Raw genomic sequence first — 57,671 nt, 5'->3', positions numbered from 1 at the left:
GCGGCTGTCAGGCTGGTTCGGATTACGGATACTGCCGATTGCACCTACGGTGGTGTAGTTCTCGCTCTCATCCTGTCCCGGCGCAGGAAAACGCGAGAACGGCCGGTCCTTCGCCCAGACGGGTTCTTCCTTGTCGTACTGCGCGCCGAACACGATCGAACTGCGTTCCCCCTGGGTCCCGATCGTTAGATCGAAGGACTGAATCGCGCCATCGCCCTCGCCGTACTGACCGTAGTATGCACTGGCCTGCGCACCTTCGAAGTTGCGCCGCGTAATGACGTTGATGACGCCGGCAACAGCATCTGACCCGTAAAGGGACGATGCGCCATCCTTCAGCACCTCGATCCGCTCCACCATCGACGAAGGAATCGTCGCAAGATCCTGCAGGCCGTCGTTGTTGACCCCCAAGCGACGCCCATTGAGGAGCACAAGCGTGCGCTCGGGACCAAGATTACGCATGTTCACGTACGTACCGCCCGGGCTTTCGCCAGAGCTCAGCGGGTCGGAGCGGCTCAGTGTCGGGCTACCTGTGGTCGAAAGGTTCTGCAGGATGTCACCAACCGATTGGAAGCCCTGGTTCTCGATGTCCGTGCGCGAGATCGTCTGGATCGGCTGCGCGTTCTCGACATCGACCTTGCGAATACGCGAACCCGTCACCTGGATGCGGTCGAGTTCAGTGGTGCCCTGCGTCTGATCCTGCGCGCTGGCAGCGACGGGCGCGAGCGCGAACACGATCGCGGCGGGCAACAGGCCCTTGCGGATCGTGGGGGTGCAAAGGTTCATCAAATTCTCTCTCCAGAGTGGTTGCGTTACTGACGCGTTAAGACGCCTATCGCACGTTACGTCTGCGCACGGGGCTCACGCCTTACTGCGCGGGCCATCTCGCTTTGCCAAATCTGGCCTTTTGGATGAATGGGCGGCTGTCATGCGACGGTTGTCACAACGCCGGCTCAAAGCCTCGCGTAGACCTCGTCGGTCCCTCCAACCGCTCCGCCGTTGCGCGCACCGGCTGCTCGGAATCGGCTCGCGGACATGCCGTGATGCGCCTTGAACGCACGAGCGAAGCTGCAGCAGTTGTCGAAGCCGGTTGCGGCCGCGACCTCGCCGATCATCATCGAAGTGGTGCGCAGCAGATGGCCGGCCCGTTCGAGACGCAGACGTACCGACAGTGCCTGCGGGCTTTCGTCGTACAGCGCATGGAACGCTTTGGAGAAATACCAGCTCGAAAAACTGGTCAGATCCGCCAGCTCGCTGATACGCACGACGCGGTCGCTATGCCCTTCCAGATAAAGCCGGGCGCGCTGCATGCGGCCGAAGACCTGCCGTTTGCGATTGCGCGAACGTCCCGGACAACGCCGCGCACGCGCGGCCAGATCACGCTGCACAATGGCCAGTTGCAGCAGAAGCGGCCGCACGCTGAGCCGGTCGCCGGCACCGCGCTGGGCTTCACGCCACAGGCGTAGCAGCCCACGCGCACCCCGCCGCGACACGCGTCCGCGGCCGGCGTACAGGCCGCCATCATCCAGCGCTTGCAGTTCGGCCAACGCCTCCGCATCGAGCGCGAGCCCGATGCAGATGCCATGGGGTCCGGTCTGGATCAGCGGCGCGGACTCTTTTTCAAATGCCATCCAGTCGCCGCAGCGCATGCGGAATCGCCCCTCGCGCGACTCGATCCAGCCGTCGCCGCGGATCTGCACCCAAAGACTAAACGCCGGCGCAGTGACCTGGACAACGCCCAGCCTTGACGCCCCCACGCACTGTGCAGACGCCGTGAGCTGATCGAACTGGAGCAAGTGACCGCGCTGCGACCAAAAAGGAGAAGCCATACGAGCATGCCTGTCGTGGAAAGGCAGCGTTTTTGCCACCTATTCCGCGCGGTTGCCCGAGCTCATGCTTAAGCTTTGCCGAATTCGCTCCGTCTTTTTTCCGAAAGCTTCACGACGCTCGCCATCTCAACGCAATCAACAACTTGGCCACAAGGCTTCGGCTCTCACTCTCCGCTGGCGGCATAGTCATGACGCCGATGTCGGTCCCATCCTCAACTGCAATCGACACCAGCCAATCTTGATGCTGGCTGCTGAATCCATTGACCGCGCTGCGGCTGGCGGCGTCGAGGCAATGTTGGTCGCGACGCATCAATTGATCGTCATCGATGACGAATCGCGTCATCCGACTTCGGCAATGACTGTCGCTATCCAGATACGACAGCAGCCCATCGGAAGTGAGTGTCCAGCTTCGATAACGCCAACGCGATGGGATCTCGCTGCTAAGTCGCTGCGACTGTGTCAGATCGGGGGAAGCTCTCCAGATCCCACTGCCATCGAGACGGGTGTAGAGCACCCGCTCTCGTCGTGGATCGAACCGGACGTGTGAAACACCCTCCAATCGACCAAGTACCCGCCAGTTGGCATCGTATGCGACCAACGTCGTTCGTCCGTCGGTGCCCTCGTCCAGAACGAGAAGTCCGTTGTCCGCACCATATGCGGCTTGGCGTGGATGAAGCGCCGGCACTGGCAGCACGGTCACTTCATCGAAAGCGGGTACAACCTCGACGATTTCGGAGTTGCCCTGCACGTCCAGCGCGGAGACCAGCAGGCGCCGGCCATCCGCGGACCATACTGGTGGCTGCCCGGTGTCGGGCCGCACGCCTGAGATCGGTCGGAGCGAATCGGGGCGCTCGAGATCGACCCACCACAGCTCCGAACTACCTGCACGATCGGATGTAAAGACCAGTTGGCGACCATCCGGCGATGCAACCGGCTGCGTATCGCGGCCGGAAGACGCGAACATATGCTCACGATGTCCCGTGCGTCCGTTGACCCGGTGAATGCCGAACTGCGGCTTCCTGTGCACGAATGCGACCATGTCGGCGTCGCGTGCGCTGGTCGGCATCTGTGCATCTTCGATCTGAAGATCCGAGATCGAGCCCGTCTGCAAGTTCAAGCGATGCAGTCTCGTCTCACTCCCGATCCGCCGACCATAGATCAACGCCTGTCCATCGCGCGACCAGCTCAAACCGCGCAGCTCTGCGCCGAGCCGAGTCAGCTGCTCGGCGCCTCCACCATCGACTGGAATGCGCCAGAGATCGCCGAGTTGTGGATTGCGCACGAAGGCGATCCAACGGCCATCGGGAGAAATCTTCGGCGAGTAATCAATGTCACCCGCGGCCACGGGATATCGGATCGGCCGCCAATCGCCGGTCGCCAGATCGAGTACGCGTATCGCATGCCCGTCCTGATGTCCCGTCATAGTGCCGAACAGCAGTCCGCTGCCATCGGGCAACCAATCGAAGCTCAAGAGTTCGCTATCATCGCAACGCGCGACCTCACGCTCATCACCACTGCCGGTTGCCGACACAAGCAGAATTCGGCATTTGCCTACGGCGTTCCAGCGGGCGAAGGCGATGTGCCGACCATCGGGAGACCAGGCAGGCAGGTCGTCATGCTCTCCAACCCGGGGATGCGATAACACACGCGGCGTAACGCCAAATGTCGGCTGAACAAGAATGGACGGACTGGGCAGCGCGCGCCCATCGGGCAGAGAATCGGCTGCATAAGCGACCATTTCGCCATTGGGCGACAGACTTGGGGACAACTCAAACCCAGGGAACGAGGTGACCAGCCGATAAGGCTTGGCCGGGATCACTCCAGAGACCTCCTGAGAGCGAGCGGCTCCAGAATCCATGCCGCGGAGCGCCAGCAAGGCCATAACGACGGTGCAGGCCCCCGCAAATGCCGCAAGTATCACCAACCGCCACCGTGATGGGCGGTGATCAGACACGCTTGCGCTCCCCGACGCAGGCGTTGGGGAGCCGCTCGTGGTCGCTGGAACTTTCGTTGCATCGACACCGGCTGCAGATGAAGCGTGCTCGCTCTCGCATGCATCCCCGGCGTCGAGGGCTCGGTCTGGGATGCTGACGGGGACCGTCAATCGGTAGCCCGTCTTGGCAATGGTTTCGATGTAGCGCCGCCCCTCGAACGCACCTGTATCGCCGCTGCCGAAGGCCTTGCGCAATTGGGTAACCGCCTGAGTCAAGACATCGTCGGTAGGCAACGTGTCAGGCCAGACTTCCGCCAGTAAGTCGGCACGCGAGTGAACGGCGCCTGGAACGCGCGTCAGCGTGCGCAGCACCGCTGCGGCCTTAGGTGTCAATCGAACTGCACGGCGCGCGCCGGGCATGTGGATCTCACGAGTCGCGAAATCTACCGTTGCAGCCCCAATCTTGAGACGCTGAGCTAGAGCGGCGTCCTCCGCATTGGGCAAAACTGTCATGCCTGTACTTCCATACTGCTTGCACGACTACTTTAGTCAATGCTGGCTGAACGCAATGGAATGCGCGTCGCCAAGATCGGCACAGGAGTGATTCGAATGCAGTCAAGACCTAAGGGCTTGGAGTTCGTCGTCTGTGAGGCAAGATCGTTCCATTGAACGCGACTTCTAGCATGCGATGGGCTCGAACCTGCTTGTGTACGAGACCGTCGATAGCCGCGCCGAGGTTGGGCCGTTGAGCGAAGTGGCACCTCGAACGAGATCGTCGCTCGTCGACCAAGCCCCATGCCCCACACGGCAAGCACGCCGGAACGCGCATGACACAAGCCAAAACCGACACCCCGTGCAACGGCGTGTCGCTCCCTGAACACATCGTCCCCTTTCCGACATCGATCGGCACGCAGGCGATAGCCGCCATGCAGCGCCTGGTCACGCCCCAGGTGCGCCGGTAAATGCACTGATGCCTCTGCCCACAACCTAGCACCAGGCCGCCTGGTAAGCCCTCAAGGACCAGGTGAATCGTCAGTACGCGGCCGCCATGAAAGGCCTCGCCGCGCACCTGCACGCCCGGGTCGAGACTTAACCCTCGGCGAGACTGCGCTCCACGTCGCCACGCCTGACGCGTCGGCGCCCCCCTAGCGCGCCTGCATCGATCTGCGCGGCGGCGCCCTGCTGTTTGGTGGTGGCGAGGCCTGCCGCACCAGTGCGCAGCCACATGCGGACCGCTACGGTGTCCGCTGCTATGGCGTGGACTACCGCTTGCCGTCGGCACATCCCAACCCTGCCGCGCCGGACGATTATCTGAGGGCCTATCGGCATGCGCTGACCCAACACGCGCCGCCGACATCGTGATCATCGGGCGATCGGCGGGCGGCAACCTCGCCCTGGCGATGCTCTTGCGCGGACGCGATGAAGGCCTGCCGATGCCCGGTGGTCTGGTGCTGCTGTCACTGGAAGTCGACCTGACAGAGTCCGGCGACAGCTTCCACACCAATCGCGATGTGGATGTGATGCTTCCCGTCCCGCTGATGCCGATCAACCGCCTCTATGCAGGAGGCGCGGACCTCGGTCATCCCTATCTGTCCCCTTGTTCGACCAGTTCGACGGCCTACCACCGACCTTCCTGCAAGCGGGAACCCGCGACCTGTTCCTCTGCAACGCGGCGCGCCTGCATCGTGGGTTGGTCCGCGCCCAGGTTCCGGTCGAGTTCTATCTTGGGAGGGCGTACCCCACGGCGCTTTCATGGGCGGAACGCCGGAGGATGACGACGTGGCTCAGGCGATCCGCGTTTTCATTGAGGCCCGCTGGCAACAGTCCCCCTGACCCCGGACCGGCCGCGGCTGGAACACAAACGAAAAAGCGGGCCATCGGCCCGCTTCGTTCTTGTCCCGCGTCGGCCGATTACAGCGCTTGGCTGCGCACGCCGGCCTGGTGCGGATAGTTGGCGAAGATCTCGGCGATCGTCGAATAGATCCGCTGCTCGCGCTGTTCGGGCTTGAGGTTGGCGACGCGCCCGACCGCGATGCCCTCCCACACCAGGCGCTTCTGCCGGGCGTCCACCAGATCCACGTTCATCGTGCCCTCGGTGTAGCGGTAGACGCTGGTGCGCTCGTTCCAGTACGGCACCGCGAAGTAACCGCGGTGACGGTAGCTGTAGTAATAGGCGTAGTCGACCGTCGGATAGCTGCTGACATCGGTCCGACGCTCCATGTAGGCGTTGATATTCACCCACAGATCCGGGTCGGTCTCGCTGTAACGGTAGCCGCGGCGCTCCATTTCGGCACGCACGGCCGCCTTGGTCACTTCGCTGGTCTGGGTCTCGTAGCCCTCCTTCTCGATCGCCAGAGGCGTATAGAACGACCAAGTGCGGTAGGCCGAGAAATCCGCCCGCGGGTCGGCCTCGGTGGTGATGCGTGGCCCGGTCGCGCAACCGGCGAGCAAGGCGAGGCCGCATAGGGCCACCAGCCAGGCGGCCACGCGGGACGTCGAGGTCTTCATCTTGGGGTCTCCCTGTTGACGGGTGGATCGTGACGCGTTGCCACGATACCGATCCTGAACATACACCGCGTGCCGTCGAGCGGATGCGACGGCCGGGGCGATGCCTCCGGCCGTCGGCCGCCGTCACTGCGGACGGTAGACCTCGGCTCCCTGGGCGAGGAACTGCGCCGACTTCTCGGCCAGTCCGGTCGCCAGCGCCTGCTCGTCCGCCACGCCGTGCTCGGCGGCGTAGTCGCGGACGTCCTGGGTGATCTTCATCGAACAGAAATGCGGCCCACACATCGAGCAGAAGTGCGCCGCTTTGTGGGCATCCTTGGGCAGGGTCTCGTCGTGGAAGGCCTCCGCCTTCTCCGGATCCAGGCCCAGGTGGAACTGGTCCTGCCAGCGGAACTCGAACCGGGCCTTGCTCAGCGCGTTGTCGCGCACCTGTGCACCCGGATGCCCCTTGGCCAGATCGGCGGCGTGGGCGGCGATCTTGTAGGCCATGATCCCGTCGCGCACGTCCTCGCGATTGGGCAGGCCCAGATGTTCCTTGGGCGTCACGTAACACAGCATCGCCGTGCCGTACCAGCCGATCATCGCCGCGCCGATGGCGCTGGTGATGTGGTCGTAGCCCGGCGCGATGTCGGTGGTCAGTGGCCCCAGCGTGTAGAACGGCGCCTCGCCGCATTCGCGCAGCTGCTTGTCCATGTTCTCCTTGATCAGCTGCATCGGCACATGGCCGGGGCCCTCGATCATGGTCTGCACGTCATGCTTCCAGGCGATCTTGGTCAGCTCGCCCAGTGTCTCCAGCTCGCCGAACTGCGCCGCGTCGTTGGCATCGGCGATACAGCCCGGGCGCAGGCCGTCGCCGAGCGAGAACGCCACGTCGTAGGCCTTCATGATTTCGCAGATGTCCTCGAAGTGTTCGTAGAGGAAACTCTCGCGGTGATGCGCCAGGCACCACTTGGCCATGATCGAGCCGCCTCTGGACACGATGCCGGTGACGCGCTTCGCGGTCAGCGGCACGTAGCGCAGCAGCACGCCGGCGTGGATGGTGAAGTAGTCCACGCCCTGCTCGGCCTGCTCGATCAGGGTGTCGCGGAAGATCTCCCAGGTCAGTTCCTCGGCGCGGCCGTCGACCTTCTCCAGCGCCTGGTAGATCGGCACCGTACCGATCGGCACCGGCGAGTTGCGCACGATCCATTCGCGGGTCTCGTGGATGTGCTTGCCGGTCGACAGGTCCATGACCGTGTCGCCGCCCCAGCGGATCGCCCAGACCAGTTTCTCGACCTCTTCGGCGATGCCCGATGACACCGCGCTGTTGCCGATGTTGGCGTTGATCTTGGTCAGGAAGTTGCGGCCGATGATCATCGGCTCGCTCTCGGGATGGTTGATGTTGCAGGGCAGGATCGCGCGGCCGCGCGCGATCTCGTCGCGCACGAACTCAGGCGTGATCGACGGCTGGATGCTCGCGCCGAAGGCCTGACCGGGATGCTGGCTGCGCAGCATCGCATCGCGCACCAGCTCCAGGCGCTGGTTCTCGCGGATCGCGACGTACTCCATCTCCGGCGTGACGATGCCGCGGCGCGCGTAGTGCATCTGGGTCACGTTGGCGCCGGACCTGGCCACGCGCGGCTGCGCACGCGACGGAAAGCGCACGCCGTCGAGCCGTGGATCGTGCTCGCGCGCCCGCCCGAAGCTCGACGACAGCCCCGGCAGGACCTCGGTGTCGCCGCGCTCGGCGATCCAGGCCGCACGCAGCGGTACCAGGCCCGCAGCCAGGTCGATCTTTACGTCCGGATCGGTGTAGGGACCCGATGGGTCGTAGACAGTGACCGGCGGATTGTCCTCGCCGCCGAACAGCGTCGGCGTGCGGGTCAGCGCGATCTCGCGCATCGCCACGCGCAGGTCCGGGCGCGAGCCCTGGACATGGATCTTGCGCGAACCGGGGATGGGCCGGGTGACCGAATCGGAGAGTTGCTGGGCCTGCTGCAACAGGCTGGCGGGCTGAGCGTTCATGGCATTCGTCCTGTTGGATGCCGCACCTCGAGGTGCGGGCGTCGCCTGCGAGGGATTCGCAAGGCGGGACGAAGCGGCGGCGCGCCCGGACCGCGTGCCGCCGGCGCGCCTGCGCGCGCTGTCGGTCCGGGGGCCGGCTGCGAAGCTTCCCTACGCCGGTATCAACCGGATCAGGTTCGAAGGGACTGTCTCAACCGACTGGTGCCGGTACCCCCGCTTCAGGGCCGATTAGACCATGCGGCGCGCGGCCGCCCAAGTCGTGGCCGAACCGCCCAGGCTCCCGGCCTGGGCGCGCCCAGGCCGGCCGACCTGGAGCCACGCCCTCCCGCGAGGCTGGCCTGCGCAAAAAAAACCGGTTGACAGCGCGCGCGATCGCGTGGTGTGCTGCGGGGATGATGCATCGCACCAACACCGCCCACCTGCCGACGACCGCCATCCGCGCGGCCGCGGGCGCGTGCGCGGCCGCAGCGACCATCACGACGATCGTCGGCATTACCGGCACCGGTACCACCGGGACCGGGATGTGGACGCGCGCCGCCAGTTGACCTGACCGCCCGCTCCGCATCCCCACCCGGGATGCGGACGCCACGTCCCGCCCGACCGTGATGTGGAGCCCCTTTTCCAGGAGCTCTCCATGTCGTCCGCCGTCGCGCCTCTCCCCCATTCCGTCGCCCCCGTTGCCGATGCGCCGCCGGCGCTCACCTGTCATGTCCACAAGTTCGGCGGTACCAGTCTGGCCGATGCAGCGTGCATTGCCGCGCTGGCCGCTCTGGTACCGGCCGATGCGCGGGTGCGGCCGGTCGTCGTGTCGGCGATGTCCGGCACCACCAATGCCCTGGTCGCGCTCGCCGATGCCGCCCTCGCCCTCGATGACTGGAAGCCCGCGTGGGACGCGCTGCGCCAGCGCCACCTCGCGACCGCCGACGCGTTCGAGCATGAGGTCGACGGCGCACTGCACCGCGCGCTCGAGGACGAGTTCGCCGCCCTCGCCCATGACCTGCAGGGCCTGCATGCGGACGTCACGGATCGCGACGCGCGACTGGCGCGCATCCACGGCTGCGGCGAACAGCTGTCGTCGCGGCTGGCACAGGCCGCACTCGGTCCGGGTTGGCAGCGCCTGGACGCCCGCGAGGTGCTGGTAGTCGAGCACGGCGAGATGGGCGCGGTGGTCGACTGGGATGCGAGCCGGGCCCGTCTGGCGAGCTGGCGCCTGGCGAACGGTGCGCGCGATGTGGTGATCACCGGCTTCGTCGCCCGCGATGGCAACGGTCGCGACACCACGCTCGGGCGCAACGGCAGCGACTACTCGGCGGCAATCTTCGCCAACCTGTTCGACGCCCAGGCCCTGACCATCTGGACCGATGTCGATGGCGTGCTCTCGGCCGATCCGCGCCTGGTGCCCGACGCCGTCTGCCTGCAGGCGATGTCCTATGCCGAGGCCTGCGAACTCGCCTACTTCGGCGCGAGCGTTCTGCACCCCCAGACCTTGGCGCCGGTGCAGGCCCGGGGTATTCCGGTCCGCATCCGCAACAGCCGCAACCCGTCCGCGGCGGGCACGACGATCGCGCCAGCCGCAGCGGCCGCCGCCTCGCCGGTCAAGGGCCTGAGCCTGGTCCGCGACGCGGCAGTGCTCGAATTGGTCGGCAACGGTCTGGTCGGCGTGCCCGGCACCGCCGAGCGCATGTTCGCCGCCCTGCACGCGGCCGGCGTGTCGGTGACGATGATCTCGCAAGGCTCGTCGGAGCATTCGATCTGCTGCGTGGTGCAGGCCAGCCAGGTCGAGCGCGGCCGCGCGGCGATCGTCGCCGCATTCGCCGACGCGATCGCGCAAGGCCAGGCCCAGGGCGTGACCGTGACCGGCGAGCTGTGTGTGCTCGCGGCGGTCGGCGACGGCATGGTCGGCACCCAGGGCGTCGCCGCGCGACTGTTCGCCGGCCTCGCCCAGGCCCACGTCAACATCCGCGCCATTGCCCAGGGCGCGGGCGAGCGCAACATCTCGGTCGCGATCGCCCAGGCCGATGCCACCCGCGCATTGCGCGCCGCGCATGCGGCCTTCTGGCTGTCGCCGCAGACGGTCTCGGTCGGCGTGATCGGGCCGGGCAACGTCGGCCGCGCATTGCTGGCGCAACTGGCCGAGGTGGTGCCGGCGCTGCGCGAGCGTGCGAGTGTGGATCTGCGGCTGCGCGCGATCGCCAGCAGCCGGCGGATGCATCTCGACGATGCGCCGCTCGACCCCGCCCACGCCGCCGCGATGCTCGACGCCACCGCGCAGGCCTGCGACCTCGATGCGTTCGCCGCGCACGTGCGCGCCAGCCATCTGCCGCATGCGTTGATCGTCGACTGCAGCGCCAGCGATGCCGTCGCGGCGAAGTATCCCGAGTGGCTGGCCGCCGGCATTCACGTGGTCACCCCGAACAAGCATGCCGGCAGCGGCATGTGGGCGCGTTATGCCGCGATCCGCGAGGCCCAACGTGCAGGCGGTGGCCGCTTCCTGTACGAGGCCACCGTCGGTGCCGGCCTGCCGGTGATCCAGACGCTTCGCGGCCTGCTCGACACCGGCGACACGCTCCACGGCATCGACGGCATGCTGTCGGGCACACTGGCCTGGCTGTTCAACCGTTACGACGGCAGCCAACCGTTCTCGGAGCTGGTGCGCGAGGCGCGCGCCCTGGGCTACACCGAGCCCGACCCGCGCGACGACCTGTCGGGGCTGGATGTCGCGCGCAAGCTGGTGATCCTGGCACGTGAGGCCGGCCGGACGCTGTCGCTCGAGGATGTCGCGGTCGAGAGTCTGGTGCCCGAGGCGCTACGCGAGGTGTCGCTGGACACGTTCCTCGATCGCCTGCACGAGCTCGATGCGCCGATGCAGGCCCGGCTCGATGCCGCGCGCGCCGATGGCCATGCGCTGCGTCACCTGGCGCGCCTGCAAGGCGACGGCCAGGCCAGTGTCGGCGTGGTCGCGCTGCCGGCCGAGCACCCGTGCTGCCACACCCGGCTGACCGACAATCTCGTGCAATTCCGCACCGCCCGCTATGCCGACAACCCGCTGGTCGTCCAGGGCCCGGGGGCTGGCCCTGAAGTGACCGCGGCGGGCGTGTTCGCCGATGTCCTGACGATCGCCCATGCGCTCGGCAAGCAGGCCGGCCTGCCGTTCCTGCGGCATGATGGCCGCAGTGCGCACGCCCTCGACTCGGCAACCTGAGGATGACAGCGCAGGCACAGACGCCGCCGGGCCGCCCGCCGGTCGATGCGCGATCAATGTCCCGATCCAACGCCGCCGCCCGCGCGGCAGCAGGAGGTTCCACCATGCCCGAACATCCCTGGGTCGCCGCGTTCGCGCCGGCGAGCGTCGGCAACATCGGCGTCGGCTTCGATCTGCTCGGCCACGCAATCGATGGGCCGCGCGATATCGCCCGGGTACGCCGCATCACCGCGCCGACCGTCGTCATCGAGGCGATCGATGGCGACGTCGCGGGCATCGAGGCGATCCCACTCGATCCGGCGCGCAATACGGCAGGCCTTGCGCTGCAGTCGTTGCGCGAGGCGCTATCGTTGCCGTACGGCTTCGCACTGCGTTTGGAGAAAGGCATCCCGCTGGGGTCGGGGCTCGGCGGCTCGGCTGCGTCGTGTGTGGCGGCACTGGTGGCCGCGAGCGCCCTGCTCGACACGCCCTTGCCGCGCGAAGCGCTGTATCCGTTCGCGCTCGACGGCGAAGCGATCTCCAGCGGCAGCCGGCATGGTGACAACGTCGCGCCGATGCTGCTGGGCGGGGTGACCCTGGCGACAGCCGACCGGGCGATCGCGCTCGACGTGCCGGCCACGCTGCACGCGGTCGTCGTGCATCCCGACCAAGTGCTGGAAACGCGGCGTTCGCGTGCAGTGCTCGCCGAGCCCTATCCCCTGCACGACATCGTCGCGCACGGGGCGCACCTGGCGCTGTTTCTGACCGGCCTGCAGCGTGGCGATCTCGATCTGGTCCGCGCCGGGCTGCACGATGTGCTGGTCGAGCCGCGCCGCGCCGGCTTGATTCCCGGCTTCGCGCAGGTCAAATCGGCCGCACTCGCGCACGCCGCGCTCGGCGCCAGCATCTCCGGCGGTGGACCGAGCGTGTTCGCCTGGTTCGCCTCGCGCACCGAGGCCGAGGCCGCCGCGCCGGCCATGCGCCAAGCGTTCGTCGACGCCGGCTTCGACGCCCGCGCCTATGTCGGTCCGGTGGCCGGCCCTCGCGCCGCGCTGCTCGGGCCGGGTCCGGCAGCGCGCACGTCCGACGCGCGCGCCCAGCCTCTGCCCTTCTCCCAGTAACGAGAGCACCCATGGATTTTCTGAGCACCCGCGGCGGCGTTGCGCCGACGCCGATCGACGATGCCCTCGTGGCGGGCCTCGCGCCCGATGGTGGCCTGTATGTGCCCGCGTCGATTCCTCTCCTCGACCTGGAGGTGCCGCGCACCACGCTCGCCGAGACCGCGGCCACGACCCTGGCGCCCTGGTTCGCGGCCTCCCGACTCGAGACACAGCTGCCCGCACTGTGCGCCGACGCGTTTGCCTTCGAGGCGCCATTGCGACCGCTGCGCGGCGCCGGTGACCATGTGCTCGAGCTGTTTCATGGCCCGACGGCCGCGTTCAAGGACTACGCCGCGCGGTTCCTGGCCGGTGCGCTGGGCACCCTGCGCGCGCCCACCGCGCCCGACACCACGATCGTCGTCGCCACTTCGGGCGATACCGGCGCCGCGGTGGCCGCGGCCTTCCATCGAAGGCCGGGCTTCCGTGTCGCCATCCTCTATCCCGAGGGCCGCGTGTCCCCGCGTCAGGCGCACGGCCTGGAGTGCTGGGGCGACAACGTGCGCGCGTTCCGCGTCGACGGCAGCTTCGACGACTGCCAACGCCTGGTCAAGCAGGCGCTGTCGGATATCGCGCTGCGGACGCGCGTGCCGCTGGGCTCTGCCAACAGCATCAGCCTCGGGCGTCTGCTGCCACAGTCGGCGTACTACGTGCACGCCGCCGCGGCGCACCACGCGCGTCACGGCACACGGCTGAACCTCGTCGTGCCCACCGGCAACCTTGGCAATGCTTGCGCTGCGGTGCTCGCACGCGCGATGGGCGCGCCGCTGGGCGAGCTCCGTTTGGCCTGCAACGCCAACGACACGCTGCCGCGCTTCTTTGCTGGCGCCGACTATGCCGTGCAGCCCACACGGGCCACGCTCGCCAATGCGATGGACGTCGGTGCGCCGAGCAACTTCGAGCGGCTGCGCCACTGGCATGACGACGACGCGGCGCTGCGCACCGGCTTCGTCGCCGACAGCGTGGACGATGCGACGATTCGCCGGATCATCGCCGCGGCGCCGGCGCGACACGGCATCGTGCCCTGTCCACATACCGCAACGGCGCTGGCCATGCTCGAGCAGCTGCGCGAGGCAGGCGATACGCGCGACTGGGCTGTGGTCGCGACCGCGCATCCGGCGAAGTTCGAGACCATCGTCGAACCGCTGGTCGGCCATACCGTGACGCTGCCGCCCGCGCTCGCTGACTGCCTGGCCCGCCCCGCGCACGGCACGCCGCTACCCGCGGACGATGCCGCCCTCGCGGCGACGCTCGAGGGCTGGTAGCACGCATCACCGCGCCCTGCGCGGTCCAGGCGTCTGCACGGCGGGTCGGATCGCTGCGCGCGATCCAGCTGCGTAAATCGCGCAGATGCCGCAACGAAAAAGCCCCCGCCGATGGGCGGGGGCCTTGAATCAGCGGTGCGTCGATCAGCGACGCGAAGTGCTGGTGGCGACCTTCAGCTGCTTGGCGTCCACACTCTTCACACCCTCGATGCCACGTGCGATCGCAGTCGCGCGATCAATCTGCGCCTGCGTCTCGACGTCGCCCGACAGGCTGACGATGCCGTTGCTGGTCTCGACGCTGATATCCAGGCCCGAGACATCGCTCGATGCCAGCAGATCGGCCTTGACCTTGGTCGTGATCCAGGTGTCGGACATCGGCTGGTGGGAATCGGTCTGCGCGGCCGTGGTGTGATCCTTGCGATCGTGGTCCTGCGCGAGTGCCGAACCGGTGAATGCAACGGCGCCCGCAAGCGCGCCGGCCATCAGGGTCTTGTGCAGAGTCTTCATTGGGCGTCCTCCGAATCTTATGGTGTGCGGCGAGTCTGCGCAGGCCTCCGTGCCCGGGGGTGAAGGCGACGACGTTCACGGCGCGCAACGCGCCACGTTGTTATCAGCCGCTCATGAATCGTCATCGCGCCCCCACCGTACCTGTGACGCAAGCGAGTCTCGAGGCGGCCCGGGCTGCCGGCCTGCGCTGGGTCTGCGATCGCGACCCCGGTCTGTGCCGTCGCCGCGCCGGCAAAGGGTTCAGCTACCGCGATCCCGACGGCGCCGCGGTGCGGGATCGCGATGTCCTGGCCCGGATCCGGCAGTTGGCCATCCCGCCGGCCTACACCGATGTGTGGATCTGCCGACACGCCAACGGCCATCTTCAGGCCACCGGGCGCGATGCGCGCGGTCGCAAGCAGTATCGCTACCACCCCGACTGGTCGACCACGCGCGGCCTGGGCAAGTTCGACCGCATCGTCGCATTCGGTGACGCGCTGCCGCGCCTGCGCCGAGCGCTGCAGCGGGACCTAGCGCGCCCGGGCATGCCACGTGAGAAGGTGCTGGCGATTGTGGTGTCGCTGCTGTCGCAGACCTTGATCCGGGTCGGTAACGACACCTATGCCCGCAGCAATGGCTCGTTTGGCCTGACCACCCTGCGCAACCGGCATTTCGAGCGGGCCAAGGCCGGCGGCGCGCGGTTGCGCTTCCGCGGCAAGAGCGGCCAGGCGCACGACATCGCGATCGACGATGCCCGGCTGTGCCGGCTGGTACGCCGCTGCCAGCAATTGCCGGGGCAGGCGCTGTTCCAATACATGGACGACGAGGGCGAATGCCGCGGCGTGGACTCGGGCATGGTCAACGATTACCTGCGCGAGGCCATGGGCGAGTCATTCACCGCCAAGGACTTCCGGACCTGGGGCGGCACCGCGCTGGCGTTCCGCCGGTTCGCCGCGCTGCCACTGCCCACTGGACGCAATGGCGGTCCGCCGAGCGAGCGGGCGCTGGCGCTGCAGGAAAAGCAGGTCATTGCCGATGTCGCCGCGACACTCGGCAATACGGTATCTGTCTGCCGCAAGGCCTATATCGATCCGGTGCTCTACACCGCGTGGCGCGACGGCAGCCTGCAGCGCGCTGCCGCCAAGGCACGCGGCCCGCGGCAGTGGGAACAGGCAACACTCGGCCTGCTGCGACGGGCCCATCGAGCGGCGCGCAAACGCTAACCTGGCCGCCCGCGAAACTGGTTGTCGACGTAACTGTTGACAGCCCACCCGCAGGCATGCTCTTCTCGCCCCATGACGCAGCGCAGCACCCGCATGCAGCTCCCCGCCCGCACCGCCACCGGTGACCGGGCCGTCATGTTCGCCGCGACCACCGCGCTCCTTATCGCCGTACTTCTTATTACCGTCCAGACAGGCGCGGGAACGGGGTTCGTGTAGAAAAAGCGAAACCCAAGGTCGAAAGAACCGAACCCCGCGCCGACAAGCGCGGGGTTTTTTGTTGCCCATTGCCAGCACCAGAGCCAACCGATGCCCGACACGATGCCCGCCTTCCCATCCGCCCGCAGCGCCGTCCCCGGCGCTCGCGGCGCGGCGCGGGCGTGTCGGACACCTGCACGCACTGGCGCTGCGATGGCGACAACGCATGCGACGGCCGGTTGGAACAGGGCGATGCCCTCGACCTCCGGCCGTCGTCGTATCCGGGCGTCGATCCCGACGCCCGCCTCTTCCTTTTCTTCCAGCGGACACGATCGCCCATGAGCAATGCACACCCCTCCATCGCCATCGTCGGCTACGGCAGCCAAGGCCGCGCGCACGCGCTGAACCTGCGCGACTCGGGCTTCGACGTCGTCGTCGGCCTGCGCCCCGGCGGGCCGACCGAGCACAAGGCCAAGGCCGATGGCTTCATCGTCAAGGCGCCCGCCGACGCGGTGCGCGAGGCCGACCTGGTCGCCGTGCTGACGCCGGACATGGTGCAGAAGCAGCTCTATACCGAAGTGCTGGCGCCGCATATGAAGCAGGGCGCGACCCTGTTGTTCGCGCACGGCCTGAACGTGCATTACGGCATGATCGCCCCGCGCGAGGACCTGGATGTGGTCCTGGTCGCGCCCAAGGGACCCGGTGCGCTGGTGCGCCGCGAATACGAGATCGGCCGCGGCGTGCCGTGCATCTACGCCGTGCACCAGGATCGCAGCGGCCGTGCCCGCGACACCGCGCTGGCCTATGCCGCGGGCCTGGGCGGCGCACGCGCCAACGTGATCGAGACCACGTTCAAGGAAGAGACCGAAACCGATCTGTTCGGCGAGCAGGCGGTGCTGTGCGGCGGTGCGTCGTCGCTGGTGCAGGCCGGCTTCGAGACGCTGGTCGAGGCCGGTTACCAGCCCGAGATCGCGTATTACGAGGTGCTGCACGAGCTCAAGCTGATCGTCGATCTGTTCTACGAGGGCGGCATCACCCGCATGCTCGAGTTCATCTCCGAGACCGCGCAGTATGGCGACTACGTCAGCGGTCCGCGCGTGATCGACGCCGGCGTCAAGGCGCGCATGAAGGAGGTGCTGGCCGACATCCAGGACGGCACGTTCGCCAAGAACTGGGTCGCCGAGTACGAAGCCGGGCTGCCGAACTACAAGCGCTACAAGCAGGCCGATTTCGACCACCCGATCGAGCAGGTCGGCCGCCAGCTGCGCGCAAAGATGACCTGGCTGGGCGAGCAGGCCGACGCCGCGCCCGGCGCCTCTGTGGAAAGTCCGCACATGGATGTGCGGGCTTCTGCGAGGGACTCGCACACGGAAGTCGCGTGATGAATGGCGCCCGCTGGCTGGTGCAGGCGCTGGAGGCCGAAGGGGTCGAGACGATCTTCGGCTATCCGGGCGGCGCGATCATGCCGTTCTACGACGCGCTGCACGGCGCGTCGTTGAAGCACGTGCTGGTCCGCCACGAACAGGGCGCGGCGTTCGCCGCGAACGGGTTCGCGCGGGCCAGCGGGCGCGTCGGCGTCTGTGTGGCGACCTCCGGCCCGGGCGCCTCGAACCTGGTCACCGGTATCGCCGATGCGATGCTCGATTCGGTGCCGATGGTGATCATCACCGGCCAGGTCGCCACGCCGTTGATGGGAACCGACGCGTTCCAGGAACTGGACGTGTTCGGCATGACGCTGCCGATCGTCAAGCACAGCTTCCTGGTGCGCAGTGTCGACGAACTGCCACGGGCGGTCGCCGAAGCGTTCCGGCTCGCCCGCTCCGGGCGTCCCGGCCCGGTGCTGATCGACATGCCCAAGGACGTGCAGATCGGCGACGCCGCCCACCTGGGGGCATACGTGCCCTCGCGCGCCGACACCATGCCGGCCTGCGCCGACCACGCGCTGCACGAGGCGGCGGCATTGCTCGCGCAGGCACAGCGTCCGGTCGTCTACGGCGGCGGCGGCATCGTGCTGGGCGACGCGCTGGAGGCGTTCCGCGAGTTCGCCGACCTGACCGCGATCCCGACCGTGCTGACGCTGCGCGGCCTGGGTGCACTGCCACCCTCGCATCCGGCGAATCTGGGCATGCTCGGCATGCACGGCACGCGCGCGGCGAACCTGGCGGTGCAAGAAGCCGACCTGCTGCTGGTCGTGGGCGCGCGCTTTGACGACCGCGCCACCGGCAAGCTGGCCGAGTTCGCCCCACACGCGCGGATCGTGCACCTGGACGGCGACGGCTGCGAGATCGGCAAGCTGCGCGAAACCGATGTCGCGGTCTGCGGCGACGTCGCCGCCAGCCTGTCGCGGCTGGCCGCGCCTTGCGCCGCCCACAGGCACGGGCGCTTTGCCGCAGCGCGTGCGCAGTGGCGTGCGCTGTGCGCGGAGCGACGCGAACGCTTCGCCGCCCGCTACGACGCACCGGGCGACAAGGTCTACGCCCCCGCGCTGCTCAAGCGCCTGAGCGAACTGGCGCCTGACGCCGTGGTGGCCTGCGACGTCGGCCAGCACCAGATGTGGGTCGCCCAGCACTGGCGCTTCGACCATCCGCGCAAACACCTGACCAGCGGCGCGCTGGGTGCGATGGGCTTCGGCCTGCCGGCCGCGATCGGCGCTCAGCTCGAGGATCCGAGGCGGCGCGTGGTGTGCGTCAGCGGCGACGGCTCGTTCCTGATGAACGTGCAGGAGCTGGCCACGCTCAAGCGCTATCAAGTGCCGGTCAAGATCGTGCTGCTCGACAACCAGGCGCTGGGCATGGTGCGGCAATGGCAGGAGTTGTTCTTCGATCGCCGCTATTCGGAGATCGACCTGTCCGACAACCCCGACTTCGCCCAGGTCGCCCGCGCATTCGGCATCCAGGCGCTGTCGGTCGACCGCAGCGACGACGTCGAGGCGGCGTTGCAGGCGCTGCTCGATGCGCCGGGCCCGACGCTGCTGCATGTCGCCATCGACACCGCCGCCAACGTCTGGCCGCTGGTGCCGCCCAACCACAACAACGCGCAGATGCTCGACCACGCCGATGCCGACATCGAGGCCGATGCCGCAACCGCCGGCGCCCCGCCCTTGACCGACCCCGCCTCCCCCGCTCCCGAGGAATGCCGCCATGCGTTACCAGTTTGAGATGACCCTGCGCCGCGCCGAAGGTGCGCTGGTGCGCGTGCTGGGTACCACCGAGCGTCGCGGCTTCCGACCGCTGACCTTCGAAGGCGCCGCTGGCGAGGACGACGACCGCTGGTCGCTGCGCATGACTGTCGAAGGCGACCGCGCCGCGAGCGCGCTGCAGGGCCAGTTGGCCAAGCTTTACGACTGCCTGTCGGTGGAGGTGCAGCCGTGTCGTTGAACGTCGCCGCCGATGCCGCGGTCGCGGACGCACCGATCGCCGACGCCGCGCGAGCACCCAGCGACCGGGTTTGGTACGACGGCGCGCTGCACGACGTCGATGCGCTACAGGCCGGCCTGACCACGCACGCGATGCATTACGGCAGCGGCGTGTTCGAGGGCATCCGCGCCTATGCCACCGACGACGGCACCGCTGTGTTCCGGCTGCCCGAGCACCTGGCGCGGATGCGCGAGGGGGCAGCGCTGCTGGGCATGGCATTCGATCCGGCGCTCGCGACCGAGGCGGTGCTGGCGACGCTGCGCGCCAACCGCCATCGCGACGCCTACATCCGACCGCTGGCCTGGTTCGGCGAAGGCGGCTTCGGGCTCGATGTCGAGGGCCACACCGAACATCTGATGGTCGCCACCACCGCCACGCGCGTGCACCTGGCCGGTACCCGCGCACGGCTGGGCATCAGCAGTTGGCGGCGCAATCCTGCCGATTCGCTGCCACCGCTCAAACTGTGCGGCGCCTACGTCAACTCGATCCTGGCCAAACGGCAGAGCAAGTCGCGCGGCTTCGACGAGGCGCTGTTCACCGACGCCGACGGCTTCGTCGTCGAATGCACCGGCGCCAACGTGTTCCTGGTCAAGGACGGTCGCCTGACCGCAGTCGCCCACCGCGACGCGTTGCCCGGGATCACCCGCGACACTCTGATCGCGCTGACCGGCGCGCCGTCGCGCGCGGTCACCGTCGCCGAACTGCTGGATGCCGACGAGGTGTTCGCCTGCGGCACCGCCGCCGAGGTCGCGCCGGTGCAGGCGATCGAGGACCGGATCTATGGCGACAATCCGGTCACCCGCGAACTGGCCGATCTGTACGCCCGCGTGGTGCGCGGCCAGGCCGAGGCCGGCCGCGGCTGGCTGACGGCGGTTTGAGCATGCCCGACCCCGATGTACGCCGTACGCCCCGCGCCACCGCCAGCGATGTGCTGGCGGCACAGGCGCGGTTGCGCCGCCATCTCGACGCCACCCCGATCCACTATGCCGAGCGCTTCGGCTGTTGGCTGAAGCTGGAGAATCTTCAGCGCACCGGCTCGTACAAGGTGCGCGGTGCCCTCAACGCGCTGCTGGCCGCACGCGAGCGCGGTGACGACCGCACGGTCATCGCCGCCTCGGCCGGCAACCACGCCCAGGGCATGGCCTGGGCCGCCTACCGGCTCGGCGTTCCGGCGATCACGGTGATGCCGCGCAACGCGCCGCAGACCAAGATCGCCGGCGTCGCGCACTGGGGCGCCACGGTGCGCCTGCACGGCGACACCTACGACGAGGCCAAGGCGTTCGCAGGCGAACTGGCGGCGCAGAACGGCTTCCGGCTGCTGTCGGCCTTCGACGATATCGACGTGATCGCCGGCCAGGGCACCGTCGGTCTGGAGATCGCCGCGGCCCTGGTGCCGGACGTGGTCATCGTGCCGATCGGCGGCGGTGGGCTCGCGGCTGGCGTAGCGCTCGCGCTCAAGAGCCAGGGTGTGCGTATCGTCGGTGCCCAGGTCGAAGGCGTGGACGCGATGGCGCGCGTGCTGCGCGGCGAAGATGGCCCGTTCTCGCCCGTCGCCACGCTGGCCGACGGCGTGCGCGTGGCCGACCCCGGCCAGCTGACCCGGGCATTGTTGGCCGACCTGCTCGACGATGTGGTCATCGTCCGCGAGGCGGAACTGCGCGAGACGCTGGTGCGTCTGGCGTTGGAGGAACACGTGATCGCCGAGGGCGCTGGCGCACTGGCATTGGCCGCCGGCCGCCGCGTCGCCGGGCGCCGCAAGGTCGCGGTGGTCTCGGGCGGCAACCTCGACGCCGGCGTGCTGGCACGTCTGCTGTCGGAGGTCCGCCCACGGCCACCGCGCAAGCCGAGGCGTCGCCAGCGCATCGTCGATGCGACCGCGACCACCGCGGCGCCGCCGGCGCCGGCCGCCACGCCACGGCGGCGCAACGATCTGGGCACCACGGCGCCGGCCGGAGGCGGCGAACCTCGACTTCGACGCGCGATCAAAGCGCCACCCGACCGCACGTCCCACCGTATTGCCGAGGAACTTCCCGCATGACCGCTTCCGACACCATCCGAATTTTCGACACCACCCTGCGCGACGGCGAACAATCGCCGGGCTGCAGCATGTCGCCGCAACAGAAAGTCGTGATGGCCCGCGCACTCGCCGAGCTGGGCGTGGACATCATCGAGACCGGCTTTCCCGCCAGTTCCGAATCCGACCGCGAGGCCGCAAGGCTGATCGCACGCGAAGTCCGCACGCCGACGCTGGCAGTACTCTCGCGCTGCCTGCCCGCCGACATCGAGGCCTCGGCACGCGCACTCGAGGGCACCGCTCGTCCGCGCATCCACGTCTTCATCTCCACCAGCCCGCTGCACCGCGAGCACAAGCTGCGCATGAGCAGGCAACAGGTGCTGGACATGGCCGCCACCAGCGTCGCGCATGCCCGACGGCTGGTCGACGACGTCGAGTTCTCGACCGAGGACGGCACCCGTACCGAGGAGGATTTCCTGGCCGAGGTCATCGCCGCGGCGATCGCCAGCGGCGCCGGCACGATCAATGTCCCCGACACCCTGGGCTATGCGACGCCCGAGGAAAGCCGAGCGCTGTTCCAGAGACTGATCGCCACCGTCCCCGGCGCCCGCGACGTGATCTTCAGCGCGCATTGCCACAACGACCTGGGCCTGGCGGTCGCCAACTCGCTGGCCGCGATCGAGGGCGGCGCGCGCCAGGTCGAATGCACGATCAACGGCATCGGCGAGCGTGCTGGCAATGCCGCGCTGGAAGAGCTGGTGATGGCGCTGAAAGTCCGCAACGCCTTCTACGACATCGACACCGGCATCGACACCCGTCGGCTGGTGCCCACCTCGCAGCTGCTGCGCCGCCTGACCGGCATGAGCGTACAGCGCAACAAGGCGATCGTCGGCGAGAACGCGTTCGCGCACGAGTCGGGCATCCACCAGCACGGCATGCTGCGCCACCGCGGCACCTACGAAATCATGAACCCCTCGGACGTCGGCTGGCCGGATTCCAAACTGGTGCTGGGCCGGCACAGCGGCCGTGCCGCGGTCGGCCACCGGCTGCGCGCGCTGGGTTACACGGTCGACGATGCGCAGCTCGACCAGGTATTCGCCGAATTCAAGGCATTGTGCGAGCGCCAGCGCGTGGTCGAGGACGACGACCTGGAGGCGTTGATGCACGGCGACGTGCACGGCCAGGGCTGGCGCCTGGCATCGATGACGATCAGCGATCGCGGTCAGCGCGCGAGCGCGGTGATCGAACTGTCCGACCCGGACGGCAACAAGGTCAGCGAAAGCGCGCTGGGCGACGGGCCGGTGGACGCCCTGTTCGCGGCGCTGGCGACGGCGACCGGCGTGGATCTGTCACTGGAGAGCTATCAGGTGCACAGTGTCGGCACCGGCCGCGATGCCCGCGGCGAGGCCAGCGTCAGCGTGCGTCACGGCGACGCCATCTTCGATGGCAGCGGCACCAGTCGCGACATCATCGAGGCCAGTGCGCTGGCCTGGCTGGATGTCGCCAACCGCATCCTGCGCGGCCGCGTCGCGACCGCCACTGCAGGGCCCGCTGCAAAGCCCCACGCCGCCCATGCCTGACCGCCACTCTCCAGAGCCCGCAATGACCGCCAGTTCGCCCAAGACCCTGTTCGACAAATTGTGGGATGCGCACGTCGTGATCCCCGAGACCGACGCCGCGCCCGCGGTGCTGTACATCGACCTGCATCTTATCCACGAGGTCACCTCGCCGCAGGCATTCACCGAGCTACGCGCGCGCGGGCTGTCGCCGCGCCGGCCCGACCGCACCAAGGCGACCATGGACCACTCCACGCCGACGCTGCCGGCGGGGCCCGACGGCCGTCTGCCCTACGCCAACGCAGCCGCTGAGAAGCAGGTCGAGACGCTCGCCGCCAACTGCGCGCAGTTCGGCATCGAACTGTTCGACATGGCCTCCGACCAGCGCGGCATCGTCCACGTGATCGCGCCCGAGCAGGGCTTCACGCAGCCCGGCATGACCATCGTCTGCGGCGACAGTCACACCTCGACCCATGGTGCGTTCGGTGCGCTCGCCTTCGGTATCGGCACCAGCGAGGTCGGCAACGTGCTGGCCACGCAATGCCTGCTGCAGCGGCGGCCGAAGACGATGGCGATCACCGTCGAGGGCCAACTCGCCCCCGGCGTCGGCGCCAAGGACGTGACCTTGCATGCGATCGGCGTGATCGGCGTCAACGGCGGCACCGGTCATGTCATCGAGTACCGCGGCTCGACCATCGAGGCGATGGACATGGAACAGCGCATGACCTTGTGCAACATGTCGATCGAGGCCGGCGCGCGCGCCGGCATGGTCGCGCCCGACGACACCACCTTCGACTGGATCGCGCGCACGCCGCGCGGCCCCAAGGGCGCGGACTTCGACGCCGCGGTCGCGTCCTGGCGCACGCTGCGCAGCGACCCGGGCGCGGTGTTCGATGTCGAAGTCCGCATCGACGCCGCCGACATCCGCCCGACGCTGACCTGGGGCACGCACCCGGGCACCGCGATCGGTGTCGACGTCCCGGTGCCCGAGGCCAGCGATGCCGCCGAGCGCAAGGGTCAGGACTACATGCGTGTCGCCGCCGGCCGGCCGCTGGCCGGCATGCCGGTCGACGTGGTGTTTGTCGGTTCGTGCACCAACGGCCGGCTGCGCGACATGCGCGAGGTCGCCCAGGTGCTGCAGGGCCGTCACGTCGCCGCCGGCGTGCGCATGCTCGTGGTGCCCGGCTCGGAGATCGTCAAGCGTGAGGCCGAGGCCGAAGGCATCGACGCGGTCGTGCGCGCGGCCGGCGCCGAATGGCGCGAACCCGGCTGCTCGATGTGCATTGCGATGAACGGCGACCTGGTCGCGCCCGGACAACTGGCGGTGAGCACCAGCAACCGCAATTTCGAAGGCCGCCAGGGGCCTGGCGCGCGCACGCTGCTGGCCTCGCCGACCACCGCCGCCTGGGCGGCCGTGCGCGGCGTCGTCGCCGATCCGCGCGAACTGTTCGACGACTGCCGGGCGGTGGCCTGATGCACGCCTCGCATTCCCCTTCCGTCCCCTTGCCTGAAGAAGCGCCGATGCCCGCCAGTTCCCGGATCGTCTCGGCCAGCGTCGTGCTGGCCCAGACCAACATCGACACCGACCAGATCATTCCCGCGCGCTTTCTGTCCACCACCGAACGCCAAGGCCTGGGCCGGCACGCCTTCAACGACTGGCGCTGGCGCGACGACGGTACGCCCAATCCCGACTTCGCGTTCAACCAACCGCACAACACCGGCCGCGAGATCCTGCTGGCCGGGCGCAACTTCGGCTGCGGCTCCTCGCGCGAGCACGCGCCATGGGCGCTGCGCGACCTGGGCTTGCGCGTGGTCGTGAGCAGCGAAATCGCCGACATCTTTCGCAACAACGCGCTCAAGAACGGTCTGCTGGCGGTGGTGCTGCCCGAGGCGGTCGTCCAGGAGCTGATGTCGCAGCCCGACGACGTGTTGACCGTCGACATCGAGGCCTGCGAGCTGCGTACGCCGGCGGGCGCCGTCCATCGTTTCCCGCTCGACGCGTTCGCGCGCACCTGCCTGCTCGAGGGCGTCGACGAGATGGGCTACCTGCTCGCGCGCAGCGCCGAGATCCGATCCTACGAGGAGCGCCACCATGCACGCTGACATCGTCGTATTGCCGGGCGACGGCATCGGCCCCGAGGTCACCGCCGCCGCGGTCGAAGTCCTGCAGGCGGTCGCGCACCGCTTCGGTCATCACTTCACGCTGCACGAGCATCTGATCGGTGGCGCCGCGATCGACGCCACCGGCCAGCCATTGCCCGATGCCACACTGGCGGCCGCGCGCGATGCCGATGCGGTGCTGCTGGGCGCGGTCGGCGGCCCCAAGTGGTCGGCGCCCGAGGCCCCGGTGCGTCCGGAACAGGGCCTGCTGGCGATCCGCAAGGCACTGGGCCTGTACGCGAACCTGCGCCCTGTACGCCCCCATGCCGCGGCCGCGGGCGCCTCGCCGATCAAGTCGCACCTGCTGGCCGGCGTCGACCTGCTGGTCGTACGCGAACTCACCGGCGGCATCTACTTCGGCGACAAGACCCGCAGCGAGACACAGGCGACCGACCTGTGCCGGTACTCGGTCGAGGAGGTCGAGCGCGTCGTGCGTCGCGCCTGCCTGCTCGCCCGCGGGCGACGCGGCCACGTGACCTCGGTCGACAAGGCCAACGTGCTCGAGACCTCGCGGCTGTGGCGCGAGGTCGCCACCCGCGTCGTGCGCGACGAATTCCCCGACATCACCCTCGAGCACCAGTTGGTCGATTCGATGGCGATGCACCTGCTGGCCAAGCCGCGCGCCTACGACGTGATCGTGACCGAGAACATGTTCGGCGACATCCTGACCGACGAGGCCTCGATGCTTGCCGGCTCGCTCGGCCTGCTGCCGTCGGCGTCGCTGGGCGAGGGCTGCGTCGGCATGTACGAGCCGATCCACGGCTCGGCGCCCGACATCGCCGGCCGCGGCATCGCCAACCCGGTCGGCACGATCCTCAGCGCCGCGCTGCTGCTGCGCTACTCGCTGGGTCTGTCGCAGGAAGCGGCCTGCATCGAGCAGGCAGTGGACGCGGTACTCGATGCCGGCGTGTTCACCGCCGATCTCGCGCCGCACGATGCGGCCCGCTCGACCCGCGAAGCCACCGACGCGATCGTGCAGCAGTTGGCCCTGGCCAGCGAACAGGCAGCATGAGCGGCGGCGACGCCGAGCTCGACGCGTTTCTGCGCACGGTCGCCGCGCGCGATCCGCACCAGCCCGAGTTCCTGCAGGCCGTGCACGAAGTCATGGCCAGCCTGTGGCCGTTCCTGGCGCGCCACCCGCACTACCGCGACCAGGCGCTGCTTGAGCGCCTGGTCGAACCCGAACGCGTGGTGCAGTTCCGCGTGCCCTGGGTCGACGATCGCGGCCGCGTGCAGGTCAACCGCGCCTGGCGCGTGCAGCACAGCGCGGCGATCGGCCCGTTCAAGGGCGGCATGCGCTTCCACCCGTCGGTGAATCTGTCGATCCTGAAGTTCCTGGCGTTCGAGCAGACCTTCAAGAATGCGCTGACCACGTTGCCGATGGGCGGCGGCAAGGGCGGCTCGGACTTCGACCCCAAGGGGCGCAGCGACGGCGAGGTGATGCGCTTCTGCCAGGCGCTGATTGCCGAGCTCCATCGCCACCTGGGCCCGGACACCGACGTGCCGGCCGGCGACATCGGCGTGGGCGCGCGCGAGATCGGCTTCATGGCCGGCTATCTCAAGAAGCTCGCCAACCACGCCGGCTGCGTGTTCACCGGCAAGGGCCTGAGCTATGGCGGCAGCTTGATGCGCCCGGAGGCCACCGGCTACGGCACCGTGTACTTCGTCGAGCAGATGCTGCACCACGCGCGCCGCGACACCGACGGGGCGCGGGTGCTGATCTCGGGCGCCGGCAATGTCGCCCAATACGCCGCGCTCAAGGCCATCGAGCTCGGCGGTCGCGTGCTGACTGTCTCCGACTCGGGCGGCACGCTGTACGCCAAAGCCGGCTTCGACAACGAGGCGGTCGAGACGCTGATGGCGCTGAAGAACCAGCGCCGCGGCCGGCTGGCTGAGCTCGCCGACGACCCGCGGTTCGACTACCTCGAAGGCCAGCGCCCCTGGCATATCCCGGGCGAGATCGCACTGCCCTGCGCTACCCAGAACGAACTCGACGAAGCCGATGCGCGCAGGCTGATCGACAACGGCGTGATCTGCGTGGCCGAAGGCGCGAACATGCCGTGCACACTCGAAGCGATCGATGCCTTCCAGGCCGCCGGCACGCTGTACGCCCCGGGCAAGGCCAGCAACGCGGGCGGTGTCGCGACGTCGGGCCTGGAGATGAGCCAGAACGCGCTGCGTCTGGCCTGGCACCACGCCGAGGTCGACGAGCGCCTGCACGCGATCATGAAAGACATTCACGGTCACTGCGTCCGCCACGGCAAGCGCGCCGACGGCCACGTCGACTACGTCGCCGGCGCCAACATCGCCGGCTTCATCAAGATCGCCGATGCGATGCTCGCCCAAGGCGTTACCTGACCGTCGCCTCCCGCCCCAAGCCCCGCCGACTGCAGCCATCCTCATGCCCGACTACCGCTCCCGCACCTCCACTTCCGGTCGCAACATGGCCGGCGCCCGCGCGCTGTGGCGCGCGACCGGCATGACCGACGGCGACTTCCACAAGCCGATCGTCGCGATCGCCAACTCGTTCACCCAGTTCGTGCCCGGCCACGTGCATCTCAAGGACATGGGCCAGTTGGTCGCGCGCGAGATCGAACGCGTGGGCGGCGTCGCCAAGGAGTTCAACACCATCGCGGTCGACGACGGCATCGCGATGGGCCACGACGGCATGCTCTATTCGCTGCCCAGCCGCGAACTGATCGCCGACGCGGTCGAGTACATGGTCAACGCGCACTGCGCGGATGCGCTGGTGTGCATCTCCAACTGCGACAAGATCACTCCGGGCATGTTGATGGCGGCATTGCGGCTGGACATCCCGGTGGTGTTCGTTTCGGGTGGGCCGATGGAAGCAGGCAAGACCAAGCTCGCCGACCACAAGCTCGACCTGGTCGACGCGATGGTGATGGCCGCCGACCCCGCCGCCAGCGACGAGCAGGTCGCCGCGGTCGAACGCAGCGCCTGCCCGACCTGCGGCTCATGCTCGGGCATGTTCACCGCCAACTCGATGAACTGTCTGACCGAGGCGCTGGGCCTGTCGCTGCCGGGCAACGGCACCCTGCTGGCCACCCACGCCGACCGCGAGCAACTGTTCCTGCAAGCCGCACGCACCGCGGTCGAGTTGTGCCACCGCTGGTACGGCGGCGAGGACCCGACCGCGTTGCCGCGCGGCATCGCCACGTTCGAGGCGTTCGAGAACGCGATGACGCTCGATATCGCGATGGGCGGCTCGACCAACACCATCCTGCATCTGCTCGCGGCCGCCCAGGAGGCCGGTGTCGACTTCACGATGACCGACATCGATCGGCTCTCGCGCCGCGTGCCGCAGCTGTGCAAGGTCGCACCCAACGTGCCCGATTATCACGTCGAGGACGTGCATCGCGCCGGCGGCGTGCCGGCAATCCTGGCAGAACTCGCGCGTGGCGGCCTGCTGCACACCGAGGTCGCCACCGTGCACGCCAGAACGCTCGGCGACGCGCTCGCGGCCTGGGACGTCGCCACCGTGCAGGACGAGAAGGTGCACACGTTCTTCCGCGCCGGCCCGGCCGGCATTCCCACGCAGACCGCCTTCAGCCAGGCCACGCGCTGGCCCACGCTCGACGTCGACCGCGCCCAGGGGTGTATCCGCGACCTCGCGCATGCGTACTCGCAAGAAGGCGGCCTGGCTGTGCTCGCCGGCAACCTGGCCGCCGACGGCTGCGTGGTCAAGACCGCCGGCGTCGACGCTGCGATCCATGTGTTCGAAGGCCCCGCGCGCGTGTACGAAAGCCAGGACGCCGCGGTCGCCGGCATCCTCGGCGACGAGGTGCAGCCCGGCGAGGTCGTGGTGATCCGCTACGAAGGCCCCAAGGGCGGCCCCGGCATGCAGGAGATGCTGTATCCGACCAGTTACCTGAAGTCCAAGGGCCTGGGCAAGCGCTGCGCGCTGCTGACCGATGGTCGTTTCTCCGGCGGCACCTCCGGCCTATCGATCGGCCACGTCTCGCCCGAGGCGGCCGCCGGCGGCACGATCGCCCTGGTCCGCAACGGCGACCGCATCCGCATCGATATTCCCAGCCGTGCAATCGATCTGTGCGTCGCCGCCGAGGAACTCGCGGCACGCCGCACCGCGCAACACGCGCTCGGCTGGAAGCCGGCCCAGCCACGCCCCCGCAAAGTCACCGCCGCCCTCAAGGCCTATGCGCTGCTGGCGACCAGTGCGGACAAGGGCGCGGTGCGCAATCTGGCGCTGCTGGGCGACTGAACGCTGGCGCGCCTGTCTCCGATGGCCGGTTGACCAGGGCCGCCGACGGGAGTGTAATTACGTTCGTAATAACTCTCTGGACATCGCCATGACCATGCTCAAGCTCACCCGCATTGGCAATTCGGTCGGTGTCGTGTTGCCGAAGGACATCCTGTCCCGGCTCAATCTCGAAGCGGGCGATGCGCTCTACCTCAGCGAGTCTCCCGACGGCTATCGCCTCTCGCCCTACGATCCGGAGTTCGAGCGGCAGATGGAGGTCGCGCGCAAGGTGATGAAGCGGCGGCGGGCAGCGCTGCGAGAATTGGCGAAGTGAACGATTGGCTGTGGCTGAGCCGAGCGCTGATCATCGCCATGCACGAGGATCAACTCGCTGAACATGGCGGAGGTGTTGGCCTTCGCGATCCGGGCCTCCTCGACACGGCGCTCGCCAAACCGCAGCAATGCCTCGCCTACGGTACGCCCCTCCCGACTTGGCCGCACTCGCTGCGGCCTATGCGCATGGGATCGCCCGGCTGCATCCCTTCATCGACGGCAACAAGCGCACGTCGCTCGTCGCCGCAGAAACCTTCATCGAGTTACACGGCCACCAGCTGGACGCGAGCGACGCCGATTGCGTACAGATCTGGTTGCAAGTCGCCTCCGGCGACATGGACGATACCGCGCTCGCCGCGTGGATCAGAACACGTCTGCGGCCTGCCGATGCCTGAACTGCTCGTGGGCGGGCTCGCGACAAGCCAAACTCCATAAGGGCTGGCAGGCACATCGCGTGTCCACCTGCGCGTGGCTGTCCTCTTCATGTGCAGGTATTCCAGACGCGTTGACGCAAGGGGCATACTGACCAACAGATTGCCTTCGCACGACGCATCCGATGATCAGGACCTTCGCACCCACCGACATGGAGGCCGTCCTCGACATCTGGCTGCGGGCGTCCATCCGCGCCCACGATTTCGTGCCACCCGGCTTCTGGCAGGACCAGCTCGAGGCCATGCGCACCCAGTACCTCCCGGCCGCCGAGGTCCATGTGTTCGAGCACGCGGCGACCGTCGCCGGCTTCTGCGCACTGGTCGAGGATCGACTGGCCGCGCTGTTCGTCGCACCGGAGCGACAGGGTCAGGGCATCGGCACGGCGTTGTTGCGGCATGCCCAGCAACGCAGATCGAGCCTGGACCTGTCGGTGTACACATCGAATGCGCCCAGCGTCGCGTTCTACCAGTCGCAGGGGTTCTCGATCGTGGGACATACCGTCGATGCCGCCACAGGCCAGGACGAATACACGATGCGATGGATGCATCCCACAGCACCGCGCCAGACCACGCCAGCCGCAGCGCCACTCGATCCCGCTCACTGAGCCCAGAAGGACCCCCGATGCACGTCTCGCCCGCATTCGCTTTGTTCATGGAACAAGCACCCGAGCACGCCAAGGCCTGGCGCCAGGCCGCCGACGCCTTGGGCGCTGCCAGCGCGCTGGATGCCAAGACCGCGGACTTGGCCTATCTCGCAGTGCTGGCCGCCACCGGCAACACCTCGGGCCTGGCGTTCCACGTCCAGTCGGCCAAATCGCACGGCGCCTCGCGGCAGGAAGTCCTGAGCGCCGTGCTGATCGGCCTGCCGGCCGCGGGCGCAGTCGTCATCGGCGCCCTCCCCGCCGCGCTGGAGGCCTACGATGGGCAAGACCAATAAAGACTGGCATGCGCGACACCGCATGCCCGAGCATGCGACGGCCGAGCAGCGCCTCGCTTGGCATCGAGCTCACGCGGCGGCCTGCGGCTGCCGCCCGCCACCCCCCGACATCCAGCGGCAGATCGAGGCACGACCGCATGGTCACGTCGACAGCGCCGCACAGACCAAACCAGACCGTTCGTCCTAGAACGCGCTGCCGCAGCACCCAGGAGCCCATGCATGTACGGTTTGATCGGAAAGATGACGCTGGCGCCCGGCCAGCGCGCGCTGGTGGTGTCGGCGCTGCTGGACGGCACCCGGGCAATGCCCGGTTGCCTGAGCTACATCGTGGCCGAAGACCCGTCCGATGCGGATGCGATCTGGGTGACCGAGGTCTGGGTCAGCCAGGCCGATCACCAAGCCTCGCTCGCGCTGCCGGCGGTCCAGGCGGCCATCGCGAAGGCCCGGCCGTATATCACGGGCTTCGCCGAACGCATCGAGACGACGCCGCTCGGTGGCTACGAACTGTCAGCCGCCGGCAGGTCCGGCTGACCGCACACGGCAGGCACAAGATGACCTCGCGTGCGCAGTGGACCCGCCGCGCGCGTTGACAGGGTTTCACCTGCACGCAAAAATTTCGTGCTTCGGGCCAGCCAGACCGCCACGCCCTCGTCTTGATCGAGGAAGTCATGGTGCGCAGGCGTTGCCGGTTGTTCGTCGCTGTTTCGTTGTCCGTCTGCGCCGCAGCGCATGCCCAGGACCCCACCGCCCGCACGCTCGACAAGGTCGTCGTGACCGCGTCGCGCACCGGCCAGCTCGCCGAGACCGCGCCGCAGACGGTGGTGATCATCGATCGCGAGCAGATCGATCAGCAGTTGCGGTTGAGCAGCAACTCGTCGGACGTGCTGTCCAATCTGCTGCCCGCCTACACCCCCAGCCGCGGCAAGCTGACCGGCAGCGGCGAGACGCTGCGCGGCCGCACGCCGCTGATCCTCGTCGATGGCATCCCGCAGTCCAATCCGCTGCGGCCGACCGGGCGCGAGGCGCACACGATCGACTACGCGATGGTCGAGCGCATCGAGGTGATCCAGGGCGCCAGCGCGATGAACGGTCTGGGCGCGACCGGCGGCACGATTAATCTGATCACCCGGCGCCCTGAGCCGGGCAAGGCGCAACAGCACCTGGCGCTGCAGACCACCGCGGCGACGCATCGGGTCGACGACGAGACGATCGGCGTCCGTGCCGACTACCGGATCAGCGGGATGCAGGGGCAGTGGAGCTACTTGCTGGGCGCCGGTTACGAGGACCAAGGGCTGTGGCTGGACGGCAACGGCACCGCCATCGGTACCGATGTCACCCAGGGCGACCTGATGGCGTCGAAGGCCTTTGATGTCCACGCCAAGCTCGGTTACTGGATCGATGCGAATCAGGAACTGCAGTTCAGTCTCAACCGCTATCGCATCCGCGCCGACGGCGACTACCTCACCGTGCCCGGTGACCGCGCCAGCCGGCGGCCGACGACCTCGCTCCGCGGCACCCCACCGGGTACGCCGGCCTGGAACGATGTCTGGACGACCGGGCTGAGCTACACCCACCACGACCTGGCCGGCATGACGCTGCAGGCGATGGTGTTCAACCAGGAATTCGAGGGCCTGTTCGGCGCCGACCGCTCGTCGAGCTTCCAGGACCCGGAGATCGCGCCGATCGGCACGCTCTACGACCAGTCCCGCTCGCTGGCCTCCAAATGGGGCGCCAAGACCAGCCTGGGGCGCGACGATCTGCTCGACGGCCGGCTGAAGCTGACCACCGGCATCGATGCGCTGTGGGACAGTGGCGAACAGGACCTCTACGCGACCGGCCGGACTTACGTGCCCGAGTCAGAGTTCCGCAGCCTCGCCGCGTTCGTGCAGGCCGACTACCGGCTGTTGCCCACGCTCACGCTGCAGGGCGGCTGGCGGCATGAGGACGCCAAGCTGCGGATCGACAGCTACCGCACGCTGTACCGCTTCAACCGGGTCGACGTGGAAGGCGGCGAGCTGTCGTTCCAGCAGTCGTTGCGCAATGTGGGACTTGTGTATGCGCCGTCCGACCCTTTCAACGTCTACACCAGCTACTCCGAGGGCTTCGGCATGCCGGATGTCGGCCGCGTGCTGCGCGCGATCGACACGCCCGGTACGTCGGTCGCCGACCTGCGTTCGCTCGAACCGATCCTCACCCGCAATGCCGAAGTCGGCGCGCGGCTGCGAACCGGGGCCTGGGACGTGGATGTGAGCGCGTTCCAGTCGCGTTCGGACTTCGGTGCGCGGGTGGTCGCGGTCGATGGCGCTTTCCAGCTGTCGCGCGAGAAGACCGCGATCGAGGGCGTGGATGCGAGCGTGCGCTATCGCATCGACGAGGCCCATCGCGTCGGCCTGTCCTACGCCTGGACTCGCGCCCGCTACGACAGCGACACCGACGGCCGGCTCGATGCGCGGCTCGATGGCTTGAACGTCGCGCCCAACCGGCTGATCGGCACCTGGTCGGCGCAGTGGACGCCGACGCTGTCGTCGTTCATCCAGGGCCAGATCGCCTTCGACCGCAGCTTCGACGACCCGGCCAAGACCTTCGACGGCTACGCGCTGCTCGACGCCGGGCTGGACATCGAACTGGCCCGCGGCAGCGTCAGTCTGGGCATCGCCAACCTGCTCGACCGGCAGTACATCAGCTACTACTCGCAGAGCGCGCTGGTCGAGCCGGCACGCTACTTCGCCGGTCGGGGCCGCACGGTGACGGTCGGCTATCGGCTGGACTTCTGAGGCTCGCGGGCATCGCGCGCGCATCCAATTCCGTGGCGCCGCCTTCGGCGCCGCATTGTCGATGCGATAGTGTGCAGTTCACGCCGACGCGAGGTTCACTGCGATGCCTTGGATTTCCCTGCTTGTCGCCATGACGCTCAGCGTCGACGCCCACACGCCTGCGCCCGTCGATTGCAGCGTGGATCGCGATGCGATGCTGGCGTTGTCGATCGATGCCTTCGACCAGGACATCAACGGCGGATGGCGCCCACTGGGCGATGGGCGTGGCTGTCACCTTGCCGCGGCCGACCTGATCGCCGAGTACCGCCGGATGCATCGACCGGAAGGACCCAATCTGCTCGACTGGCACGAGGCACAGTTGCGGGCGAAGGGCAGCCAGACCACGGAGGCGATCGCGCTCATGCGTCGGTCCACCCGCGGCGACGAAGGCGACCGCAGCGGATGGAACGCCTATGTCGCCGGCAGCATCGCCTTCCTGGAAGGCGATCGGGCTGCGCTGCAGGCCGCGCGCGAGACGCTTTCGGCCGTGCCGCCCCGCCCGGTCTGCAGGCACGCCCCGGCTTCGTGACGGTCCAGGGGCCGGCGGGTACCCCGATCGACATCCCGTGGCCGCCGAACCTCGACGTGCTCGAGGCGTTCGAACGTTGCTTCGGTGAGAGCTACCGGCAGGCCTACGAAAGCCCGCAGTGCCGCCGGCCGACCCCGTAGCAGGCCACATGGCAGGTTCAGCCCGGATCCCGCGCCCGGCACATCGCGGGACCTGGCGCGCGGCCCGGAAGCGTCCGCAACACAATGGCCCGCATAATGCCGGCATGCCGCTCCGTCGCCACCCTGTCCAACGTGCGGTCGCCGCCGTCCTCATCGCCGCCGGCCTGGTCCTGCTCGGCCTGAGTTATGCCCGCTACGGCCTGGTGGCGCAGTCGGGCAGCGTGATGCTCAGCATCCTGCCGCTGTTGTTCGCCGGTCTGCTGCTCGGACGTCGCGGATTGTGGGCGGCGGCCGCCGCCTACCTGGCGATCCTGCTGCTCGGCGCCCGGACGGACGTGCAGCACCTCGCGCCGCATGTGCACGGATGGCGCGAGTTCGCCTCGTACCTGCTGCAGCCGGTGCTGGCCAATGCGATCGTCGCGCTGATTCTCGACCGGTTGATCCTCAAGTCCGACGTCGCGGCCCGGCGCAACCGCGAGTTGACGCTGATCTGCCGGCACCTCGAGCTCGAGATCCGTGACAAGGAAACCTCGCAGGCACAGTTGCTGCAATCCCAGCGTATCGATGCATTGGGCAAGCTCGCCGGCAACGTCGCTCACGACTTCAACAATCTGCTCGGCGTGATACTGGGATTCGCGCAACGCGGGCTCGACCATGCCGGGCTCGACGACGCAACACGGCACTGCCTGCAGCGGATCGAGGCCGCAACGCGGCGCGGCCGGACCTTGACCTCGAAACTGCTGACGTTGGTCCGCAGCGATGTGGCGTTGCGCGAGACGTTCGATGCAAACCGGGCCCTCGACGAACTGCAGCCGATGCTGCAATCGATCGCCGGCCCGCGCGTCGAAACCCGGGCCACACTGTGCGAGGACCCGGCGTGGGTCCACCTGGATCGCGCAGAGTTCGAGGCCGCGGTGCTCAATCTCGCTAAGAATGCAGTCGATGCGATGCCCGGCGGCGGCCGACTGGCGCTTGCAACCGAGGTGGATGGCGCGGCGGTGCGCTTGCGGTTGGAGGACACCGGCCATGGCATGTCCGCACAGACGCAGGCGCGCATCTTCGAGCCCTTCTTCACCACCAAACCGCGCGAGCGCGGTTCGGGCATCGGCCTGGCAATGGTGCATCGGATCGTGACCGAGGCCGGGGGCACGATCGACTGCGACAGCGCCCCGGGGGCGGGCGCTCGGTTCGTCCTGCAGTTCCCGCTCCAGGCCAAGCCGTCAGGCCCTGCTGTCGCGGCGTAGCGGGCGTCACCCGAGCGTGCGCCCATCCTGCAACCGCGCCCGAGCGCGCTCGATCAGCGCATCGTAATCGCCGTCCTCTCCACGTCGTTCGCGTGTGGCCCACAGCAAGCACAGCAGCCCCGCCAGGCTCGCGGCCAGCCAGATCCAGTCGCGGCGGTACCAAGGGATGGGACGCAAGAAGCGCAGCGTCACTGGCTCCGACCACCCGCCGTCGAAGTAGCGCGCCTGCGCCTCGAAGCGCAGTTCGCCCCAAGGCACATCAGGCAACAACACGCTGCGCCCCGCATCCGCCTCGACCCACTCCGCCCCTTCGCCGACGCGATAGCGCATGCGGGTGCGCTCGGGATCGGCCAGGCCGATGACACCGACCACGATCTCCAGGTTGGCGGCATCCACGCCCAGCGTGGGCAGCGCGTACGGGTCGAGCGGGCGCCCGGACAACGTGACCCGATCGACATAGGGCCTGGGCGGGTGGCGCGCGGCGACGTCCAGGCGGCCAGGCTCGACCCAGCCGAAGCCGCGCATCATCGCGAACGCCTTGTTGCCCTGGGCATCGATGTGGCAGGCGGAGAACGTGACCCCGTTGAACTCCACCGGGTCGAGCCCCTCGGCCGCGCCGATCGTGCGCAGACGCGGACCGCGCGCGCCGATCGGACGCTCGAGCAGCACCGACAATCCCGCATTGCCGGCCATCCAGAACCGGCCGCGGCGATCGGTCAGGATGCACGACACCGTATCGTCGGACAGGCCGTCGGCGGTGGTGTAGCGCCGCATCCGACCCTGGTGGATGTGCACCAGCCCGCCGCCGTAGGTGCCGACCCACAAGCCGTCCTCGCCGTCGTGCACGGCGCGCGCGAACGCCGGCAGGCCGTCGGACGCGGTCCACTGCTCGACGACAACATCGTCACGCACCCGGAACACGCCCCGATCGCCCACCACCCAGACGCCGCCGGCGTGTGCATCGGCCAGTCGCGCGACATTGACGTCGGCAACACCCGGAATCGCATGCGCCGCCTGCACCGTGCCATCCGCGTCGATGTCCAGCCGGCGTACGCCCTGCGACGACCCCGCCCACCAGGTGCCGTCGCGCGACCGCCAGATGCCCAGCATCTTGGCGCCCGGCCACTGCCAAGCCATCTCCAGGCGACCGTCGCGCAGACGGCCCAGGCCGCCGGTCGAGCTGCCGATCCACAGCGTGGCCTGCGCAGCGTCGTAGAACAGGCTCGCAGTGCAGGCGTCCTGCATCGCGTCCTCGAGCGGCAGGCGTGTGACCTCGCCCGAGGGCGCTCGGTACCACAGCCCTTCGCAGCCGAAGCCCAGCCACAGACCGCCGCGCCCATCGTCCTCGACCACGCGGCCGGGTGCACGACCGCCGAATCCGGGTGCATGCAGCATCGCCACATCGCGCGGCCGCAGCCGCCACAGACCGTGCGTCGGCGTGCCGACCCAGGTGTTGCCCAGGCCGTCGGGATGCACGACCGCCGCATGCAGTGTCGAGGCCCCGGCACGGGATGCTCCCGACCGGCGTCGTCGAGCATGCGCAGTCCACGGACGTCGTCAGAGAGGAAAACGCGGCCGTCGCCCGCCGTCCCCAGCCGGGTATCGAGCGGCAGCGCGGTGCGCACACGCGTCCACTCGCCCGTCGCCGGACGATGGCGATACAGCATCCGGTCGTGGGTGATCAGCCACAGCAGCCCCGGTGAGGCGGCCAGGTGGCGCACGGTGCGGCCGTCGGGCAGGCGCACGGGTTCCACGCCGTGCGGGCCCAGCCGCCACAGACCGTCGTCGCCACCGGCATAGACGGTGTCCTCGCCCGGCAGATGCGCCGACGCCAGCAGCGCCCGGGCGCCGAGGAAGCGTTCGGCCTGCAACGAACGCATGTCGATCCGGTAGATCCCCTGCGCGCCCTGCGCCCAGAGCGTGCGGTCGTCGATGGGCAGCAGGCGGTCGATCTGGCAGCGTTCCTCGCACACCTGCAGATGCCGGAATCGCCCGCGCTCGAGCAGGCCGATGCCCGCATCCTGCGTACCGATCCACAACCGACCCTGACCGTCCTCGTGCAATGAGAGGATGCGATTGCTCGCCGGGCCCAGACCGTGGTCGCCGCCTTGGACGTGCTCGACCGAGCCGTAGACGCGAAAGTCGCGCCCGTCGAACCGCACCAGCCCACCGAAGGTCCCCAGCCACAGGAACCCGTCGCGGCTCTGCACGATGGCGTTGACGCTGGCCTGCGGCAGCCCTTCGGCATCGCCGTAGTGGCGCAGTGCATTGCCGTAGGTCGGATCGAGTGGACCGGGCAGCGCGAACGCCGGCAGCCCCATGGCAGCCAACGCCCAGGCCAGCCACATGCGCATCCATCGCCGCAGCAGGTGCCGCGGGCGGACGGGTGCGCTGGATGGGCGCGGGGCGGGCGGCGACGATCGCATCGCCAGGACGTGGACAGCAGGCAGGATCAATCCCCCGGAGGATGCTTCGGACGCAGCTGGCCCGTTCGGCGCGCAGAGGGTACCGCATGGCGCACCGCGCGTTCGAAACGCATGTCTAACAATCGACCCCCTACCATCCCGCGAGCCGCCGGGCGCGGCAGGAAGGATGCGAATGCAGGCATTCCGAAACGGCATCGTGCTGTGCGCGCTGGGGCTGGCGCTCGCGGCGTGTACGAAGACCCCGGCACCAGCGCATTCGGAAACGCAGGCGCTACCTGCGCAGGCGGCCGCCGTCGCAGACGACCCCGCGCCCGGGGCCGGACAGCCCGAGGTCGCGGTGCCCGAGATGCCGATCGTGCCGGCCATCGTGGTGCCCCAACTGCTGGGCGTGTCGCCGGCGCAGCGTGTGCTGGAGGGCGCGATGGCCGAAGTTCTCGATCCGGTCGCGGGGGTCTCCGTCGCCCCGCGCGTTGTGATGCCGATGGCGCCCTGCTCGACACTGGGGCCACCACGCACCCGGACGCTCCCGGCGCGCTGGTGCGCAACACCGAGGCTGGCCTGTTCCGCATCGAGGCCGACGGCAGCAGCAGCGCGAACTTCGAAGGCGGCCTGATCACGGTGAACGCCGACGGCAGCGGCACGATCAACGGTGTGGCCGAGCCCGATGGCAGCGAAGCGATCCTTCGCGTCGAGGCCGACGGCTCGGGCAGCTACAACGGCAAGTCGGGCCTGATCCGCCTCGACGGCCAGGGCGGTGGCACCTGGAACGGCGCGCACGGGCTGATCGTCTCCAACGGCGACGGCAGCGGCAGTTGGAACGGCCCGCAGGGATTGGTGCGTGTCGAAGCCGACGGCTCGGGCACGTGGAACGGCCCGCACGGCCTGATCGTCAACCATGGCGACGGCAGCGGCACGATCGGACCGCCCGCGCGCCCGGTCAGGATGCCGCCGATGCCGCCCGTGCCACCGGCCGGACGCTTCCCGCCGCTCCCGGCACTGGTGCCGCCCGGCGCCGCCTGCGGTTATGTCGTAACGCTGGATGACCGGGTGCTGTTCGACTTCGACAAGTCCGACATCCGGCCCGACGCGGCCCACACGCTCGATGTCTTCGCGCGGGCGCTGCGCGGCGTCGCCAGCGCCGAACTGGACATCCGCGGTCATACCGACAGCAAGGGCACGCCGGCCTACAACCAGTCGCTGTCCGAACGCCGCGCCCGCGCCGTGCTCGAGGCGTTGCAGGCGCGAGGCGTCACCCACCGGGTGAGCGCGCACGGCCTCGGCGAATCGCAGCCCGTCGCGCCCAACAGCATCGACGGTCGCGACAATCCCGCCGGCCGCCAGCGCAATCGCCGGGTCGAGGTGTTCGTCCGCGCCTGACTTGACCGCTTGTTCCGTCCACAGGTTCCGTCCCACAAGGAGTCGCGCATGAAACAGGTGTTCCTAGCCACGCTGCTGGCCCTCACGGTATCCGCGCCGATGGCATCGGCCACTGCAGACGATTTCAGCCTCGGCTACGACGTCGACCGCTATCCGGCAACACAATTGAGTATCAAGGCCTGCCTGGCGGCACTCGCCCGCGGTGCCGCCGCAGTCGGCTACACCACCCGCACGCATAGCGATCAGGGCACGCTCGCCACCCACGTGTCAGGACCAGCAGGCGGCGGCCGCGCACTGGTCTCGTACTGCATCAGCGCCGGCGACCACACCGCATTTGTGGTGCAGGCGCTCGATTACAGCGGGCCGGACAGCCGCGGTCCCGACGCCATCAAAGCCCGCGTCGCCGCCGAAGTGCGCAAGGCTGCCGGCGCGCGCTGAGTGCGAACCGCACTGGGACGCGGGCGTCCTGCTTGCGCCCACGGCATGGAAGCGGCGGCCACGCGAGTCGCCACCAGGTACCGCGTGGGCTCCATCTCCGCGCCGGGATACTTCCGCGCGAATGCATGCGGGAAATGGGCCGGCGCCATCACGTTCGCGATCGGCCGCATGCTGCAGCAGCGCCCGCCTGCGCTGCCGCTCCACATCGGCTCACAGGCTAGCCGGCAACGGCACGCCTCTGCCATCTCCGCCCTTTCGTCGCGGACTACGATTTCGCTGCGCACCGGCATCGACATCCTTGTACGCAGCCGCAGGTATTCCAGCAGTCGCAACCCGCTGCCGTAACGCCATCAGCCAGCGCGGCCGTCCCGCACCGACAATAGGCGGCCCATTTCGTCGTGTGACTGCACCGCCAAGATGCATCGCCCGTTCGCGATGACGAACCGGCGGATACACCCCACGTACGCCTGCTTGGCGCACCGGCTGTGATGCCGGAGCCGCACCCGGAACTGATCTAAGAGCTGGGGCGGCCTCGACCCCGTTACACCATTGTTTGCACTCGTGTAACGCATATGCCCGTGCCCGTTGCAGATAACGCAGACAGCTTCCGCACCGACAGCATCCAGTGAAACCCGCCAATTCTCTGACACGGCGCAACCCCCTTCCCACCGCATCGATACTGACCGATACTCGGCGCAACACCGCCTTTGGGCGGTTCAATATGCACTGAGGGGATTAAAATTACATGGATAGTTCGGTGAAAGCTCTAACCGAGCCCGGATGGTGGCTACCCAATATCGTCGTGATTCTGATTTCATGGGCTTTGCCCATTGCCATTCGAAAGGCCCAATCCTCACTGCGTCGGTACGCACGCCACAACAAGATCAACAACCTTAAACGTGTTCGGGGCCTACGTTGGGATTCATTACAGATCATCCAGCTCATCAATGAGGCTACGGTAAACTACGTTATATTTGTCCTCCTCATCGTGGTCTATTTGTGTTTGATAATTTTCACCCCGTTCCGCGAAGCACTCAAATCCATTCCACTTACAATCCTTCTTGCTTCACCCATCTACTTTTTCCAAATTCGATGGCTCATATCTGATTCCTTAGTCAAACAAGCCATCAAATCAAGACGCAAAGTTCTCGGACTCAGAGACATAACTTGATGCTACTCCCTAACAATTCATTCAAGCCGACGTCGCTTCACGGGGTGGCTTGACTCAGGCGTCAGGTGTCATATGGGAATTCTATCCAGGCTTCGAGAACGGGCAAATCGTGATGACGGACGCATCTATCAGGTTGGCAATGAGTCAATTGGCGCCTGGACAGTCATCGGCGCACTTTCTATCGTTGTGGCCTTAGTTCTCTGGCAGCTTCACAGACATGCAGGAGTCAACGGCGCTTGGGCTGCCGCCGCCGGCTTAGTTGGTCTAGGCTTTCTGTTCTTGGGCGCTCGCTGCGGTTCTACCGGCAATGACACCTAACGATTCGTTCAAGCCAACGCCGCTTCGCGGCGCGGTTTGATTAAGGCTTTACGCTGATGCCGCACAATTCTCAGCCCCCACCCGCTCCCCCACCGTCAGTCCAGTCACACGCGACGCGTCCTGCCAGCGTTGCAGTAGCCGCGTGGCTTTTCGGCGTTAGCTATGCATTTGGCTTGGCCATTGCGATAACAGAAGTTGGTATCCCCAGGACGCCTACCATCCTGATGGGGCTGCTCTTTGGCGTGTTAGTTTCAGGAGGCATGTTGATCGCCATCTGCTCTCGGCGGAGCTGGGCAAGATGGGCTGTCGTCATTCTGATAGCGCTGAACGTCGTCGTGATCCCTGACCTCATTTCTCGCAGCTCAGACACGATAAAGATCTTCTATGCTGTCCAAGGAATTCTTCAACTAGCTTCAGCAATCCTAATTCTCATGCCCGCATCGAGTCGATGGTATCGGCCTAACAGTGCATTCAAGCCGAGCCCGCCTCGCGGATCGCCTTAGTCCAGGTGTCAGGGCCCGCACTCAGCAATCCTGCGCAATGAGAGAGGAAACGGTACTACTGCTGGTCCGACTGATGCATACGGCCGCTTGGGTGTTCTTCGCTGGCTCCATTGTTGTCCTTCCCATTGCTGCTTATGCGTGTCACTTTGACTTGGCTCTTATCCTCATCGGATTCGTCACCTTCGAGATCATCGTTCTCGCTCTCAATGGCTGGGCGTGCCCGCTCACCCCCATAGCGGCTCGATACACCAGCGACCGTAGAGACAACTTCGATATTTTCCTTCCGCTATGGCTGGCTCGCTACAACAAACAGGTCTTTGGCGCGCTCTTCCTGGCCGGGCTCATTTACACTGCCCTGGAATGGTGGCGCACCAACGGCACCTGACAACCCATTCAAGCCGACGCCGCTTTGCGGCGCGGCTCAATTGAGGCGTTAGCCCCTATGGCAACTGCTAGCCTCCTGTGGCTCCTACTTCAAGCTGCGCCAGCTCAGCTTGTGGATCAGAGCAACCCGAAGAACGTCGATATGATGATGTGCGGCCCAGCCACTGAGATCTACCTGCCCGATCCGCAGCGCCAAGTTGCCCCGAACGTTCGACTCAAGCATCTGCAGTTCATGAGCCCGGACGATCCGTGCGGACGCAACTTCGAGCACGACGCAATCACTTCACTGCAAGATCGTGTAAGTCAGATCGCCGCATCCTCTCTGTCAGGAAGCAAGACGTCTTTCAGCATCATGGTGCAGTACACGCTAACAGCTGGCAGCCCAAGTGACTTCGAAATGCGAACCATGGATGCGCCTGAGGAAGAAGAGCAGCGCCTTACTGATTTTTACTACGCTGCAAGGAAGGCAAGCACTTTCCAGCCCTCGAAAGGCACTGTCCACGTCGCCATCCAGTACGAGATCTCCCCATCTGAGACTGCATCCGATGGGGACTAGCAGGCCGTTCACGCCGATCTCGCTTCGCGGCGAAGCTTAGTTCTGGCGTCGAGCTTTAGGCCAACTTGCAATGCGATCTCATGCCAACTTACTCCGCATCGGGGCTTGGACCACCGCTCTCGTATGCCTCTTAGTTGCAGGGTTTTTCTTGCATTGCTGTCTCGTCTTGCGTCCACAGATCATCAACGTGCACCCTTGTGATCCGATCCCCGAGAACGTCATAAAACTTGGCCCCGAACTGGTGGTGGACAACCCAGACAGCATTCAGGGTTTGAACGAGATGAGCTGGCCCGAGTTGCGCGCCAAGCTACGTCCTGGAGACGTCTTGCGTGAATTTGAGACGGATATATCGGGAGGCCACCTGATCACGCGTGACGGCTGCTATCTCGGACAGACTTTGGCATGGATGCGCTAAGGCCTCGCAGTTTATTCAAGCCGATGCCGCGCTTCGCGGAGCGGCTCAATGCAGATGAAGGGCGGCACGCGTAACGTCGCATCGCGTCATGCCGCTTGTTCGAGTACAGCGCTCGCAGCCTTTGGAACGAAGCAGGCCCGTCCGACGTCGTCATATATGTGCCTTCATTCGCTCGCGCGCGGCCGCTCGTCCTCGCGCACCCGGAACCACGCCGCATACAGCGCCGGCAGGAAGGTCAGCGTCAGCAGCGTCGCTACGGTGAGCCCGCCCATGATCGCCACCGCCATCGGGCCGAAGAACACGCTGCGCGAGAGTGGAATCATCGCCAGGATCGCGGCGAGCGCAGTCAGTACGATCGGCCGGAAGCGGCGCACCGTCGCGTCGATCACCGCGTTCCAGCGCGGGTGGCCGGCGGCGATGTCCTGCTCGATCTGGTCGACCAGGATGATCGAGTTGCGCATGATCATGCCCGCCAGCGCGATCGTGCCGAGCATCGCCACGAAGCCGAACGGCACCCGGAAGACCAGCAGGAACAGGGTGACGCCGATCAGCCCCAGCGGCGCGGTCAGTAGCACCAGCGCACTGCGCGAGAAGCTGCGCAGCTGCAGCATCAGCAGCGTCACGACCACGAACAGGAACAGGGGCAGGCCGGCCTTGATCGAATCCTGGCCCTTGCCCGAGTCCTCGACGGTGCCGCCCGTTTCCAGGCGGTACCCCGGTGGCAAGTTGCTGCGGATGTCCTCGAGCATGGGCAGGATCTGGGCGACGACGGTCGGCGGGGTGACATCCCCGCGGACATCCGCGCGCACGGTGATCGTCGGCAATCGATCGCGGTGCCAGATGATGCCGTCCTCGAACGTGGACTCCAGCCGCGCAACTTGCGACAGCGGCACCGGGCCGTTGGCGCTGGGCATGGCCAGGCTGGCCAGGCGCTCGAGCGCGGCGCGCTCCTCGGCGGGTCCACGCATCACGATGCCGATCAGCTCGTTGTCCTCACGGTAGGTGCTGATCTGCTGACCCGACAGCGAACTCGACAGGAACTGGGCGATCTGCTGCGAGCTCACACCCAGGACACGGGCGCGCTCCTGGTCGACGACCAAGCGCACGATCCGGCTGGGCTCGTCCCAGTCGAGATTGACGTTCATCGTGTGCGGGTGCTCGCGCACCTTGGTCGCGATCGCGTCTGCAATCGCACGCACGCGCTCGACGTGTTCGCCGGACACGCGCAGCTGCACTGGATAGCCGACCGGCGGCCCGGTCTCGAGTCGGGTGACGCGTAGCTGCAACTCGGGGATGGTCGGCGCGACTTCGTCGACCAGCCAGGTGCGCAGGCGCTCGCGCGCTTCAACATCGGTTGCGGTGACGACGAACTGCGCGAAGTTGGCCTGCGGCAGTTGTTGATCCAGCGGCAGATAGAACCGCGGCGAGCCGGTGCCGACATAGGCCACACGGCTGTCGACGCCCTCGCGCCCATCGATCAGCGCGTCGATTCGGGCGGCCGCGGCTTCGGTGGCGCGCAGCGAGCTGCCCTCGGCGAGCTCGACATCGACCATCAGTTCCAGCCGGGTCGAATCGGGGAAGAACTGCTGCGGCACGAAGCGGAACAACAGCAACGACGCGACGAACAGCGCCACCGTCGCACCGATGACCAGCCAGCGGTGCGTCAGCGACCAGTGCAGCCAGCCGCGAAAGCGCCGGTAGAACGGCCGTTGGTAGGGATCATGGTCATGCGCCTGCGGCTCGGCCGGCGCCAATGCGAAAGCGAATGCCGGCCAACGGTCGGCGGCGCGGCTGCGTGCATCGCGCCATCGCGCAGGCAGCGAACCGGGACGCGGCGGCTGCGGGTTGGCAAGGTCGGGCAGCATCTTCTCGCCGAGCAGCGGGATGAACAGCACCGCCGCGATCCACGATACCACCAGCGCGATCGTCACCACCTCGAACAGCGAGCGCGTGTACTCGCCGGTGCTCGAAGCCGCGGTCGCGATCGGCAGAAAGCCCGCGGCGGTCACCAGCGTGCCGGTCAGCATCGGAAAGGCGGTGTGCGTCCACGCATAGCTGGCGGCCTTGAGCCGGCTGTCGCCCTGCTCCATGCGGATGGCCATCATCTCCACCGCGATGATCGCGTCGTCCACCAGCAAGCCCAGCGCCAGCACCAGCGCGCCGAGTGAGATCTTGTGCAGGCCGATATCGAACAAGTCCATCGCGGTAAAGGTCATCGCCAGCACCAGCGGGATCGACACCGCGACCACCAGGCCGGTGCGCAGGCCCAGCGACAGGAAGCTCACCAGCAGCACGATGACCACCGCCTCGGCCAGCACTTTGACGAATTCGCCGACCGAGTCGCGCACCGCGCGCGGTTGGTCGGAGACCTTGCGCAGCACCATGCCCGCCGGCAGCGTGTCCTGCAGCCGCGCGAACTCGGCCTCCAACGCTTTGCCGAGCCGGAGGATGTCGCCACCTTCGTGCATCGCCACCGCGATGCCAATCGCGTCCTCGCCCATGAAACGCATCCGCGGCGCGGCCGGATCGGCGAAGCCGCGCTCGACGGTCGCGATGTCGCCAAGGCGCACAGTGCGGTCGCCGGCGCGGATTGGGAACGCGCGGATGGCCTCGACCGACTCGAATGCGCCGTCCACGCGGAGTTGTACGCGCGCATCGGCGGTCTCGAAGAAGCCCGCCGGCACCATCGCGTTCTGCTCAGACAGCGCCTGTTGCACCGCCGCCATCGGAATGCCGAGCGTCGCCAGCCGGGTGTTGTCGACCTCGATCCAGATCTTCTCGTCCTGGAGCCCGACCAGTTCGACCTTGCCGACATCGTCGACCTGCTGCAGCGCGCGCTGGATACGGTCGGCGTAGTCCTTCTTGATCGCGTAGTCGAAGCCGTCGCCGGTCAGCGCATAGATGTTGCCGAAGGTGTCGCCGAACTCATCGTTGAAGAAGGGGCCGATGATGTCCTGCGGCAACTGCGGCCTGAGGTCGCCGACCTTCTTGCGCACCTGGTACCACAGCGCCGGGATCTCGCTGGACCGCATCGAATCGCGCGCGAAGAAGATCACCTGCGACTCGCCGGGCCGCGAGTACGAGCGCAGGAACTCGTAGTCGCCGGTCTCCATGAGCTTGCGCTCGATGCGCTCGGTCACCTGCCGCGACACCTGTTCGGCAGTCGCCCCCGGCCACTGGGTCTGGATCACCATCGCCTTGAACGTGAACGGCGGGTCCTCCGACTGGCCCAGCCGGCCGTAGGACCAGATGCCCGCGATCGCGACGACGAGCATTGCGTAGAGCACGAGGGTGCGATTGCCCAGCGCCCATTCCGACAGGTTGAAGCGGCTCATGGGTGCGTGCCCTGTGTGCCTATGCCCAATACGGGCACGCCCGCGCGCGATGCCATGCGCCCGAAGTAACGCATGCGCGCGTGCGCCATCACACGACGGCCAGTGCCCCCACCCATCCTCCCCCGCAGGCGGGGGAGGTGCGCGCGTGCCGTGCCGATCAGGCACACGATGCCATCACCTCTCATCGTGCCGCCGCCGGCGTCGGCGCGTCGGGAAGCAGGGGCCGGTTGTCGCGGCCGACCGGCGTGACGGCCTGGCCTTCGCGCAGCAGGTGACCGCCGGCGGCGACCACCAGCGCATCGGGCGCCAGTCCCGAGAGAATCGGCACGGTCTGCGCGCCGAATGCGCCGGCCTCCACCGGGACCGAACGCAGCGTGCGGGTCTGCGGGTCTACCACCCAAACCGCCTTGCCACCGTCGGCACCAGGCTGGATCGCGGTCAGCGGCACCCGCAGCGTGTCGCCGTCGGCGAGTTCGAAGTGCACGCGTGCGCTCTGGCCCAGCTCCAGGCCGTCGCGGGCACTGTCGTCGACCGCGACCCGGGCCGCATAAGTCCGCGCCTGGGCATCGGCGGCCGGGGCAATCTCGCGCAGCGTGCCGGATAGGCGCACGCCGGGCCGGTTCCACAACTCGATCCAGGCGCGCTGCCCCACCGAGAACGCGGCGATGCGCGACTCGGGCAACGCGATCGCGACCTCCCGGCCCTCATCGCCGGCAAAGGTGAAGATGGTCTGCCCGGCGGCGACAACCTGCCCGGCCTCGGCCTGGCGACTGGCGACGACGCCGTCGCGCGGCGCCAGCAGCTGGGTGTAGCCGGCCTGATTGCCGGCGACCTCGGCCTGGGCGCGCGCCGAGTTCAGTTGCGCCTGCGCCGCGCGGTAGGCCGCGTCCTGGGCGTCCATCGTCGAGCGACTGACCAGTTGCTGGTCCACGAGCTGGGCATAGCGCGCACGGTCGGTCCGGGCCCGGGCGTACTCGGCCTCTGCGGCCGCCAATTGCGCCTGCGCCGACTGCGCCTGCAGGCGCAGGTCGCCGGGGTCGATCTCGGCCAGCACCTGGCCGCGCGTCACCCGCGCACCGGCATCCACCAGCCGCCGCACCAGTTGCCCACCGACCTGGAACGACAACGGGCTTTCCTCCCGCGCGCGGACCTCGCCGGCAAAGGCGAGCGCATCGCCCTCCGCGGCATCGGACGGGGTGACGACCAGCACCGGGCGCGCAGCTTCCGGCGGCGTGGGCTCGCGTCCGCAAGCACCCAGCAGCAAGGCGGCCAGGAGGACGGTCGCGAGACGAGGCACGGCGGTGGACTTGACACGGGGCATGGAAGCTCCGGCTGAACGCGGGCGAGAATGCCGTATCGTATATTTTCAGAACTGGTTGGTATAGTATTAACGCATGAGCATGCGTGCCCCTTCCGTCCCCGCCTCCCAGCCCGATGCCCGGGGCCCGGCCGGCCCTGGCCGACCGAAGGACCTGGCCAAGCGCGCCGCCATTCTCGAAGCCGCCGAGCGCATGTTCCTGCAGCAGGGCTACGAGGGCGTGAGCATGGACCAGATTGCCGCCGAGGCCGGCGTCTCCAAGCTCACCGTCTACAGCCATTTCGGCGACAAGGACACCTTGTTCACCGAAGCCGCGGCCGCGTATTGCGAGCAGCAGATGCCCGCCTCGGTGTTCGAGCCCGCGCCCGGCACGCCGCTGCGCCAGCGCCTGCTGGAAGTCGCCGAGGCCTTCTTTGCGATGATCAGCGCGCCTGAAGCGGTGGCCGGCCACCGCCTGCTATGCACGCCGCAGATGGTCGAAAAGCGCCTGGCCCAGCGGTTCTGGCAGGGCGGCCCCGAGCGGGTGCAGTCGGCATTCGCCGCACTGCTGCGCCGGCGCATCGAAACCGGCGACCTGGAGATCGAGGAGGCCCTGGTGCCGACCGCGGCCGCGCAGTTCTTCGTGCTGGTCAAGGGCGAGCTGCATCAGCGCATGGTGTTCGACTGCGAGGACGCCGACGATTGCGCGCGCCAGCGTCGGGCCCACCTCGAGGCCTCGGTCGACATGTTCCTGCGCGCCTATGGCCGCTCCCGCCGCGATCGCTGAACGAGTCCCCTGGGGGTCGGCATGCCGTCAGGGCCGGTGACTTCCGGCACTGCGCCCCCGCCGAGCGCCCCCGCGATGATCACCCTGCCCGCGACCGCTAGAATTGCGCGCTGGCGAACTAGGAAACCGCAACAATGACGATCGACTACGCCAAGGCCCGCGCGGCGATGGTGGAACAACAGGTCCGGCCCTGGGACGTGCTCGATGCGCGCGTGCTCGAGACGATCTCGCGCGTGCCGCGCGAGGCGTTCGTCGCCGATGCCCGCCGGGCCCTGGCCTATGCCGATCTGGAACTGCCGATCGGCCACGGCGAGACCATGCTCAAGCCCGTCGTCGAAGGCCGCGCGCTGCAGGCGCTCAAGCTCGAGCAGGGCGACGAGGTGCTGCAGATCGGCACCGGCAGCGGTTACCTGGCCGCGTGCCTGGGTCACCTGGCCCGCGACGTCGTCAGCCTCGAGCGCCACGCCGACCTCGCCGAGGCCGCGCGCGCGCGGCTGCAGGCGCAGGGCATCGCCAATGTCGAGGTCGTCCACGCCGACGTCTTCGCCTGGAACACCGAGCGCCGCTTCGATGCGATCTGCGTCGGCGGCGCCGTCGATACCGTGCCCGCCCGCTTCGTGCAGTGGCTGCGTCCCGGTGGCCGCATGTTCATTGTCCGCGGCCAAGCGCCCGCGATGGAAGCGGTGCTGGTCCGGCGCGAGGGCGAGGACGTCAACGCACCGCGCATCGAGTCGTTGTTCGAGACCGGGCTCGCCTATCTCGCCGGGGCTGCCCCGGTGCCGCACTTCTCCCTCTGATCGACCGAAGGACTCCCCGATGTTCCGCCGCCCCCTGTTCCTGTCGCTCGCGCTCGCGCTGACATCCGGCCCGCTGTTCGCCGCCGATCTCGTCCAGACCTACGAACTGGCCCGCACCAACGACCCGACGCTCTCGATCGCCGAATCGCAGCGGCTGTCGACCCGCGAGGGCGCAGTGCAGGCGCGCGCGGGTCTGCTGCCGCAAATCCGCGGTAGCGCGTCGCTGAGTGACGCTCGTGTCGCCAGCGAGCCCGGCAAGGCGCGCACACGCAGCTACGGCATCAGCGCCGGCCAAGTGCTGTTCGACTGGAATCGGATCGCCTCGCTGCGCTCGCAGCGCGCGCTGAGCACCGCGGCGGACTTCCAGCTCGACGCCGACAACGATTCACTGATCACCCGCACCGCCTCGGCCTACTTCGACGTGCTGATCGCGACCGAGACGCTGGCCGCCGCCGAGGCCGCCGAGCAGGCCTTCAAGCGTCAGTTCGACTTCGCCGACAAGCGCCTGGAAGTCGGCCTGGCGCCGATCACCGACGTGCACGAGGCGCGCGCGCAGTACGACGGCGCCCGCGCGAACACGATCCTGCGCCGCAATGCACTGCAGGATGCCTACCAGGCGCTGGCCGAGATCACCGGCCAGCCGGTCACCAACCTGCGCGGTCTGCCCGACGACTTCACCCCGCAATTGCCCGAGGGCCGCGACGCCGAGGCCTGGGTCGCCACCGCGCTTGAGCAGAACCCGCAGCTCAAGGCACTGCAGTACCAGGTCACCGCCAATGAGCACAACGTCGCCGCAGCGAAGGCCGGGCACCTGCCGACGCTTGATCTCAACGCCAGCTATGGCAAGAGTGACACTTGGGGACGAGATAACCCCGCCGCGCTTGCGCAGCGCGGCGAAACCAACAGCATTGGCGTGACCCTGACCGTGCCGATCTTCAGCGGCGGCGCGACCCAATCGCAGGTGCGCCAGTCGATCGCCCAGCGTGATATCGCGGCCGACCAGTACGAGGCCCAGCGCCGCGCGATCGAGCGCAACACCCGCAGCGCGTACCAGAACCTCGTCGCCGGCATCACCGAGGTCGAGGCGCGCCGGCTGGCGCTGGTCTCGGCCAACGCCGCCTACGAGGCCTCGCAGGTCGGCCTGGAAGTGGGCACCCGCACGGTCATCGACGTGTTGATCAACCAGCAGAACCTGTTCTCGGCACGCCAGGACTACGCGTTCGCCAAGTACAACTTCCTGCAGAGCCGACTGCTGCTCGAGCAGGCCGCCGGCACGCTGGACATCGGTAACCTACAGGAGGTCAACCGCCAGCTGACGGTCGACGTCAACGGCGTGCAGGCTTCGACCGGCGAGGTCGGCGGGACCCAGTAAGCCGGGACGCCAAGCGTCAACCGACAACGGCGCGGATCGAACGATCCGCGCCGTTGTCGTTCATGGCGCCGGCAGGTCGTCGGCGATCAACGCCAGCGTCCGCGCGAGCGCGCCGCGCCCTTCGGCGAACAGGGCACGGCCTGCCTCGCCCATCGTGGTGCGCATCGGGGCATCGGCCAGCAGCGTGGCCAGATGGTCGTAGACCGCGTCGGCGTCCTCGCCGATACGCAGCGCGCCAGCGCGGCCGAGCTGACGGGCGATGTCGACGAAGTTCTGCAGGTGCGGGCCGGTCACCACGGGCACCCCGACCGCGGCCGGCTCGAGCAGGTTGTGGCCGCCGATGTCCTGCAGGCTGCCGCCGACGAACGCGACGTCGGCGCAGGCGAAGAACGCACCGAGCTCGCCCAGCGTATCGAGCACGAACACGTCGTCGCTCGCATCCGGCCAGCGCGTGAACGCGCGCGTGGCCACCCGCCATCCGGCTTCGACGGCCAACTGCGCGACGCCGCGGAAACGCTCGGGATGGCGCGGCGCCCAGATCAACAGCAGGTCCGGCCAACGCGCGCGCAGGCGCTGGTGGATCGCGATCACCGCCGCCTCCTCGTCGGGGTGCGTGCTCGCAGCGATCCACACCTTCCGCCCGCCGATGGTCGCGCGGAATGTCGCCGCCAGCGCCGCGACCGCGCCCTCGTCCATCGTGATGTCGTACTTGAGGTTGCCCACGTCGGCAACCTGCTCGCGTGCCGCACCAAGCTTGACGAACCGGCGGGCATCGTCGGCCGATTGCGTCGCGACCCGGCGCACCGTCCGCAGCGCGCGGCCCACCAGCGGCCGCAGCACGCGATAGCCGCGCAGCGAGCGCGCCGACAGCCGGGCGTTGACGATGACAGTCGGCACGCCGGCATCGCGGCAGCAGAACAGCAGGTTGGGCCAGATCTCGGTTTCCACGATCAGGCCGATGCCCGGCTGGAACCGGGCGAGGAACCGCCGCACCGCGCCCGACAGGTCGTAGGGCAGGTACACGTGTTCGACCCGCTCGCCCCACAGCGCGCGCACCCGCTCCGAGCCGGTCGGGGTGATCGTCGTCACCAGCAGCCGGCGCTCGGGATCGCGCGCGAGCAGGGCATTGATCAGCGGCGCCGCGGCATTGACCTCGCCGACCGACACCGCGTGCACCCAGACCGGCGTCGGCGATGGCGTGCTGCGATATACGCCATAGCGCTCGTTCCAGCGCTGCAGGTAGGCCGGCTGACGGAAGCCACGCCAGATCAGGTGATAGACCGTCACCGGCACGAGCACGACCAGCAGCGCCGAATAGAGGCCGCGCAACAGTCGTTCGGTAAGGTCGGCCCGCATCGCCACAGGATAGCGGATGGGCGGGGCTGGGGAGACTGCGCGTCGGCGCCGTGCACGGGCCGAACGGCGCAGCGACGCACAGCTTCTACAATGGCCACATGTCTTCCGCGCCCCCTGTCTTCCCCGCCCGCCGCTCGCCCCCCGCCACTGGCCGGCGTGGTGCGGTATCGGGCTGATGGCGCTGGCCGCACGCCTGCCCTGGCCGCTGCAGCGCGCGCTGGGCCGCGCGATCGGCACGACGCTACGGCTCGCGCTCACGGGCCGGCGCCGGATCGCCGCCCGCAATCTCGCGCTGTGCTTTCCAGAGCGCGACGCCGCCGAGCGCGAGGCGCTGCTGCGCGCGCATTTCCATGCGCTGGGCATCGGCCTGTTCGAGTTCGCGCGCGCGTGGTGGGGCTCGATCGAGCCACTCCGCCGCGGGCTGGTGGTGGAGGGCGTCGAGCACATCGAGGCCGCACGTGCGCAGGGGCGCGGGGTGATCGTGGTGTCGGGCCACTTCACCACGCTCGAAGTCTGCGGCCGGCTGATGTGCGATTACGTCCCGCTGGCCGGCATGTACCGCCCGCATCGATCGCCCGCGATGGAGTGGGCGGTGCGCCGCGGCCGTGCGCGTTATGCGGCGGCGATGTTCCCCAAGCGCGACGTGCGCGGCACCGCGCGCCATCTCAAGCGCGGCGGCCTGCTCTGGTATGCGCCCGACCAGGACCCCAGTGGTGGCGACGCGGTCTACGTGCCGTTCTTCGGCCGGCCCGCGCACAGCCTGACCTCGACCCACCAGCTGGCGCGCATGTCCGGCGCGGCGGTGGTGTTCTACCAGCATGTGCGCCGGCCCGATGGCGGCTACACGCTGACTCTGACGCCGGCACCGGCGCCCTATCCAACCGCCGACGCGATTGCCGACACCGCGACCGTGATGGCCGGCATCGAGGCCATGGCCCGCGCTGCGCCCGATCAGTACCTGTGGATCCACCGCCGCTTCAAGCGGCAGCCGGACGGGGCGCAGTTGTACTGACGCCACCCGCGGGCAGCGGATGGCGTCTCAAGCGCCCTCAGCGCACTGCGTCGTGGCCCGGTGGCGCCGGTTCCTCGCGCGCCAGCAGGCTGCCGGCGTAGAGCGCCGAGAGCAGCAGCGTGAAGCCGCCCCAGAAGGTCGAATAGAACGCCAAATGGGTGTTGAGCGGGAACACCGTCACCGCCAGCGCCAGCATCGCCGGCCGTGCCCGTTCGCGCGCAGCCGGGGTCGCGTAGCGCCACGCGCGCCAGGCCAGCGCCAGGCCGGCCAGCCACAGCAGCACACCGATCAGGCCGGTCTCGCTGGCGACTTCGAGCACGATCTGGTGAGCGTGGAAGGCCGGCCCTTCGCCCCACTCGGCCAGTTGGCCGGGGCGCGGGTCGCAATCGGGAAACGCCTCGCGGAAGCCGCGCGCGCCCACGCCGTTGATCGGATGTTCGCGCACCATGCACCAGGCCGCGCCCCAGATCCGGGTCCGACCCGACAGCGCGGTGTCGACCCCCGACTGGTCGGCCGACAACCCCATCGCGGTGCGCTCGACGCGCTCGCGCACCTGCGGCGAGACCAGCGCCACGATCACCGCGACCGCGGCACCCGCAACGAACACCGCCAGCAGCCGTTTCCAGCCCAGCAGGCGCCAGCCGGAGAACAGCAGCACCAGCGCGTAGGTCAGCCACGACGCGCGCGATCCGGCGAACAGCAGCACCACGCCGATCGCGGCACTGGCAACGACCCAGCCCGCCGCGCCGAAGCGCCGCGCGGCGGCGTACAGCGCGAACGGCGACAGGCTCGCCAGCACGATGCCGAGCTTGAGGTTGCAGGGGCCGAGCACGCCGCCCAGGCGGTCGGCCATCGCCACCTGCTCGAGCGTGCACATCGGCCGGCTGCTGATCAGCTGCTTGAGCTGATCGATCCCGAAGAACAGCGGGCTGGTACCGAAGAACACCTCGACCAGGCCGTCGATCGTCCACACCGCGAGGATGATCGCCAGGCCGCCCAGGGTGATGCGGCGGCCGCGCCGGTCGGCGACCGCCGAGGCAACCAGCCACAGAAACGGCAGATAGCGCAGGTCGACCAGCGCTTCGCGCAGCGCGCGGCCGACATCGACCGAGTCGATCGCCGAGATCAACTGCGGCAGCCAGTACGCGCAGAACAGCACGCTGGTCAGCGCCCAGGCCGGGGCGCTGAGCAGCGCGCTGCCGCCGCGGAAGCGCGCGCGCAGCAACAACACGATCGCCACCAGGGCGCCGAGCACCATCACGCCTTCGGCGTAGCCGGGGGCCGGCCACAGGATCACGAACGCCAGCACCCAGTGCGGCGCCCAGCGCCAGCCCACCGGCTGCGGTGCAGGCGCAGCGCCCACAGGCTCAATCGTCGTCGTCGAGTTCGTCATAGACCGTCAGTGTCGCTGCCTGCATGGCCTGCAGGGTGTAGGGCATCGTAGCCGGTGGCGCCGGCGGCCGGGCCAGCAAGCCGATGGCCGCGTCGGCGAGCGCGGCGGCATCGAACGGCGGCACCGCGCCTTCGGGCTGCAGTTCGGCCAGCAACTCGCCCACGCCGCCATGGGCCCAGCCCAGTACCGGCCGCGCGCACGACAGCGCTTCGATCACCGTGCGGCCGAAGGCCTCGGGCTTGCGCGAGAGTTGCAGCACCAGGTCGCTGGCCGCATAGGCCTGCACGATCGCCGAGGTCGGCGGCGTCATCGCCAGCGCAGCGCCGCAGCCCGCGGCATCGGCCTCGCGCATGAGAGCATCGAGATAGGCTTCCCGGCCCGCCTCGCGCGCCCCGGGCATCCACAGCCGCGCGTCGAGGCCCTGCGCGCGTACGGCCGCCAGCAGCGCGATCGCATCGCCGTGCCCCTTCAGTCGGGTGCCGCGGCCCGGCAACAGCAGCAACGGGCCGTCGCCGCCGAGTGTCGGATGGGCGGCGGCGACGGCCGCGCGCGCGGCCGGGTCGGGCCGGGGCGCCGGTGGAAAGCGCGCCGGATCGATGCCGCGCGGAATCACCCGCAGCCGTGCCGGGTCGGTCTTCGGATAGTGGCGCAGCAGATGCGCGCGCACGGTGTCGGACACGCAGATCACGCGCTCGCCGCGGGCCATGATCGCACTGTAGCGCGACGGCGAATTCAACCCGTGCATCGTGGTGACGAAGCGCGGGCGCCGCGCGTCCGGCATGCCGCGCACCGCCAGCCAGCCGAGCCAGGCCGGCAGCCGCGAGCGCGCGTGCACGATGTCGGCGCCGGTCTCGGCAAACAGCCGCCGCAACGTGCGCACATGGCGCAGTGCCCACGGCCGCTTGCTGCCGATGTCGAGCGTGACGTGGCGCGCGCCGGTGGCCTCGAGCTCGGGCACCAGCCGCCCACCGGCCGACACCACGATCGCCGTGTGCCCCGCCGCGACCAGCGCCGATGCGATCTCGATCGTCGAACGCTCGACGCCGCCCGACGACAGCGCCGGCAACAGTTGGACGACGGTCAGCGGACCACGCATGCGGCGCGGCTGACGGCGACGCCGCCGACGGTCAATCGACCAGGACGAAGTGCGCGCCGCAGTACGGACAATCGGCCGCGCCGCCCTCGGCCTCGATCGGCAGGTAGACGCGGGGGTGCGAGTTCCACAGCGCCATCGACGGCAGCGGGCAGCTCAGCGGCAGGTCGGCGCGCCGCACCTCGTACTGCTTGGCGGCATTGGCTTGCGTCGGCTGGACGTTGGCTGCGGTCATGGCGGCGGCATCGATCGAACATGGAAGGCCGCCATTCTAGCCTGCGCGCCGGCCGCTCGTCGGGCGCCGGCCGTGACCCCGGCGCTCAGCGCGGCAGGTCGAACAACAGCACGTCGGCCAGGGCCTCGCCCGCGCCCTCGATGACCAGGGTCGCCGCCTCGTCGACCCAGCCCTGCGCATCGCCGGCCGACAGCTGCTCGCCGTCGACGCGCACCGCGCCGCGTGCGACCTGCAGCCAGTAGCGCCGGTCCGGCGACAACGTCGCTTCGACGCGCTCGCCCTCACCCAGCAACACGCCCTGCAGCGTCGCCTGCTGGCGGATCGCCAGGCTGCCGTCGCGGCCGTCGGGCGAGGCCAGCACCCCCCAGGTACCACGCCGCGCGGCCGGGTCGAACGCGCGCTGCGCGTGGCCCGGCGGCAAGTTGACGCGATCGGGCTGGATCCAGATCTGCAGGAAATGCACCGGCGCCTGCGCCGAGCCGTTGAACTCGCTGTGCTCGATCCCGTGGCCAGCGCCCATCCACTGCAGCTCGCCGGCCGACAGCGCGCCGCGGCCGCCCTGGTTGTCCGCATGCGCCAGCGTGCCTTCGAGCACGTAGCTGAGGATCTCCATGTTGGCGTGGCCGTGGGTCGGAAAGCCCGCGCCTGGGGCGACTCGGTCCTCGTTGATCACGCGCAACGGGCCGAAGCCCATCCATGCCGGGTCGTGGTAGTGGCCGAACGAGAAGGTATGGCGGCTGTCGAGCCAGTCGGTCCGGACCTGGCCGCGGGCGTCGGCGGGGCGATGCAGTTTCATGACGGCACTCCTGGCGGTGCGACGAGGGAGCAGAGGGGAGACGCGCATCGAACGCGTGTCACCTCCCCCTGCGCTCGGGGGAGGTCGACGCGCACAGCGCGTCGGGTGGGGGGATGGGGGCATGGGCCGTGGGCACACGCGCCCACGACGAAAATGCGCGGGGCCCGGGATTGACCACGGGCCCCGCAGGGACTCGCGACCCTGCCGCCGGCGCACCGGCGGCAGCGGACGTCACTGCGCGGTGGCAGCGGCCGGCGCGGCAGCGTCCTCGGCGACAACGGCCTCGGTCGTGATCCGCAGCTCGACCTCGTCGCTGACGTTCGGCGCATAGGCACCGACGCCGAAATCGCTGCGCTTGATCTGCGCGACGGCGTCGAAGCCGGCGGCGGCGCGCTTGACCATCGGCTGCTCGCCGAACTTGTTGATCGTCACGTCGAGCACCACCGGCTTGGTGATGTCCTTGATCGTCAGATCGCCGGTGACCTTGAGCTTGTTGGTGCCCGCGCTCTCGACCGACGTGCTCTTGAACGTGGCGTTGGGGTACTTGGCCGCGTCGAAGAAGTCGGCGCTGCGCAGGTGGTCGTCGAACTCGGAGACGTGCGAGTTCAGGCCGGCCAGCGGCAGCGTGACTTCGACCGAGGAGGCGGACACGTTGTCGGCGTCGTACACGATGCGGCCTTCGACCTGGCCGAAATGCGCCACCGGATGCGAGAAGCCGAAGTGGCTCCACTGCGCGACCACGTCGGTGTGGTGGGGATCGAGCACGTAGGTGCCCGACACGCCGGCGATCGCCTGGGCGGTGTCCTGGGTTTCGCCCATCGCCTCGCCCGAAGGCTGGGCGGGCGCGGACGCGGCGGGCGCATCGGCGGTGTTGGCGGGCGCGCCATCCTGCTGGCCGCAGGCGGCGAGAGCGATGGCGGCGGCGAGCGGGAGCAGCAGACGGGTGGTGCGCATGGCGATGTCCTCGGAACGTGGATGGGAACTGCGGAAGGGTCGTGCGGGTGCTTCTAGACGATGCGCGCGGCTTCGTCGAACGGCAGGCG

General features: G+C 68.5%; 44 protein-coding genes, 5 pseudogenes and 1 other annotated feature (2 of these 50 cut by a window edge). Of the genes and pseudogenes, 33 read left to right on the top strand and 16 right to left on the bottom strand.

Annotated features, from left to right (window positions below):
- The 5 genes and pseudogenes from BEN78_08560 to BEN78_08540 form a co-directional block, all read right to left on the bottom strand.
- Window positions 1-783 (bottom strand): annotated as a pseudogene (locus BEN78_08560) (hypothetical protein); it reaches 2,105 nt to the left of the window's first position.
- A 167-nt stretch (window positions 784-950) separates the two neighbouring features.
- The gene (locus tag BEN78_08555) at window positions 951-1,697 is read right to left on the bottom strand and encodes an AraC family transcriptional regulator (GenBank protein ID ASR43416.1); all 747 of its coding nucleotides are present in this window, start codon (window positions 1,695-1,697) and stop codon (window positions 951-953) included.
- 238 nt (window positions 1,698-1,935) lie between these two features.
- A complete protein-coding gene (locus tag BEN78_08550; protein ID ASR43415.1) occupies window positions 1,936-4,272 on the bottom strand; it encodes a hypothetical protein in 2,337 nt (778 codons plus the stop codon).
- A 1,398-nt stretch (window positions 4,273-5,670) separates the two neighbouring features.
- Complete coding sequence (locus tag BEN78_08545) at window positions 5,671-6,267, bottom strand: hypothetical protein (protein ASR43414.1); 597 nt, start codon at window positions 6,265-6,267, stop codon at window positions 5,671-5,673.
- 123 nt (window positions 6,268-6,390) lie between these two features.
- Complete coding sequence (locus BEN78_08540; GenBank protein ASR43413.1) at window positions 6,391-8,268, bottom strand: phosphomethylpyrimidine synthase ThiC; 1,878 nt, start codon at window positions 8,266-8,268, stop codon at window positions 6,391-6,393.
- 129 nt (window positions 8,269-8,397) lie between these two features.
- Window positions 8,398-8,493, bottom strand: a binding site (TPP riboswitch).
- Window positions 8,494-8,902: 409 nt separating this feature from the next.
- On the opposite strand from BEN78_08540, the gene BEN78_08535 reads away from it, so the two are divergent.
- The 3 genes from BEN78_08535 (at window position 8,903) to BEN78_08525 (ending at window position 13,871) form a co-directional block, all read left to right on the top strand.
- The gene (locus BEN78_08535; GenBank protein ID ASR43412.1) at window positions 8,903-11,470 is read left to right on the top strand and encodes a bifunctional aspartate kinase/homoserine dehydrogenase I; all 2,568 of its coding nucleotides are present in this window, start codon (window positions 8,903-8,905) and stop codon (window positions 11,468-11,470) included.
- A 104-nt stretch (window positions 11,471-11,574) separates the two neighbouring features.
- Window positions 11,575-12,570, top strand: a complete 996-nt coding sequence (locus tag BEN78_08530) for a homoserine kinase (GenBank protein ID ASR43411.1) — start codon at window positions 11,575-11,577, stop codon at window positions 12,568-12,570.
- Window positions 12,571-12,581: 11 nt separating this feature from the next.
- On the top strand, window positions 12,582-13,871 hold the full coding sequence (locus BEN78_08525) for a threonine synthase (GenBank protein ID ASR43410.1): 1,290 nt from the start codon (window positions 12,582-12,584) through the stop codon (window positions 13,869-13,871).
- A 144-nt stretch (window positions 13,872-14,015) separates the two neighbouring features.
- On the opposite strand, the gene BEN78_08520 is transcribed toward BEN78_08525, so the two are convergent.
- A complete protein-coding gene (locus BEN78_08520; GenBank protein ID ASR43409.1) occupies window positions 14,016-14,378 on the bottom strand; it encodes a hypothetical protein in 363 nt (120 codons plus the stop codon).
- A 113-nt stretch (window positions 14,379-14,491) separates the two neighbouring features.
- Here BEN78_08520 and BEN78_08515 point away from each other — a divergent pair, with 113 nt between their 5' ends.
- The 20 genes and pseudogenes from BEN78_08515 to BEN78_08420 all read left to right on the top strand — a co-directional run bounded on the left by BEN78_08515 (window position 14,492) and on the right by BEN78_08420 (window position 35,567).
- A complete protein-coding gene (locus tag BEN78_08515) occupies window positions 14,492-15,580 on the top strand; it encodes a DNA topoisomerase (protein ASR45026.1) in 1,089 nt (362 codons plus the stop codon).
- A gap of 533 nt (window positions 15,581-16,113) precedes the next feature.
- Window positions 16,114-17,157, top strand: coding sequence for a ketol-acid reductoisomerase (locus BEN78_08510; protein ID ASR45025.1), 1,044 nt, complete (start codon window positions 16,114-16,116; stop codon window positions 17,155-17,157).
- A complete protein-coding gene (locus BEN78_08505; protein ASR43408.1) occupies window positions 17,157-18,932 on the top strand; it encodes an acetolactate synthase 2 catalytic subunit in 1,776 nt (591 codons plus the stop codon). The genes BEN78_08510 and BEN78_08505 overlap by 1 nt, the downstream gene beginning before the upstream one ends.
- Window positions 18,916-19,152, top strand: coding sequence for a hypothetical protein (locus tag BEN78_08500; GenBank protein ID ASR43407.1), 237 nt, complete (start codon window positions 18,916-18,918; stop codon window positions 19,150-19,152). The genes BEN78_08505 and BEN78_08500 overlap by 17 nt, the downstream gene beginning before the upstream one ends.
- A gap of 35 nt (window positions 19,153-19,187) precedes the next feature.
- Complete coding sequence (locus tag BEN78_08495; protein ID ASR45024.1) at window positions 19,188-20,069, top strand: hypothetical protein; 882 nt, start codon at window positions 19,188-19,190, stop codon at window positions 20,067-20,069.
- Between the two features lie 2 nt (window positions 20,070-20,071).
- Window positions 20,072-21,109 (top strand): annotated as a pseudogene (locus BEN78_08490) (serine/threonine dehydratase).
- A 116-nt stretch (window positions 21,110-21,225) separates the two neighbouring features.
- Window positions 21,226-22,785: a 2-isopropylmalate synthase gene (locus tag BEN78_08485; GenBank protein ASR43406.1), complete on the top strand. Its 1,560-nt coding sequence runs from the start codon at window positions 21,226-21,228 to the stop codon at window positions 22,783-22,785.
- 22 nt (window positions 22,786-22,807) lie between these two features.
- On the top strand, window positions 22,808-24,235 hold the full coding sequence (locus BEN78_08480; protein ASR43405.1) for a 3-isopropylmalate dehydratase large subunit: 1,428 nt from the start codon (window positions 22,808-22,810) through the stop codon (window positions 24,233-24,235).
- 47 nt (window positions 24,236-24,282) lie between these two features.
- Window positions 24,283-24,864 carry a 3-isopropylmalate dehydratase small subunit gene (locus BEN78_08475; GenBank protein ID ASR43404.1) on the top strand — a complete coding sequence of 194 codons (582 nt, stop codon included), beginning with the start codon at window positions 24,283-24,285 and terminating at the stop codon, window positions 24,862-24,864.
- The gene (locus tag BEN78_08470; protein ASR43403.1) at window positions 24,854-25,933 is read left to right on the top strand and encodes a 3-isopropylmalate dehydrogenase; all 1,080 of its coding nucleotides are present in this window, start codon (window positions 24,854-24,856) and stop codon (window positions 25,931-25,933) included. The genes BEN78_08475 and BEN78_08470 overlap by 11 nt, the downstream gene beginning before the upstream one ends.
- Window positions 25,930-27,279, top strand: coding sequence for a glutamate dehydrogenase (locus BEN78_08465; protein ASR43402.1), 1,350 nt, complete (start codon window positions 25,930-25,932; stop codon window positions 27,277-27,279). The genes BEN78_08470 and BEN78_08465 overlap by 4 nt, the downstream gene beginning before the upstream one ends.
- Window positions 27,280-27,322: 43 nt before the next feature.
- Window positions 27,323-29,161 carry a dihydroxy-acid dehydratase gene (locus BEN78_08460; protein ASR43401.1) on the top strand — a complete coding sequence of 613 codons (1,839 nt, stop codon included), beginning with the start codon at window positions 27,323-27,325 and terminating at the stop codon, window positions 29,159-29,161.
- An 88-nt stretch (window positions 29,162-29,249) separates the two neighbouring features.
- Entirely contained in the window at window positions 29,250-29,474 is a 225-nt protein-coding gene (locus tag BEN78_08455; GenBank protein ASR43400.1) for a transcriptional regulator, read from the top strand.
- A gap of 38 nt (window positions 29,475-29,512) precedes the next feature.
- Window positions 29,513-29,868, top strand: a pseudogene (locus tag BEN78_08450) (death-on-curing protein).
- A gap of 161 nt (window positions 29,869-30,029) precedes the next feature.
- Window positions 30,030-30,509, top strand: coding sequence for a hypothetical protein (locus BEN78_08445; GenBank protein ID ASR43399.1), 480 nt, complete (start codon window positions 30,030-30,032; stop codon window positions 30,507-30,509).
- Between the two features lie 17 nt (window positions 30,510-30,526).
- On the top strand, window positions 30,527-30,841 hold the full coding sequence (locus BEN78_08440) for a carboxymuconolactone decarboxylase (protein ASR43398.1): 315 nt from the start codon (window positions 30,527-30,529) through the stop codon (window positions 30,839-30,841).
- Between the two features lie 219 nt (window positions 30,842-31,060).
- On the top strand, window positions 31,061-31,372 hold the full coding sequence (locus BEN78_08435; GenBank protein ID ASR43397.1) for an antibiotic biosynthesis monooxygenase: 312 nt from the start codon (window positions 31,061-31,063) through the stop codon (window positions 31,370-31,372).
- 137 nt (window positions 31,373-31,509) lie between these two features.
- Window positions 31,510-33,615 (top strand): TonB-dependent receptor, encoded by a 2,106-nt coding sequence (locus tag BEN78_08430; GenBank protein ID ASR45023.1) that lies wholly within the window; start codon window positions 31,510-31,512, stop codon window positions 33,613-33,615.
- Between the two features lie 130 nt (window positions 33,616-33,745).
- A pseudogene (locus BEN78_08425) lies at window positions 33,746-34,323 on the top strand (hypothetical protein).
- A gap of 104 nt (window positions 34,324-34,427) precedes the next feature.
- The gene (locus tag BEN78_08420) at window positions 34,428-35,567 is read left to right on the top strand and encodes a hypothetical protein (GenBank protein ASR43396.1); all 1,140 of its coding nucleotides are present in this window, start codon (window positions 34,428-34,430) and stop codon (window positions 35,565-35,567) included.
- Window positions 35,568-35,573: 6 nt separating this feature from the next.
- Here the strand turns inward: BEN78_08420 and BEN78_08415 are convergent, their stop codons facing one another.
- The gene (locus BEN78_08415; GenBank protein ASR43395.1) at window positions 35,574-37,043 is read right to left on the bottom strand and encodes a hypothetical protein; all 1,470 of its coding nucleotides are present in this window, start codon (window positions 37,041-37,043) and stop codon (window positions 35,574-35,576) included.
- A 236-nt stretch (window positions 37,044-37,279) separates the two neighbouring features.
- Between BEN78_08415 and BEN78_08410 the strand changes: the two genes are divergently transcribed.
- From BEN78_08410 to BEN78_08385, 6 genes and pseudogenes are all read left to right on the top strand, one after another.
- On the top strand, window positions 37,280-37,633 hold the full coding sequence (locus BEN78_08410) for a hypothetical protein (GenBank protein ID ASR43394.1): 354 nt from the start codon (window positions 37,280-37,282) through the stop codon (window positions 37,631-37,633).
- 532 nt (window positions 37,634-38,165) lie between these two features.
- Window positions 38,166-39,370 (top strand): annotated as a pseudogene (locus BEN78_08405) (hypothetical protein).
- A gap of 48 nt (window positions 39,371-39,418) precedes the next feature.
- Window positions 39,419-39,808: a hypothetical protein gene (locus tag BEN78_08400; protein ID ASR43393.1), complete on the top strand. Its 390-nt coding sequence runs from the start codon at window positions 39,419-39,421 to the stop codon at window positions 39,806-39,808.
- Between the two features lie 45 nt (window positions 39,809-39,853).
- Window positions 39,854-40,153, top strand: coding sequence for a hypothetical protein (locus BEN78_08395; protein ID ASR43392.1), 300 nt, complete (start codon window positions 39,854-39,856; stop codon window positions 40,151-40,153).
- 1,684 nt (window positions 40,154-41,837) lie between these two features.
- Window positions 41,838-42,185 (top strand): hypothetical protein, encoded by a 348-nt coding sequence (locus BEN78_08390; GenBank protein ID ASR43391.1) that lies wholly within the window; start codon window positions 41,838-41,840, stop codon window positions 42,183-42,185.
- 111 nt (window positions 42,186-42,296) lie between these two features.
- On the top strand, window positions 42,297-42,740 hold the full coding sequence (locus BEN78_08385) for a hypothetical protein (protein ASR43390.1): 444 nt from the start codon (window positions 42,297-42,299) through the stop codon (window positions 42,738-42,740).
- A 579-nt stretch (window positions 42,741-43,319) separates the two neighbouring features.
- On the opposite strand, the gene BEN78_08380 is transcribed toward BEN78_08385, so the two are convergent.
- Together BEN78_08380 and BEN78_08375 are read right to left on the bottom strand one after the other, a co-directional pair.
- Window positions 43,320-46,490 carry a multidrug transporter AcrB gene (locus BEN78_08380; protein ASR43389.1) on the bottom strand — a complete coding sequence of 1,057 codons (3,171 nt, stop codon included), beginning with the start codon at window positions 46,488-46,490 and terminating at the stop codon, window positions 43,320-43,322.
- Window positions 46,491-46,671: 181 nt separating this feature from the next.
- Entirely contained in the window at window positions 46,672-47,787 is a 1,116-nt protein-coding gene (locus tag BEN78_08375; protein ID ASR45022.1) for an efflux transporter periplasmic adaptor subunit, read from the bottom strand.
- 97 nt (window positions 47,788-47,884) lie between these two features.
- On the opposite strand from BEN78_08375, the gene BEN78_08370 reads away from it, so the two are divergent.
- From BEN78_08370 to BEN78_08360, 3 genes are all read left to right on the top strand, one after another.
- Window positions 47,885-48,574 carry a hypothetical protein gene (locus BEN78_08370; GenBank protein ID ASR43388.1) on the top strand — a complete coding sequence of 230 codons (690 nt, stop codon included), beginning with the start codon at window positions 47,885-47,887 and terminating at the stop codon, window positions 48,572-48,574.
- A 134-nt stretch (window positions 48,575-48,708) separates the two neighbouring features.
- Window positions 48,709-49,371, top strand: a complete 663-nt coding sequence (locus BEN78_08365; GenBank protein ID ASR43387.1) for a protein-L-isoaspartate O-methyltransferase — start codon at window positions 48,709-48,711, stop codon at window positions 49,369-49,371.
- Between the two features lie 19 nt (window positions 49,372-49,390).
- Window positions 49,391-50,743 carry a hypothetical protein gene (locus tag BEN78_08360; GenBank protein ASR43386.1) on the top strand — a complete coding sequence of 451 codons (1,353 nt, stop codon included), beginning with the start codon at window positions 49,391-49,393 and terminating at the stop codon, window positions 50,741-50,743.
- Window positions 50,744-50,803: 60 nt separating this feature from the next.
- Here BEN78_08360 and BEN78_08355 read toward each other — a convergent pair whose 3' ends face one another.
- Window positions 50,804-52,099 carry a 3-deoxy-D-manno-octulosonic acid transferase gene (locus BEN78_08355; protein ID ASR43385.1) on the bottom strand — a complete coding sequence of 432 codons (1,296 nt, stop codon included), beginning with the start codon at window positions 52,097-52,099 and terminating at the stop codon, window positions 50,804-50,806.
- Window positions 52,100-52,274: 175 nt separating this feature from the next.
- Between BEN78_08355 and BEN78_08350 the strand changes: the two genes are divergently transcribed.
- Complete coding sequence (locus tag BEN78_08350) at window positions 52,275-53,111, top strand: lipid A biosynthesis lauroyl acyltransferase (protein ID ASR43384.1); 837 nt, start codon at window positions 52,275-52,277, stop codon at window positions 53,109-53,111.
- A 37-nt stretch (window positions 53,112-53,148) separates the two neighbouring features.
- On the opposite strand, the gene BEN78_08345 is transcribed toward BEN78_08350, so the two are convergent.
- From BEN78_08345 to BEN78_08320, 6 genes are all read right to left on the bottom strand, one after another.
- A complete protein-coding gene (locus tag BEN78_08345; protein ASR43383.1) occupies window positions 53,149-54,504 on the bottom strand; it encodes a hypothetical protein in 1,356 nt (451 codons plus the stop codon).
- Window positions 54,479-55,600 (bottom strand): glycosyl transferase, encoded by a 1,122-nt coding sequence (locus BEN78_08340; GenBank protein ASR43382.1) that lies wholly within the window; start codon window positions 55,598-55,600, stop codon window positions 54,479-54,481. Before BEN78_08340 ends, BEN78_08345 begins: the two co-directional genes overlap by 26 nt.
- A 31-nt stretch (window positions 55,601-55,631) precedes the next feature.
- Window positions 55,632-55,832: a hypothetical protein gene (locus BEN78_08335; protein ASR43381.1), complete on the bottom strand. Its 201-nt coding sequence runs from the start codon at window positions 55,830-55,832 to the stop codon at window positions 55,632-55,634.
- An 85-nt stretch (window positions 55,833-55,917) separates the two neighbouring features.
- A complete protein-coding gene (locus BEN78_08330) occupies window positions 55,918-56,628 on the bottom strand; it encodes a quercetin 2,3-dioxygenase (protein ASR43380.1) in 711 nt (236 codons plus the stop codon).
- Between the two features lie 231 nt (window positions 56,629-56,859).
- A complete protein-coding gene (locus BEN78_08325) occupies window positions 56,860-57,447 on the bottom strand; it encodes a polyisoprenoid-binding protein (GenBank protein ID ASR45021.1) in 588 nt (195 codons plus the stop codon).
- A 188-nt stretch (window positions 57,448-57,635) separates the two neighbouring features.
- Window positions 57,636-57,671: the 3' portion of a malonic semialdehyde reductase gene (locus BEN78_08320; protein ID ASR43379.1), read on the bottom strand. Its footprint extends 552 nt past the window's final position; the window shows 36 of its 588 coding nt (coding positions 553-588); the start codon falls outside the window, past its right edge; it ends in the stop codon at window positions 57,636-57,638.

The sequence above is a fragment of the Xanthomonas citri pv. mangiferaeindicae genome (assembly GCA_002240395.1).
Lineage (GTDB): Bacteria > Pseudomonadota > Gammaproteobacteria > Xanthomonadales > Xanthomonadaceae > Luteimonas > Luteimonas citri_A.
The sequence above is the reverse complement of the archived record's forward strand: the minus strand, read 5'-3'. Positions and strand labels throughout refer to the sequence as shown.

Excerpts from the sequence above, each read along its gene's own strand:
- BEN78_08530 (ASR43411.1), top strand. The coding sequence starts at position 11,575 with ATGCCCGAACATCCCTGGGTCGCCGCGTTCGCGCCGGCGAGCGTCGGC.
- BEN78_08345 (ASR43383.1), bottom strand. The coding sequence starts at position 54,504 with ATGACGAACTCGACGACGACGATTGAGCCTGTGGGCGCTGCGCCTGCA.
- BEN78_08510 (ASR45025.1), top strand. The coding sequence starts at position 16,114 with ATGAGCAATGCACACCCCTCCATCGCCATCGTCGGCTACGGCAGCCAA.
- BEN78_08515 (ASR45026.1), top strand. The coding sequence starts at position 14,492 with ATGAATCGTCATCGCGCCCCCACCGTACCTGTGACGCAAGCGAGTCTC.
- BEN78_08550 (ASR43415.1), bottom strand. The coding sequence starts at position 4,272 with ATGACAGTTTTGCCCAATGCGGAGGACGCCGCTCTAGCTCAGCGTCTC.
- BEN78_08355 (ASR43385.1), bottom strand. The coding sequence starts at position 52,099 with ATGCGGGCCGACCTTACCGAACGACTGTTGCGCGGCCTCTATTCGGCG.
- BEN78_08465 (ASR43402.1), top strand. The coding sequence starts at position 25,930 with ATGAGCGGCGGCGACGCCGAGCTCGACGCGTTTCTGCGCACGGTCGCC.
- BEN78_08445 (ASR43399.1), top strand. The coding sequence starts at position 30,030 with ATGATCAGGACCTTCGCACCCACCGACATGGAGGCCGTCCTCGACATC.
- BEN78_08525 (ASR43410.1), top strand. The coding sequence starts at position 12,582 with ATGGATTTTCTGAGCACCCGCGGCGGCGTTGCGCCGACGCCGATCGAC.
- BEN78_08455 (ASR43400.1), top strand. The coding sequence starts at position 29,250 with ATGACCATGCTCAAGCTCACCCGCATTGGCAATTCGGTCGGTGTCGTG.
- BEN78_08335 (ASR43381.1), bottom strand. The coding sequence starts at position 55,832 with ATGACCGCAGCCAACGTCCAGCCGACGCAAGCCAATGCCGCCAAGCAG.
- BEN78_08400 (ASR43393.1), top strand. The coding sequence starts at position 39,419 with ATGAAACAGGTGTTCCTAGCCACGCTGCTGGCCCTCACGGTATCCGCG.
- BEN78_08390 (ASR43391.1), top strand. The coding sequence starts at position 41,838 with ATGAGAGAGGAAACGGTACTACTGCTGGTCCGACTGATGCATACGGCC.
- BEN78_08475 (ASR43404.1), top strand. The coding sequence starts at position 24,283 with ATGCCCGCCAGTTCCCGGATCGTCTCGGCCAGCGTCGTGCTGGCCCAG.
- BEN78_08460 (ASR43401.1), top strand. The coding sequence starts at position 27,323 with ATGCCCGACTACCGCTCCCGCACCTCCACTTCCGGTCGCAACATGGCC.
- BEN78_08370 (ASR43388.1), top strand. The coding sequence starts at position 47,885 with ATGAGCATGCGTGCCCCTTCCGTCCCCGCCTCCCAGCCCGATGCCCGG.
- BEN78_08330 (ASR43380.1), bottom strand. The coding sequence starts at position 56,628 with ATGAAACTGCATCGCCCCGCCGACGCCCGCGGCCAGGTCCGGACCGAC.
- BEN78_08500 (ASR43407.1), top strand. The coding sequence starts at position 18,916 with ATGCGTTACCAGTTTGAGATGACCCTGCGCCGCGCCGAAGGTGCGCTG.
- BEN78_08350 (ASR43384.1), top strand. The coding sequence starts at position 52,275 with ATGGCGCTGGCCGCACGCCTGCCCTGGCCGCTGCAGCGCGCGCTGGGC.
- BEN78_08430 (ASR45023.1), top strand. The coding sequence starts at position 31,510 with ATGGTGCGCAGGCGTTGCCGGTTGTTCGTCGCTGTTTCGTTGTCCGTC.
- BEN78_08365 (ASR43387.1), top strand. The coding sequence starts at position 48,709 with ATGACGATCGACTACGCCAAGGCCCGCGCGGCGATGGTGGAACAACAG.
- BEN78_08380 (ASR43389.1), bottom strand. The coding sequence starts at position 46,490 with ATGAGCCGCTTCAACCTGTCGGAATGGGCGCTGGGCAATCGCACCCTC.
- BEN78_08395 (ASR43392.1), top strand. The coding sequence starts at position 39,854 with ATGGAAGCGGCGGCCACGCGAGTCGCCACCAGGTACCGCGTGGGCTCC.
- BEN78_08485 (ASR43406.1), top strand. The coding sequence starts at position 21,226 with ATGACCGCTTCCGACACCATCCGAATTTTCGACACCACCCTGCGCGAC.
- BEN78_08360 (ASR43386.1), top strand. The coding sequence starts at position 49,391 with ATGTTCCGCCGCCCCCTGTTCCTGTCGCTCGCGCTCGCGCTGACATCC.
- BEN78_08420 (ASR43396.1), top strand. The coding sequence starts at position 34,428 with ATGCCGCTCCGTCGCCACCCTGTCCAACGTGCGGTCGCCGCCGTCCTC.
- BEN78_08540 (ASR43413.1), bottom strand. The coding sequence starts at position 8,268 with ATGAACGCTCAGCCCGCCAGCCTGTTGCAGCAGGCCCAGCAACTCTCC.
- BEN78_08545 (ASR43414.1), bottom strand. The coding sequence starts at position 6,267 with ATGAAGACCTCGACGTCCCGCGTGGCCGCCTGGCTGGTGGCCCTATGC.
- BEN78_08435 (ASR43397.1), top strand. The coding sequence starts at position 31,061 with ATGTACGGTTTGATCGGAAAGATGACGCTGGCGCCCGGCCAGCGCGCG.
- BEN78_08440 (ASR43398.1), top strand. The coding sequence starts at position 30,527 with ATGCACGTCTCGCCCGCATTCGCTTTGTTCATGGAACAAGCACCCGAG.
- BEN78_08325 (ASR45021.1), bottom strand. The coding sequence starts at position 57,447 with ATGGGCGAAACCCAGGACACCGCCCAGGCGATCGCCGGCGTGTCGGGC.
- BEN78_08505 (ASR43408.1), top strand. The coding sequence starts at position 17,157 with ATGAATGGCGCCCGCTGGCTGGTGCAGGCGCTGGAGGCCGAAGGGGTC.
- BEN78_08480 (ASR43405.1), top strand. The coding sequence starts at position 22,808 with ATGACCGCCAGTTCGCCCAAGACCCTGTTCGACAAATTGTGGGATGCG.
- BEN78_08535 (ASR43412.1), top strand. The coding sequence starts at position 8,903 with ATGTCGTCCGCCGTCGCGCCTCTCCCCCATTCCGTCGCCCCCGTTGCC.
- BEN78_08520 (ASR43409.1), bottom strand. The coding sequence starts at position 14,378 with ATGAAGACTCTGCACAAGACCCTGATGGCCGGCGCGCTTGCGGGCGCC.
- BEN78_08340 (ASR43382.1), bottom strand. The coding sequence starts at position 55,600 with ATGCGTGGTCCGCTGACCGTCGTCCAACTGTTGCCGGCGCTGTCGTCG.
- BEN78_08470 (ASR43403.1), top strand. The coding sequence starts at position 24,854 with ATGCACGCTGACATCGTCGTATTGCCGGGCGACGGCATCGGCCCCGAG.